At 42.0% G+C, this 53,154-nt stretch carries 52 protein-coding genes and 1 pseudogene (1 of these 53 cut by a window edge); 35 read left to right on the forward strand and 18 right to left on the reverse strand.

Annotated features, from left to right (window positions below):
* The 3 genes in view from smc to AC4E92_RS03140 are tightly spaced (at most 19 nt apart) and all read right to left on the reverse strand, a layout consistent with a single transcriptional unit that may run on beyond the window.
* Window positions 1-834: the start of a chromosome segregation protein SMC gene (gene smc / locus AC4E92_RS03130; RefSeq protein ID WP_490239130.1), read on the reverse strand. It extends 2,694 nt beyond the left edge of the window; the window shows 834 of its 3,528 coding nt (coding positions 1-834); the start codon lies at window positions 832-834; the stop codon falls past the left edge of the window.
* Window positions 835-853: 19 nt separating this feature from the next.
* Window positions 854-1,981: an N-acetylglucosamine-6-phosphate deacetylase gene (gene nagA / locus AC4E92_RS03135; protein WP_490239131.1), complete on the reverse strand. Its 1,128-nt coding sequence runs from the start codon at window positions 1,979-1,981 to the stop codon at window positions 854-856.
* On the reverse strand, window positions 1,978-4,776 hold the full coding sequence (locus AC4E92_RS03140; RefSeq protein WP_490239132.1) for an SLBB domain-containing protein: 2,799 nt from the start codon (window positions 4,774-4,776) through the stop codon (window positions 1,978-1,980). The genes nagA and AC4E92_RS03140 overlap by 4 nt, the downstream gene beginning before the upstream one ends.
* Before the next feature lie 103 nt (window positions 4,777-4,879).
* Between AC4E92_RS03140 and thrS the strand changes: the two genes are divergently transcribed.
* Complete coding sequence (gene thrS / locus AC4E92_RS03145) at window positions 4,880-6,805, forward strand: threonine--tRNA ligase (protein WP_490239133.1); 1,926 nt, start codon at window positions 4,880-4,882, stop codon at window positions 6,803-6,805.
* A gap of 2 nt (window positions 6,806-6,807) precedes the next feature.
* A complete protein-coding gene (locus AC4E92_RS03150) occupies window positions 6,808-7,674 on the forward strand; it encodes an HD-GYP domain-containing protein (protein WP_490239134.1) in 867 nt (288 codons plus the stop codon).
* Here AC4E92_RS03150 and AC4E92_RS03155 read toward each other — a convergent pair.
* Genes AC4E92_RS03155 through AC4E92_RS03185 form a run of 7 tightly spaced genes read right to left on the reverse strand, consistent with a single transcriptional unit; the run spans window position 7,657 to window position 13,927 of the window.
* A complete protein-coding gene (locus AC4E92_RS03155; RefSeq protein WP_490239135.1) occupies window positions 7,657-8,127 on the reverse strand; it encodes a hypothetical protein in 471 nt (156 codons plus the stop codon). The two genes, AC4E92_RS03150 and AC4E92_RS03155, sit on opposite strands and share 18 nt — an antisense overlap.
* A gap of 4 nt (window positions 8,128-8,131) precedes the next feature.
* A complete protein-coding gene (gene ruvA / locus AC4E92_RS03160; RefSeq protein WP_490239136.1) occupies window positions 8,132-8,698 on the reverse strand; it encodes a Holliday junction branch migration protein RuvA in 567 nt (188 codons plus the stop codon).
* Window positions 8,699-8,703: 5 nt separating this feature from the next.
* Window positions 8,704-10,026: a bifunctional folylpolyglutamate synthase/dihydrofolate synthase gene (locus AC4E92_RS03165; protein WP_490239137.1), complete on the reverse strand. Its 1,323-nt coding sequence runs from the start codon at window positions 10,024-10,026 to the stop codon at window positions 8,704-8,706.
* Complete coding sequence (locus AC4E92_RS03170; RefSeq protein ID WP_490239138.1) at window positions 10,023-12,608, reverse strand: valine--tRNA ligase; 2,586 nt, start codon at window positions 12,606-12,608, stop codon at window positions 10,023-10,025. Before AC4E92_RS03170 ends, AC4E92_RS03165 begins: the two co-directional genes overlap by 4 nt.
* 54 nt (window positions 12,609-12,662) lie before the next feature.
* A complete protein-coding gene (locus tag AC4E92_RS03175; protein WP_490239139.1) occupies window positions 12,663-13,034 on the reverse strand; it encodes an SHOCT-like domain-containing protein in 372 nt (123 codons plus the stop codon).
* Window positions 13,031-13,402 (reverse strand): DUF2089 domain-containing protein, encoded by a 372-nt coding sequence (locus AC4E92_RS03180; RefSeq protein WP_490239140.1) that lies wholly within the window; start codon window positions 13,400-13,402, stop codon window positions 13,031-13,033. The genes AC4E92_RS03175 and AC4E92_RS03180 overlap by 4 nt, the downstream gene beginning before the upstream one ends.
* A 9-nt stretch (window positions 13,403-13,411) precedes the next feature.
* Window positions 13,412-13,927 (reverse strand): hypothetical protein, encoded by a 516-nt coding sequence (locus AC4E92_RS03185; protein ID WP_490239141.1) that lies wholly within the window; start codon window positions 13,925-13,927, stop codon window positions 13,412-13,414.
* A gap of 240 nt (window positions 13,928-14,167) precedes the next feature.
* Here AC4E92_RS03185 and rplU point away from each other — a divergent pair, with 240 nt between their 5' ends.
* From rplU to AC4E92_RS03265, 16 genes are all read left to right on the forward strand, one after another.
* A complete protein-coding gene (gene rplU, locus AC4E92_RS03190) occupies window positions 14,168-14,491 on the forward strand; it encodes a 50S ribosomal protein L21 (RefSeq protein ID WP_490239142.1) in 324 nt (107 codons plus the stop codon).
* Complete coding sequence (locus AC4E92_RS03195) at window positions 14,488-14,823, forward strand: ribosomal-processing cysteine protease Prp (protein ID WP_490239143.1); 336 nt, start codon at window positions 14,488-14,490, stop codon at window positions 14,821-14,823. Before rplU ends, AC4E92_RS03195 begins: the two co-directional genes overlap by 4 nt.
* Window positions 14,792-15,061 (forward strand): 50S ribosomal protein L27, encoded by a 270-nt coding sequence (rpmA, locus tag AC4E92_RS03200; RefSeq protein WP_490239144.1) that lies wholly within the window; start codon window positions 14,792-14,794, stop codon window positions 15,059-15,061. The genes AC4E92_RS03195 and rpmA overlap by 32 nt, the downstream gene beginning before the upstream one ends.
* A gap of 12 nt (window positions 15,062-15,073) precedes the next feature.
* Entirely contained in the window at window positions 15,074-15,517 is a 444-nt protein-coding gene (rplM, locus tag AC4E92_RS03205; protein ID WP_490239145.1) for a 50S ribosomal protein L13, read from the forward strand.
* Between the two features lie 14 nt (window positions 15,518-15,531).
* A complete protein-coding gene (gene rpsI / locus AC4E92_RS03210; RefSeq protein WP_490239146.1) occupies window positions 15,532-15,936 on the forward strand; it encodes a 30S ribosomal protein S9 in 405 nt (134 codons plus the stop codon).
* Between the two features lie 155 nt (window positions 15,937-16,091).
* Entirely contained in the window at window positions 16,092-17,765 is a 1,674-nt protein-coding gene (gene dnaG / locus AC4E92_RS03215; protein ID WP_490239147.1) for a DNA primase, read from the forward strand.
* Window positions 17,766-17,811: 46 nt separating this feature from the next.
* Window positions 17,812-18,933: an RNA polymerase sigma factor RpoD gene (gene rpoD / locus AC4E92_RS03220; protein WP_490239184.1), complete on the forward strand. Its 1,122-nt coding sequence runs from the start codon at window positions 17,812-17,814 to the stop codon at window positions 18,931-18,933.
* A 12-nt stretch (window positions 18,934-18,945) separates the two neighbouring features.
* On the forward strand, window positions 18,946-19,920 hold the full coding sequence (locus tag AC4E92_RS03225; RefSeq protein ID WP_490239148.1) for a PhoH family protein: 975 nt from the start codon (window positions 18,946-18,948) through the stop codon (window positions 19,918-19,920).
* Window positions 19,904-21,334 (forward strand): HD family phosphohydrolase, encoded by a 1,431-nt coding sequence (locus tag AC4E92_RS03230; protein ID WP_490239149.1) that lies wholly within the window; start codon window positions 19,904-19,906, stop codon window positions 21,332-21,334. Before AC4E92_RS03225 ends, AC4E92_RS03230 begins: the two co-directional genes overlap by 17 nt.
* Window positions 21,324-21,683, forward strand: coding sequence for an rRNA maturation RNase YbeY (gene ybeY, locus AC4E92_RS03235; RefSeq protein ID WP_490239185.1), 360 nt, complete (start codon window positions 21,324-21,326; stop codon window positions 21,681-21,683). Before AC4E92_RS03230 ends, ybeY begins: the two co-directional genes overlap by 11 nt.
* On the forward strand, window positions 21,673-22,908 hold the full coding sequence (locus tag AC4E92_RS03240) for a DUF1015 domain-containing protein (RefSeq protein ID WP_490239150.1): 1,236 nt from the start codon (window positions 21,673-21,675) through the stop codon (window positions 22,906-22,908). Before ybeY ends, AC4E92_RS03240 begins: the two co-directional genes overlap by 11 nt.
* A 63-nt stretch (window positions 22,909-22,971) precedes the next feature.
* Entirely contained in the window at window positions 22,972-23,661 is a 690-nt protein-coding gene (locus AC4E92_RS03245) for a zinc metallopeptidase (RefSeq protein ID WP_490239151.1), read from the forward strand.
* A gap of 23 nt (window positions 23,662-23,684) precedes the next feature.
* A complete protein-coding gene (locus tag AC4E92_RS03250; RefSeq protein ID WP_490239152.1) occupies window positions 23,685-24,578 on the forward strand; it encodes a LacI family DNA-binding transcriptional regulator in 894 nt (297 codons plus the stop codon).
* Window positions 24,575-25,399: a DMT family transporter gene (locus AC4E92_RS03255; RefSeq protein ID WP_490239153.1), complete on the forward strand. Its 825-nt coding sequence runs from the start codon at window positions 24,575-24,577 to the stop codon at window positions 25,397-25,399. Before AC4E92_RS03250 ends, AC4E92_RS03255 begins: the two co-directional genes overlap by 4 nt.
* Window positions 25,400-25,409: 10 nt before the next feature.
* Window positions 25,410-25,910 (forward strand): nitroreductase family protein, encoded by a 501-nt coding sequence (locus AC4E92_RS03260; protein ID WP_490239154.1) that lies wholly within the window; start codon window positions 25,410-25,412, stop codon window positions 25,908-25,910.
* Between the two features lie 3 nt (window positions 25,911-25,913).
* Window positions 25,914-26,771, forward strand: a complete 858-nt coding sequence (locus AC4E92_RS03265; protein WP_490239155.1) for a pseudouridine-5'-phosphate glycosidase — start codon at window positions 25,914-25,916, stop codon at window positions 26,769-26,771.
* Between the two features lie 9 nt (window positions 26,772-26,780).
* On the opposite strand, the gene pyk is transcribed toward AC4E92_RS03265, so the two are convergent.
* A complete protein-coding gene (pyk, locus tag AC4E92_RS03270) occupies window positions 26,781-28,199 on the reverse strand; it encodes a pyruvate kinase (RefSeq protein ID WP_490239156.1) in 1,419 nt (472 codons plus the stop codon).
* 9 nt (window positions 28,200-28,208) lie between these two features.
* On the reverse strand, window positions 28,209-29,168 hold the full coding sequence (gene pfkA, locus AC4E92_RS03275) for a 6-phosphofructokinase (protein WP_490239157.1): 960 nt from the start codon (window positions 29,166-29,168) through the stop codon (window positions 28,209-28,211).
* Between the two features lie 62 nt (window positions 29,169-29,230).
* Here pfkA and AC4E92_RS03280 point away from each other — a divergent pair, with 62 nt between their 5' ends.
* Genes AC4E92_RS03280 through gcvPB form a run of 5 tightly spaced genes read left to right on the forward strand, consistent with a single transcriptional unit; the run spans window position 29,231 to window position 33,672 of the window.
* Window positions 29,231-29,455 carry a putative signal transducing protein gene (locus tag AC4E92_RS03280; RefSeq protein ID WP_490239158.1) on the forward strand — a complete coding sequence of 75 codons (225 nt, stop codon included), beginning with the start codon at window positions 29,231-29,233 and terminating at the stop codon, window positions 29,453-29,455.
* Complete coding sequence (gene gcvT, locus AC4E92_RS03285) at window positions 29,433-30,521, forward strand: glycine cleavage system aminomethyltransferase GcvT (RefSeq protein WP_490239159.1); 1,089 nt, start codon at window positions 29,433-29,435, stop codon at window positions 30,519-30,521. The genes AC4E92_RS03280 and gcvT overlap by 23 nt, the downstream gene beginning before the upstream one ends.
* A 12-nt stretch (window positions 30,522-30,533) precedes the next feature.
* Window positions 30,534-30,905: a glycine cleavage system protein GcvH gene (gcvH, locus tag AC4E92_RS03290; protein ID WP_490239160.1), complete on the forward strand. Its 372-nt coding sequence runs from the start codon at window positions 30,534-30,536 to the stop codon at window positions 30,903-30,905.
* On the forward strand, window positions 30,905-32,236 hold the full coding sequence (gene gcvPA, locus AC4E92_RS03295) for an aminomethyl-transferring glycine dehydrogenase subunit GcvPA (protein ID WP_490239161.1): 1,332 nt from the start codon (window positions 30,905-30,907) through the stop codon (window positions 32,234-32,236). Before gcvH ends, gcvPA begins: the two co-directional genes overlap by 1 nt.
* Entirely contained in the window at window positions 32,233-33,672 is a 1,440-nt protein-coding gene (gene gcvPB, locus AC4E92_RS03300) for an aminomethyl-transferring glycine dehydrogenase subunit GcvPB (RefSeq protein WP_490239162.1), read from the forward strand. Before gcvPA ends, gcvPB begins: the two co-directional genes overlap by 4 nt.
* Before the next feature lie 30 nt (window positions 33,673-33,702).
* Here the strand turns inward: gcvPB and AC4E92_RS03305 are convergent, their stop codons facing one another.
* Window positions 33,703-35,070 carry a hypothetical protein gene (locus AC4E92_RS03305; RefSeq protein ID WP_490239163.1) on the reverse strand — a complete coding sequence of 456 codons (1,368 nt, stop codon included), beginning with the start codon at window positions 35,068-35,070 and terminating at the stop codon, window positions 33,703-33,705.
* Between the two features lie 84 nt (window positions 35,071-35,154).
* On the opposite strand from AC4E92_RS03305, the gene AC4E92_RS03310 reads away from it, so the two are divergent.
* Genes AC4E92_RS03310 through AC4E92_RS03320 form a run of 3 tightly spaced genes read left to right on the forward strand, consistent with a single transcriptional unit; the run spans window position 35,155 to window position 37,089 of the window.
* Window positions 35,155-35,817 carry an HAD family hydrolase gene (locus AC4E92_RS03310; RefSeq protein ID WP_490239164.1) on the forward strand — a complete coding sequence of 221 codons (663 nt, stop codon included), beginning with the start codon at window positions 35,155-35,157 and terminating at the stop codon, window positions 35,815-35,817.
* Window positions 35,795-36,529 carry a DUF4234 domain-containing protein gene (locus AC4E92_RS03315; RefSeq protein ID WP_490239165.1) on the forward strand — a complete coding sequence of 245 codons (735 nt, stop codon included), beginning with the start codon at window positions 35,795-35,797 and terminating at the stop codon, window positions 36,527-36,529. Before AC4E92_RS03310 ends, AC4E92_RS03315 begins: the two co-directional genes overlap by 23 nt.
* A 5-nt stretch (window positions 36,530-36,534) precedes the next feature.
* Window positions 36,535-37,089: a 5' nucleotidase, NT5C type gene (locus AC4E92_RS03320; protein WP_490239186.1), complete on the forward strand. Its 555-nt coding sequence runs from the start codon at window positions 36,535-36,537 to the stop codon at window positions 37,087-37,089.
* A gap of 204 nt (window positions 37,090-37,293) precedes the next feature.
* Here AC4E92_RS03320 and pfp read toward each other — a convergent pair whose 3' ends face one another.
* On the reverse strand, window positions 37,294-38,556 hold the full coding sequence (pfp, locus tag AC4E92_RS03325; RefSeq protein ID WP_490239166.1) for a diphosphate--fructose-6-phosphate 1-phosphotransferase: 1,263 nt from the start codon (window positions 38,554-38,556) through the stop codon (window positions 37,294-37,296).
* A gap of 422 nt (window positions 38,557-38,978) precedes the next feature.
* Here pfp and dapD point away from each other — a divergent pair, with 422 nt between their 5' ends.
* Both dapD and AC4E92_RS03335 read left to right on the forward strand, forming a co-directional pair.
* The gene (gene dapD, locus AC4E92_RS03330) at window positions 38,979-39,713 is read left to right on the forward strand and encodes a 2,3,4,5-tetrahydropyridine-2,6-dicarboxylate N-acetyltransferase (RefSeq protein ID WP_490239187.1); all 735 of its coding nucleotides are present in this window, start codon (window positions 38,979-38,981) and stop codon (window positions 39,711-39,713) included.
* Window positions 39,710-40,891: an aspartate aminotransferase family protein gene (locus AC4E92_RS03335; RefSeq protein ID WP_490239167.1), complete on the forward strand. Its 1,182-nt coding sequence runs from the start codon at window positions 39,710-39,712 to the stop codon at window positions 40,889-40,891. Before dapD ends, AC4E92_RS03335 begins: the two co-directional genes overlap by 4 nt.
* Before the next feature lie 52 nt (window positions 40,892-40,943).
* Here AC4E92_RS03335 and AC4E92_RS03340 read toward each other — a convergent pair whose 3' ends face one another.
* Window positions 40,944-42,188 (reverse strand): RNA-guided endonuclease TnpB family protein, encoded by a 1,245-nt coding sequence (locus AC4E92_RS03340; protein ID WP_490239168.1) that lies wholly within the window; start codon window positions 42,186-42,188, stop codon window positions 40,944-40,946.
* Window positions 42,172-42,270 (reverse strand): annotated as a pseudogene (locus AC4E92_RS03345) (IS200/IS605 family transposase); the annotation flags it as partial. The pseudogene AC4E92_RS03345 and the gene AC4E92_RS03340, both read right to left, overlap by 17 nt.
* Window positions 42,271-42,358: 88 nt before the next feature.
* On the opposite strand from AC4E92_RS03345, the gene AC4E92_RS03350 reads away from it, so the two are divergent.
* From AC4E92_RS03350 to AC4E92_RS03375, 6 genes are read left to right on the forward strand one after another with little or no spacing between them, the layout of a single operon-like run.
* Window positions 42,359-42,541, forward strand: a complete 183-nt coding sequence (locus AC4E92_RS03350; RefSeq protein ID WP_490239169.1) for a hypothetical protein — start codon at window positions 42,359-42,361, stop codon at window positions 42,539-42,541.
* A gap of 48 nt (window positions 42,542-42,589) precedes the next feature.
* Window positions 42,590-44,536 (forward strand): sodium-translocating pyrophosphatase, encoded by a 1,947-nt coding sequence (locus tag AC4E92_RS03355; protein ID WP_490239170.1) that lies wholly within the window; start codon window positions 42,590-42,592, stop codon window positions 44,534-44,536.
* 4 nt (window positions 44,537-44,540) lie between these two features.
* Window positions 44,541-45,551, forward strand: a complete 1,011-nt coding sequence (locus AC4E92_RS03360) for a 6-phosphofructokinase (protein ID WP_490239171.1) — start codon at window positions 44,541-44,543, stop codon at window positions 45,549-45,551.
* A gap of 14 nt (window positions 45,552-45,565) precedes the next feature.
* Window positions 45,566-46,222 carry an L-serine ammonia-lyase, iron-sulfur-dependent subunit beta gene (gene sdaAB, locus AC4E92_RS03365; protein WP_490239172.1) on the forward strand — a complete coding sequence of 219 codons (657 nt, stop codon included), beginning with the start codon at window positions 45,566-45,568 and terminating at the stop codon, window positions 46,220-46,222.
* Between the two features lie 5 nt (window positions 46,223-46,227).
* A complete protein-coding gene (locus AC4E92_RS03370; RefSeq protein WP_490239173.1) occupies window positions 46,228-47,091 on the forward strand; it encodes an L-serine ammonia-lyase, iron-sulfur-dependent, subunit alpha in 864 nt (287 codons plus the stop codon).
* Window positions 47,088-48,107 (forward strand): DUF2804 domain-containing protein, encoded by a 1,020-nt coding sequence (locus AC4E92_RS03375; protein WP_490239174.1) that lies wholly within the window; start codon window positions 47,088-47,090, stop codon window positions 48,105-48,107. Before AC4E92_RS03370 ends, AC4E92_RS03375 begins: the two co-directional genes overlap by 4 nt.
* Before the next feature lies 1 nt (window position 48,108).
* On the opposite strand, the gene ftsY is transcribed toward AC4E92_RS03375, so the two are convergent.
* Together ftsY and AC4E92_RS03385 are read right to left on the reverse strand one after the other, a co-directional pair.
* The gene (gene ftsY / locus AC4E92_RS03380) at window positions 48,109-48,993 is read right to left on the reverse strand and encodes a signal recognition particle-docking protein FtsY (protein WP_490239175.1); all 885 of its coding nucleotides are present in this window, start codon (window positions 48,991-48,993) and stop codon (window positions 48,109-48,111) included.
* 2 nt (window positions 48,994-48,995) lie between these two features.
* Window positions 48,996-50,723, reverse strand: a complete 1,728-nt coding sequence (locus AC4E92_RS03385) for a proline--tRNA ligase (protein ID WP_490239176.1) — start codon at window positions 50,721-50,723, stop codon at window positions 48,996-48,998.
* An 86-nt stretch (window positions 50,724-50,809) separates the two neighbouring features.
* On the opposite strand from AC4E92_RS03385, the gene AC4E92_RS03390 reads away from it, so the two are divergent.
* Window positions 50,810-52,828: an HD domain-containing phosphohydrolase gene (locus tag AC4E92_RS03390; protein WP_490239177.1), complete on the forward strand. Its 2,019-nt coding sequence runs from the start codon at window positions 50,810-50,812 to the stop codon at window positions 52,826-52,828.
* The last annotated feature ends 326 nt before the right edge of the window (window positions 52,829-53,154 follow it).

A 53,154-nucleotide genomic window follows, 5' to 3' on the forward strand; every position in this document is an offset into this window, starting at 1 on the left:
ATTTTCGATCTCTCTGTCAACATTTGCAAACTCCTGTTTCAGAGTAGACCAGTTTGTTTCTATGTTCAGCAGTTGTTTTTGAAGGTCTTTGATCTTTTCCATGGTCTGGCTATGCTGGTTTTGAAGGTGGTTTAATCTTTTCTTCTCTTTTTTGAATACGTTTCCATAGTACAGTTTCTTTACCTGTTGAAGTCTTGATGAATACTCCTGGTAACGTTCGGCTCTTTTGGCTTTCAAATACAGCGATTTTCTCTGCCTGTCGTATTCATAGATCAAATCCTGCACACGCGACAGATTGGCATTCACAACCTCAAGTCTTGCCATCGATTCTTTCTTTTTCTCACGGTATAAAGCTGTTTCTGCTGCTTCTTCGAGTAACAGCCTCAGCTCCTCGGCAGAAGCATTCACAATTCTTTCGATCTGTCCCTGACCGGCTATGGAGTAGAATTCTTTACCAACACCTGTGCCGATGAATTTCTCGTGTATGTCTTTCAACCTGACGGTTTCACCGTTGAGCATGTACAAGTTCTTACCGTCATTTGTCAGCATTCGTGATACGATGATTTTTTCATTTTCATTTTCAAACACGATTTCGACATAAGCACTCGAAGCGGCGGGCATCGTACTTGATCCTGCAAAGATCACGTCGTATTTTTCATCTGCTCTGAGCTGTTTCATTGATTGCTCACCAAAGACCCATCTTATTGCATCGACTATATTCGACTTTCCTCCGCCATTTGGACCAACGATAGCTGTAATTCTGTCTGCGAAGTACAGCTTGGTTGGTCTGGCAAAAGACTTAAAGCCGTGCAGGGTCATGCTTGCGAGCTTCATACCCACCATCCCCCAGTTCTCACAGAGAATAGACCATCCTGCCACAGACAAAGGTTGCAATGACGTTCAGGTTCTCGTCCAATGCAACAATATCCGCGTTTTTTCCCGGTGTTATTTTGCCAGAGTTCAGATTGCTCGATCTTGCGGCTGACTGGGTAGCCATCTGTATGGCATCTTTTACAGGCACATCCAGTTTGAAAACCACATTCCTGACTGCCTCATCCAGCGTTAAGGTGCTTCCTGCAAGGCTCTGATCTTGCACGGTCCTTGCGATTTTATCCTTAACGACGACCGAAAGCCCGCCGAGCGAATACTCTCCATCCTCAAGGCCGGTTGCCGCCATTGAGTCTGTGATCAGCACACATTTAGCCGGACCTTTCGCATTTATGACCAGTTTCGTCGTGGCAGGGTGAAGATGAATCATATCGCAGATGATTTCGCAAAAAACCCTCCTGTCTGTGAGCACTGCACCGATTACACCCGGATCTCTGTGCGAAAAACTTCTCATCGCGTTAAAAACATGGGTTGCTCTCGTGCAGCCATTTTCTATTGCAATCATAGCCTGGTCGTATGTCGCATTTGTGTGCGCTATTGTTGTGACTATCTTTTTCTTTTTCAGAAAGTTCAAAACCTCTCTGGAACCTTCCAGCTCAGGTGCAATGGCGAAAACCTTTACAATATCTGCAAAGTTTTCGATGAAATGTGACAGTTCTTCAAGATCCGGTTTTTTCAAAAGATCTTCTCTGTGTGCGCCTTTTTTTTCGGGGTTTAAATATGGACCTTCGATGTAAAGCCCTGCTGCTTTTGCGCCGGATGGTCGTAGTTCGATGAATTTCTTCAATGTCCGTGCTACTTGTGATATCTTTTCAAATGTATCTGAAACGGTTGTGGCTAAAAAGGTTGTCACACCGTGTTTTGCATAAAAGAGTGATAATTTTTGAAAATCGTCGACTGATGCGTTCATGATATCTATTCCAACTGCACCGTGAGTGTGACTATCGATGAAACCCGGAGCGATCAGAGGAAAATACAGATCACAGTGTACCTTTGACTTTTTGATTTCTTCGACAAAGCCATTTTCTATTGTTAAACACATCTCTTGATAAACCTTCTGTGGTGTAAAAAGTTTTTTGAATCCTATTCTCATTTGATCAACCCCTGTACATCGTTTATCAATCCGATAACGCTGGTAATAATGGGTATTACATCGACGATATTCATCAATGGATTATCCGGCACAAAAATGACATCACCCGGCGAGACATTTGGATTGGATGTAGTCGGTCTTCCTTTCAGGGTGCCTGACAGATCACAGATCACCGGTTCACCTGTCGGTCCACCTTTGAACACGTACACCTTCGATGTTACAGCCCTTGGAGTGAATCCACCGCATTTCATTATCACATCAAGAACAGTTGAATACTGGTCTATCTTTACGACTCCAGGTCTTGAAACCTGCCCAAGGACATAGGCGATGTTCGCTTCAACAGGTGGTACATACACTACATCCCCCGCCTTTACTATTATGTTGTTGAGCATAAGCGGATTTGACATGTCGATTGATTTACTTTCATTTCCCCTTTTAAGTACAATCTGGTTGTACGATCCCCAGCCGCTTATTCCGCCAGCCAGTGATACAACTTCAAGCAGTGTCAGTTCCCTGTCTCCGACGTAGTAACCGCCCGGCTTGTTCACCATGCCAAGGACATAAACGTAGTTTCTGATGTCTTTTTCAAATATCAAAAACGCACCATCGACGAGTTCAAGATCTCTTTTGCCAAGCTGTACATCTTTCATCAACACGTTTGTCGCTTCACCAGTTGGAAGAATTATTTGAACATACTGCGTCTCAGAAATTATGTTCACCTTTCCCAGAACGCTTGATAGCTTGAACGCTTCGTTCTGTGAAAGTTCTATCTTTTGGTTTACCACGGCATCACCGAAGGCAAAAACGTAATGCGGTGTCTTCTCGGTTACGTATATGAAATCTCCATCTTTGAGAGTTAACTGAAGATCGTCTGATTCGACTTCTTTTGCGCTGAACAAGTGTCTTTCACCGGATGAATACACGATAACCTGATCTGATACAAATGATTGATCCGCGCCGGTTATCAATCCGCCGCATTTTGCTATCGCTTTTTTGAGCGTTGCATCTTCATTCACTTCGAACACGATTTGACCAGGTGCTCTTACCTTACCGAGTACAGTTACTCTGACTGGTTTTTTGAGAGTTATCTTGTAGATTTCACCTGAATTCAAAGGCATGTCACGATCAAACTGAACTGTCTGTTCCTGATTGTTTTCGATTTTTGTGATAGCTTCTATGTACGAAGTTTGAAGATTTACCTTTGACAGTGCTCTTGCAAGGGTGAATTCTTCATCGAGATTGAAGGTTACAAAACTTGAAAGGTCTCCAACAAAGTAGATGTACCTGCCCTGTTTTGGTTTGAAAACGACCGTACACTGATTTTCCAGGTCCGCGTCAACAACACAATTTATCACATCTTTGATATCATATTGCGCTATTTTTTGCTGTATCAACTGGATCGATTCAAATTGCCTGTAGTCGATCTGACCGATTTTCTTGATAACCGTTGAGAGCTTTTTTGGCTCATCAGGTTCAAAACTCATCTTTCCGCTCACTGCAAGATTGCCAACGACATACACGTAAAAATCCTCGTACTCTACCCTGACAAGATCTCCCGTCATCAAATCAAAATCTCTGTCTTTGAGATCTTTAGATGCAATTTCAAAAATCTGTGAACCTCGGTATACCTTTATCGTTCCACCTTTTTCAACCTTATCAGAGACGTAGCCACCTGCTTTGGGCAGCAGGATGCTCATTTTCATTTCTTCTTCTGGCTGAAAATCGATTCTGCCGGGATTTCTCACCTGACCTGTGACGTAGACAAATCTCTCTGGTTTTTTCAGCACATTTACGTAACTTCCAACTGATATGAAGATATCGTCGTTGGCTGTCAAAATCGCCGGTGTGTACTCTTTTTGAGAGCCATTTTGAGTAACTATGATTTTGTCGATGTATTTGACGTCATCTATCACTCCACCCGCTTTTGCTATCAGCCTTTTTAGGGTAACAGGCTCGTCTTTTAAAAATTCGTAAACGCCTGGTTTTGCCACAAATCCGACTATGTATGCGTATCTTTGATCGATCTTTGGCACATATATCTGATCAGATGGCTTGAGAACGACATCAGAAACCTTTCCGGTCAGAATTTCTTCCAGATTTATTTTTTGAACCGTTCCATTTCTTGTCAGATAAACATTTTGAGAATCCCCGACATCTGTCAAAATACCCCCACATAGGGAAATCGCTGCGGTCAAGGTGAGACCTTTTGTGTAAACAAGAGCCGATGGATTTCTAACAGCTCCAAGGACCTTGATATATCCAAGAAGGCTTTTCTGCGGTATGTAGATTATGTCATTTTCGTATACGGGAAGATCCACGTCCATTTTGCCTTCGTAAAATGAAGAAAAATCAATCAAAAAACTTTCCTTTCCGCGCGTTATTCTGATGTTCTCAAGATCTATTCTGTCGTTTTGTTCACCGATCATTGATATTATCTGGCTGAGCGTTGCTGGTTTTATACCTATATCTATTATTTTGTTCACAACACCATGTACATATACAAACCTCGGGGCATAAGACACCAGAGAGACACTCACTGCGGGATTTGGTATCAGTTTTCCTATTCGCTCTTTTGCGATCTTTTCAAGCTCATTGAGCGTCATGCCATCCACTTTTATTCTTCCCACTCCTGTGTAGGAAATGAATCCATCGCTGTCGACAGTACAGTCTCTGCTCATTTCCTGATAACCAAAGACTTCGATTCTGATTGTGTCACCGACTCTGAGTGTGTAGTCGGCGAAAACAAAGGTTGCCAGAAAAAGTAAGACTGCCCACAGGGTGATTTTTTTTGTCATTTGATCACCTCGTTTTCTTTTTTCATGATTTTCTTCTCTTTTTATAATAACACTCGGTTTGAAAATGTGGTAATATTTAAAAAAGCACTGTGGAGGTGATTTTGTGCCGTTCAAAGTGAAGATAAAGAACGATGGAGAATATGTTTTTCATCGGCCTGTACGTGTTTTTGAACTTTCAAAAGAGTTTTCTGGTACAATCATCGCCGCTCTTTTCAACGATCAATTGATCGATCTGAGATCGACAATCTGTGAAGATGGTGAAATCGAGTTCATCACAATCGACCATAAACTTGCCCCTGAGGTCTACAGACACACTCTTTCACATGTTATGGCGCAGGCGGTTATGAACATATACGGCAAGGATAATGTGAGACTTGGGATCGGACCGACCATTGAAAATGGGTTTTACTACGATTTTGAAATCCTCAACGGGAAGATAACAGAGGAAGATCTGCCAAAGATAGAAGAACAGATGAGAGAGATAGTGCAACAGGATTTGAAGATCGAGAGAATTGAAATGAGCAAAGACGAGGCAATTTCTCTTATGAAACAAAAGGGTCAGATATACAAAGTCGAACTCATACAGGACATTCAAGAAGATAGAGTTACTCTTTTTAAACAGGGAGAGTTCATAGATCTGTGCAGAGGCCCTCACCTGCCATCCACAGGGTTAGTTAAACATTTCAAGCTTCTTTCAATCTCCGGTGCGTACTGGAGAGGCGATGAAAAAAGACCGATGCTTCAGAGAATATACGGTACAGCCTTTGCAAGCAAAGAAGAACTCGAAAAATACCTGAATTTCCTTGAAGAGGCAAAGAAAAGGGATCACAGGAAACTCGGTCCTGCACTTGGTATTTTCTTCATTGACTTTGATGTTGCACCCGGAATGCCAATCTTTACACCCAATGGAGCGACAATTCTGCGCGAATTGATGGAATTTTCAAGACAACTCCATCGCGAATTCGGTTATGAAGAGGTCATGACTCCCCTTGTGATGAGTGAAAAGCTCTGGAGGATGTCCGGTCACTGGGACCACTACAAAGAGAATATGTATTTCACAACCAAGGAAGAACAGCAGTTTGCGATCAAACCGATGAACTGTCCCGGACATATTCTGATCTACAAAAATAGAACGGTTTCCTACAAAGACTTACCGCTGAGATTTTTTGAGTTTGGCAGGGTACACAGATATGAGAGAAGCGGTGTCTTGCACGGACTGTTCAGAGTGAGAAGTTTTACTCAGGACGATGCTCACATATTCTGCCGAACAGATCAGATAGAACAGGAGATAGCCGGTGTCATAAACTTTGTTCACAGGATTTATTCGCCTTTTGGGTTTGGATATTCAGCGGAACTCAGTACGATGCCCGAAAATCACATGGGAGATGTTCAGACATGGCAAAAAGCCACTGAAGCGCTCAAAAGTGCCATGGATTCAGTTGGACTTATGTACACCATCAAAGAAGGAGAAGGTGCTTTTTACGGTCCGAAGATAGACTTTCACATCAAAGATTCGATAGGTCGCACATGGCAGTGTGCAACTATCCAGCTTGATTTTCTGATGCCTCAGAGGTTTGAGCTCGTTTACACAGATGTCAATGGAAATTATTGTCAACCGGTTATGATACACAGGGCAATCTACGGTAGCCTTGAGAGATTTCTGGGTATATTGATCGAGCATTATGCCGGTGCGTTCCCAACCTGGCTGGCACCGATTCAGGTTAAGGTTATACCGATTGCCGACAGGCATCATTCGTATGCTCAGGATATCAAAAACACTCTGGTTCAGAACGGTATCAGAGCAGAGGTTGATCTCAGGCGTGAAACACTTGGTTACAAAATAAGAGATGCTCAGTCCATGAAGATCCCTTATATGTTCATTGTTGGTGATAAAGAACAAACGACAAAGACCGTGTCTGTGAGAACCAGAAAAGGGAATGAACTTTCCTCAAGATCTGTTGAGTCTGTTATTGATGTAATACTCAAGGAAATAAAAACACGTTCGTTGAAAAATTTAATGGAGGAATAAAATTGACGGTTAAGATCATCGGCAAAATTGATGATAAGATAGTGGATTTTTTCAAAAAGATGGAGCAGGTTGAAGATAGTGATTCTGCATGCCTCATCTTAACTGATTCTTCTGAACAGTTAGGACCGCTTCAAATGGTATTCAAAAACAATACCGCGGAGCTGTACGATCAGGGTAAACTCGTCGCGAGATTTGAGCAGGCAGAAGAAAATTACCAGGCTATCTGGGTTTTTGCAAAAACATACGTGGATAAAGATGACTTCAAATCTGGATTGACCAGCACAAAGTGGGCACGCAAGGTTGTGAGCGGAATACTGCAAGCCATGGTGGTACTCATGGAGATAGAAGACAAAAGTGGATTTAGCCATTCGCAGAGGGTTACAAAACTGGCACAGAAGATGGGAGTGGAACTTGGTTTTTCTCAAAAGGAACAGTCACTTTTGGTCGAAGCGAGCATGCTGCACGACGTTGGAAAGATAGGCATCGAACAATTGATGATGTTCACTCCAACAAGGATAAGATTTCTTGAAGATATGCCAAGAGATCACACGATCATGGGTTCTATATACCTATCCACGATCGAGTTTCTCTGGGATCTGGTGCCGGCAGTCAGGTCTCATCACGAAAGATGGGATGGCAAGGGTTATCCAGATGGTTTGAAAGGTGAAGAAATACCTCTTTTTGCCAGAATAATAGCCATCTGTGATTATTACGATGAACTCACTCATTTTGTAACCTCAGAATGGGGTATCGGTCCCAAGAAAAAAGATGAAGCTTTGAAAATGATACAGGAACAGAGTGGAAAGATGTTCGATCCAAAGTTAGTGGAACTTTTTATCAAAACAATGGAGTTACATGAGGACATCTAAGAATATTCCAAGCGGTATCAAAAGGTTTTTCACTAACTGCATTGGCATATTCATCATCATTTTCAACAGGGCAAGTTGTTCCTGTAGTTTTTGTTTTTCTTCTTCATCTGTTGTTGAATTGAGTTTGGCTTCCAGTTTTTGAATCTGGTTTTGTATTTGATTTTTGTAATCACTCTGATAGGTTTTCTCAGACGGGTAATATATCCAGGCAGTGGTTTTACCGGCTATTGCAGCAATGAAAGAGCCGCGTTTTCTCAGATCGAGGGTTATTCCACCCTGGATGATCACCCCGCCATTTCTTTCAGCTTCTCTTTTAAAGGCAAGCCAGTTGCTTATTTCCTGTGAGAGCACGCGCAGGATACTTCGGCTTGCCGGTGCCGAGTTTGGTAAACCGGGCTCACCAGGATCGAGTTTGTACCCCAAAACCGGATTTGACAAACCCTCAACTGCCATACAGTTATACCTTCTTTGACAGTTTTTTCAGTGCCTCCTTCACAATTTGTTCTGTACTCATCTTATCTGTATAAACAGATTTCACGACATCTGTCGACTCGGTTTTCGAGAACCCCAGTGCTACAAGAGCCTCGATTGCATCAAATAACTCTGACGAATATGTGGTTTGAATCTCAAAATGTTCATCCTTTAGTTCTGCTATTAATCTTTCTGCGGTCTTTTTTCCAATTCCTTGAATCTGGGATAACTTTTCAACATTTTCATTGATCACCAGGTGCACAAATTCTTCAGGTTCTACCGATCCCACGATCTTCAGAGCAGTCTTGGGACCTATTTTGGATACTTTCAGAATCTTTTCGAAAATGTGCAACTTTTCTTTTCTTGAAAAACCGTACAGGACAACTTCATTCTGATTGAACTCAAGATGAGTGTGAAGTTCGATCTCGTCTCCCACAGTAGATCTTTCCAAGGTCTGGCTATCACACAGAACTCTTATTACGAAATTTTCCACCTGCAACAAAAGACTACCCGATTCTTTGGCGTACACTTTTCCCTTAATGGCTGCGAGCAAGTTCATCATCTCACGATGGACCATTCGGGCTCAAGAGATCCATCTGTTATGTAATCTCTCAGATATCCAACCAGGTACAGTGAACCCGTTATAATTATCGTCTCATATCCTTCCTGCTTTAGTCTTTCGTATGCCACTATTGGATCGATTTCAAACTCGACGCTGTTGTTGAACTGTTTTGCTATCTGGAAGGTTTCCTGAGGATTCTGTGCTCTGTGAGAGAATGGTCTTGTCACGATTATTTTATCAAAAAGCGGCGCTATCTGTGACAGAACACCTTTTTTGTCCTTGTCATCGACGATCCCGATCACTGCACCGAGTCTCTCATTTTTAAGATAATCAATAATGGTCTTTCTCAGCACCCTTGCGGCTGGCAGGTTGTGTGCACCGTCAAAGATCACCCTTGGCTTTGTATCAAGAACTTCGAACCTGCCGGGCATTTTTGCTTTTTCCAGTGCCCTTCTTATAGCCATTTCATCTACCTTCAGATTTGTTCTTTCGGCAAAAACAAGAAATGCCTGTAGCGCAACAGACGCATTCAAAAATTGATGTTCACCGTTCAGTGAGATCTTCAGATTTTTCAGCTCTCTTTTTCCATGAAAATCAAAGTGATTATCCGATAGAGAAAGACTTGTGTTGTCGTAGGAGAAATCTCTTCCAATCAGGTGTAGATCACTTTTGTTCAGCTCACAAATCTTTTCGATGACGCTTAACGGCTCTTTTTTCTTTTCACCACAGACAACAGGCACTTTGTGCTTTATTATCCCGGCTTTTTCAAAGGCGATCTTCTCAAGAGTATCACCGAGAATGTGCATGTGGTCGTAATCCACCGTTACTATCACGCTGACCTGTGGAGTTAAAACGTTGGTTGCATCAAATCTTCCTCCCAGTCCAACTTCAATTGACCCAGCTTGGACTGACATTTTTTTGTAGATCATGAAAGCCATCGCAGTGGTAAACTCAAAGAAACTCGGTTTGAACTGTTCTCCCTGTTTATCCATTTGCAGTGCCATTTTCTGAACATCATCAAAGGCACTCAGAATTATCTGCTCTGGGACAAACTGTTCATCTACTAAGATCCTCTCTTTAAAAGTTGACAGATGCGGAGAATAGTAGCTTGCAGTTTTCAACCCGTGTTCTATGAACAGCCAGCTCAAAAAACGCGTCACCGAACCTTTTCCGTTTGTACCTGTCACGTGAGCGGAATGGAAGCTGTCCTGTGGATTTTGCAACATCTCGCACAGCTGTTTGATTCTGTCAAGACCGAGTGTTATCTTTCCCGATGGTCTTTCGTTGTAAAGGTATTCAAGCATCTGAAGGTAGGTCATCTTAGATCCCCCAGTATCTGCTGTAAGACTTTCAAACGCGATTCTGTTTCTGAGAGTTTCTCACGCGTTTCTTTTATCACGTCTTCAAGTGCATGTGATAGAAATTTCTCATCGGACAGTTTTTTCACGTACCATTCTTTTTCTTTGAGTAGTTTTTCGATATTTTTTTCAAGCCTGCTGATCTCTTTTTGAATATCAACACCGGTTATATCCACGTATATGTGAAACTCCTGATTGACGAATGCCGTTGCACTGTTTTGCGGTTTACTTTCGACGTACTCGATTGTCTTTATATTTGCAAGATGCTTTATCAGAAATTGCTCCTGTTCAGACAGATGTTTCCCGTGGATATACAGTGTGCACTGTTTTGATGCCATATCCAGTTCTGATCGCACATTTCTTATGCCTCTGACGATTTGCATGATCATCTCAAAGTTCTTTTCAGCAAGATCGTCTGAAAAATTGTCTTCTACCTGGGGCCAGGATGCGATTGTTATCGACTCTCCTGCAACTGGAAGATTCTGCCACAGCTCTTCCGACAAAAATGGCATAAACGGATGCAGCAATCTCAAGCTTGAATCTAATACCTTTACCAGAACATTCTGAACTGTGGCTCTGTTTTCACCATTCAACATTGGCTTTGCCGATTCTATGTACCAGTCACAGAATTCGTTCCAGAAGAACTCGTAGATGGACTTTGCCGCTACGTTGAAATCGTAGTTTTCAAGAGCCTGAGTTACCGCCAAGATAGTTTTCTGCAGCCTTGAAAGAATCCATCTGTCGGCAAGTGAAAGTCCATCAAGTGGTTTTTCCTGATAATCACTAAGGTTGATTAGCACAAATCTGGTGGCATTCCAGATCTTGTTGGCAAATTTCCTGTATGTATCAAAGTATCTCTCGTCGAGTTTTATATCACTGCCCTGGGCTGCAAGGATTGCTAGGGTGAATCTTACAGGATCTGTCCCATATTTCTTGGACATATCTATCGGATCTATACCGTTTCCGAGTGACTTGCTCATTTTTCTTCCGTATTTATCCCGTATTAGCTGGTGTATATAAACATCGGTGAATGGCTTTTCATTCATAAACTGATATCCCATGACAATCATTCTTGCAACCCAGAAGAAAATTATGTCAAAACCGGTTACAAGAACAGATGTTGGATAATATTTCTCAAGGTCCTGTGTTTTTTCGGGCCAGCCGAGAGTTGAAAATGGCCACAGTGCAGAAGAAAACCAGGTATCCAGTACATCTTCGTCCTGCCTTATCGATCCAGAATGGCATTTTGGACATTCTTTGACATCTGTTTCAGACACGATAATTTCACCGCAATCATCACAGTACCAGACTGGTATTCTGTGTCCCCACCAGAGCTGTCTGCTGATACACCAGTCGCGCACGTTGTACATCCAGTGAAGGTAAACCTTTTTCCACCTGTCTGGGACAAAACGAACCTGACCTGTTTCGACAGCCTCTATGGCTTTTTGAGCCAAAGGCTTCATGCTCACAAACCACTGATCCATGACCCTCGGTTCGATCTCTCTGTCGCACCTGTAACAGTGACCGACGGAGTGATCTATATCTTCAACCTTTACCAGATAACCGCCATCCTGAAGATCTCTCACGATCATTTCTCTTGCTTTGTAGCGATCCAGACCTATGTATTTTCCTCCATTTTCATTTATTCTTGCTTCGTCGTCGAATATGTCGATGAACTCGAGATTGTGTCTTTTAGCGACTTCGAAATCATTTGGATCATGTGAAGGAGTGATTTTCACAGCACCGGTACCAAATTGTGGATCGACGTACTCATCGGCTATTACTGGTATTTCTCTGTTGACCAGCGGCAGGATCACCTTTCTATTGATGACATTTTTATACCGTTCGTCTGTGGGGTTGACAGCAACAGCAGTATCTCCGAGCATCGTCTCTGGTCTTGTGGTTGCCACAACGATATAATCACTGCCATCTGAAAATGGATATTTTACGTAGTACAGTTTCGCCTTTTTTTCCTCATGTTCAACCTCTTCATCTGACAAAACCGTCTTACACCTGGGACACCAGTTAACCATGTATTTGCCTTTGTAGATCAATCCATTTTTGTACAGCTCAACAAAGACCTTCCTCACGGCATTGGACAATCCTTCATCCAGGGTAAATCTTTCTCTTGTCCAATCAACTGATGCTCCCAGTGTTTCTATTTGCTGGCGTATTTCAAGCCTGTACTTTTCAGCCCATTGCCAGACTATTTTGAGAAATTCTTCTCTTCCCAGTTCTTCGCGTCTTTTACCTTGAGATTCTATGTATCTTTCAACGGCATTTTGTGTGGCAATACCAGCGTGATCCTCACCGGGTATCCACAGTGTATCAAAGCCACGCATTCTCTTGTAGCGCACTAAGATATCCTGCAGAGTTATATTGAGCGCATGTCCCATGTGGATGCGTCCTGTTATATTTGGAGGTGGTATTACGACCACAAATGGTGTGCCACTTCCCTTTGGAGTGAAATATCCATTTTGTACCCACTTTGTGTACCATTTTTTCTCAATCTGTTCTGGCATGTACCGAGTACCAAGGTCCATTTTACTCACACCTCCAGTAGATCTTATGCCATGATTTTATCAAAAAATGGCTTATTAATCAATGAATATACGAACAGTTGTGCCGTCAGCTCCCGTTGCGTTTATTATATCTCCTTCTATTTCCGACAGACCCTTCATGGCTTCATCGAGCTGTTGTGACAAGAGATCCAGATCGACGTTGGGAAATTTTTCTTTCAGAGCTGGTAGAGATAGCTTTAGAATTTGCACCAGTCCAACTGGAATTTTGATATCCACTTTATCTCCATCTTTACCTTTGGCTTGAATGTAAAACATTCTCTTTTTTTCCGATTTTTGCTGCTTGGGTTCTGAAAAAATACCCATAGTTTCAGCAAGCTCAAGTGCCTGTTCAGGTGTGAGCTTTCCGTCTTTCACCATATTCATGATCCTGAAAAGTTCCTCCCTCATGGTTTAACCTCCTTATCACCTTTAATCAGTGAAATAGCGGTGGAAAAGTCGATTTGATTGGTTTCGAGTTGATCCAGGATATTCGAGTAGTTGTTCTGCTGTGGCGATGAATAACCAAGGTTTGCCAGAACTCTATTGAAATATGAATGCACTGTAGGGTAAGAAATTCCAAGTTTCTCTGCGACCTTTGTGAGATTTCCTCTGTTTTTCAGATATATTCTGAGAAATTCTAAATCTTCTTCACACAGGCTGTTGAATTCATTGGGTGTGAATTGACCTTCGATTTTAGTATTGCATTTTTTGCATCTGTAAGAAGTTACCACGACCTCGGAGTTGCAAACCGGGCATTTTGAAAAAAACCGGTTCATCACTTCACCTCACACAATACCAATTTTGACTGTTGTACCTTCACTCTCAACGGTCACAAAATCCCCGGAAAAGCTCATTAGTTCGTCTATACAGGAAATGAAAACCTCCTGAAGAATCTGAAAGGTTTTCTCATCCAGTGAGATTTTGTTTTTGAAAGATTTGAAGATCAGCGGTAAAAGCGATCTTAAAAATGGTTTTAGCACAATGATGATTGAAAAAGGTATTGCGATCCTCACGTGAGTTGAATCGGCACTGTCATCAACCAGGATCAGAAATTTTTTTCCAGCAGGCGGGGTTATCATATTTTCAATCCACTCAAGATCCTCCGAGCTCAGTTTATCTTTCAACCTCTCTTTAATAACTTCCCTGATCTGTCTTGTTTTTTTGATAAGCTTTGCATGATGTGAGAATATTTCGGTTAATATGTAAACTCCAAGTGCGGTGAATATAATCCCAAAGAAAACCTTTGCCCCAAAAAATATCAGACAAACACCCGCCAAGACAAGAACTGCTGCCAGATACATTCACTCACCTCCAAAAAATCAAAGGACTACTTTATATTTTATCAAATCATATCTTATAATAATTGAAAACGGGAAATTTTCTGTGGTTTATTGTGTAATCTTAAAGTTTCAATATCTTAACTGAATGGGTGGTAAAATATCAAAGCGTAAAATTCACAAGAGCACTTGAAAAATGTGAGAAAGGCTCCTGTTGAGATGGGAGCTACATTTTTCAGTGCATGTTGCCAAGGAGGTGAACGTGTGTACGCAATTATCGAAACAGGAGGCAAGCAGTACAAAGTTTGTGAAGGTGACACCATCGCTGTCGAAAAATTACCACAGCAGCAAGGAGAACAGGTTGTTTTCGAGCGAGTGCTTCATCTTTCGACCGATTCGAGTGCGAAGATAGGCAAACCTTATCTGCAGGGTTGTACAGTAGTTGGTACCGTACTGGGTCATGAAAGAGCCAGAAAGGTAACGATTGTGAAGTACAAATCTCGAAAGAACTATCGACGTGAGCGCGGACACAGACAGTGGTTTACACTGGTGAAGATTGAAAAAATACAGACCGGTGAAGCACAGTGATAAAGGTTACATTTTACAGATCTTCTGAGCATTATCTTTCTTTCATTGCTCGTGGTCACAGTCATTTTGATGTTGAAGGTAAGGATATAGTATGTGCCGCAGTTAGTGCACTGGTTCAGCATACGGCTAGAATTCTCTCTGATCAGGGCGATGCGGTTGTTAAAAAATCAAAAGGAAGACTTGAGATATCCCTGAAGAATCAGAACGAACTATCGGATCTGTTGATAAACGAGCTGTACAAAAGTCTGAGTGATTTGCAAGAGCAATTTCCTGCCAACCTTTCTGTGGAGGTGAATGTGGATGCGAATCGATATACAGATGTTCGCTCATAGAAAAAGCGGGAGCACCAATGGTCGAGACAGTAGGCCGAAATATCTTGGTGTCAAAGTTGGAGATGGTCAAAAAGTTCTTGCCGGTAATATCATTGTCAGGCAAAGAGGAACTAAAATACATTCTGGTAAAAATGTTGGTTGCGGCAAGGATTTCACTCTCTATGCTTTAAAAGAAGGTATTGTGAGGTTCTATGTGAAAAACAACAAAAAATTCGTTGATGTTATACCTCAAGAGTGAGGAGGAATTGTCATGGCGCGTTCGTTTCCCATACAAAAGACCACAGTTGTTAGAGAAACCGGGAAAAAGTGGTATCTTGTCGATGCTTCAGGAAAAGTGCTTGGAAGGCTCGCAACTCAGATTGCAAAGTACCTTATGGGTAAAAATGAACCCACATTCTTTCCCGGAGTTGACACGGGAAATTATGTCGTTGTGATAAACGCTGAGAAGGTTGTTCTGACCGGTGATAAGCTTGACAAGAAGATATATTACCGCCATTCTGGATACCCTGGAGGATTGAAAGAAAACACCGCAAGACAGATTCTTGAAAAACATCCAGAAAGATTGATATACCTTGCTGTGAAAAGAATGCTTCCCAAGGCTGCGCTTGGAGATAAGTATCTAAAAAGGCTCAAAGTCTATGCAAAAAATGAACATCCACATGAGGCTCAAAATCCCCAGCCTTTGGAGCTTTGATGGGAGGGTAAACAATGCCAGAGAATGTTGTCTATCACGGTTTGGGTAGGAGAAAGACTTCCGTAGCGAGAGTTTATCTCTTTCCCGGTCAGGGTAAGCTGACAATAAACGATAAACCCTATAACTCTGCGCAGGAGTACTTTAAAGACCAGGTCAGGGCAAGGCAGGCTCTTGAGCCCCTGTTGCTCACAAAGATGAATGAGAAATTCGATGTTTTCATAAGAGTTGAAGGAGGAGGTCTCTCGGGTCAAGCTGGTGCTGTGAGATTGGCACTTGCCCGTGCCCTGATTCAAGTCAATCCCGAGCTCAGACCTACTCTGAAAGCTCAGGGTATGTTAACAAGAGATCCGCGCATGGTCGAAAGAAAGAAGTACGGTTTGAAAAAAGCTCGAAGGGCTCCACAGTACTCAAAACGTTAATTTTGCGGGGTGTCGTACTCGACACCCTGTGTTGAACTTTTTTCTTCAAAATCAGTCTAAAAAATTTGGTATTAAGATCCCGCAAAGTATTACCTTTCTGTCCGACGGGAGGAAGTTGTCTGATATCTTCTTTCTTGGGACATTAGAATTTCACAATGGTGAGCAAAGAAATCATTGAGAGAATCAAGCGTGAGGTCGATATAGTTCAGGTCGTCTCACAATATGTTTCGTTGCAAAAAGTTGGTTCCAGCTACAGGGGATTGTGTCCATTTCACAGCGAGAAGACCCCATCTTTTCATGTCAATCCAACCCTTAAGCTCTACCACTGTTTTGGTTGCGGGGCTTCTGGTGATGTCATAAAATTCGTTCAGGAAATTGAACACATTTCTTTCTACGATGCGCTCAAAAAACTCGGACAGATGGTTAACATACAGGTGGATTTCGACACAAAGCAATCTGCCAAAGAAAAGTACATCGATTTTCTCAATAAAGTTCATGCACAGTACAGAAAACAGCTCATGCAGAATAAAGAAGCGATGAAATACCTTTTTGATAGAGGTTTCAAACAAGAAGAAATTGAACAGTACGAATTTGGTTACTGCCCCGCTGGGTCAAAATTGACTTTAAAGGTTGCATCAGAACTCTCTATACCGCTTTCTAAGGTCTTTCAGTATGGTGTTGTGAAAACTGTTGCACATGAATATCTTGATCTTTTTGAAGGCAGGATAGTGATTCCTATAAAAGATGATCTTGGAAGAACCATAGCTTTTGGTGGAAGATCGATCGACAATCGCGAGCCGAAATATCTCAATTCTCCTGAGACAGAATATTTTTCAAAACGCTCGACGCTTTTTCTACTCGATAAAGCGAAAAAAGCCATCAAAGGTGTTGACTTTGCAGTCATCACAGAAGGGTATTTCGATGCCATAGCATTCCACAGGGCTGGGATTACAAACGCTGTAGCAGTACTTGGAACGAATCTTTCCAAAGAACATCTGGTTAAACTCGGGGCTTTGAGCAGGAATGTAATACTCTGTTTCGACGCGGATGAAGCAGGACAGAGAGCAACTTTGAAATCTTTGAAAACACTGATAGATATGTCCTTTGATGTGGCTGTCGCACTGTTTTCGCAGAAAGATCCAGATGAAGTTTTTAAAACAGAAGGCGCAGATGCTTTGAAAAGAGCATTGAAAAAAGCAGTATCTTTCGAAGAATACATAGTTGAGTTCTATTCAAAATTTTTTGATCTTTCTTCGCCTGCTGGTTCTGAGAAATTTTTAAACCAGCTGAAAGTATGGGTGCAATCTCTACTGAATACCCAGAGAATTCAAAGATATGAAAATCTGTTGAAGATGATATCAACAAAGGTGAAACTCTCAGTATCTCAGCTCACTGAGTACTACAGGACTCAGGAATTTCAGAAAGAACAGGCTTCAAGGATAACCCTTCCAAATGACGAAGACTATTTGATTTACCTTTATATAACTCAAGAAGAACTGAGAAATGAACTGTCCAAGATAGACAAGTCTGTTATGAGCGAAAAAGCCAGAAAGGTTCTCGAACTGCTTGAAAGTGGCACTGATATTTCTGAGCAGGATGAAGAAATTAAAAAGTACATTTTTGATTTGTTATCGAAAATACCCCCGGGTGATTCATTGAAGATGCTTGAAGACATAAAAAAGCGTTTTGCAAGAAAAGCAATTGAAAAGCGTTTGTCACAGATAGACGGTAAACTTGCCAATTGCAAGAATGATGAAGAACGTGCAGAACTTTTAAAAGAAAGGTTGAATTTGATTAGAACAATCGGAGGTGATCGAGGTGGAACGTGAAGAAATCAAGGAAGAATTTGAGGAAAAATCCGAACAGAAGCCCACTATGACCAACGAGGAGATAGAAAAGAGGATAAAATCTCTCATAAGAACCGGTAAGAAAAAGGGATTTATAACGTATGATGACATAGATAAAGCCTTTCCACCAGATTACGAAGGTTTTGATACCTCTCTAATAGAACGTATATACGAAGAACTGGAAAAAAACAAGATCAACATTCAGGATGCTGAACCCGAGTCCTTAGAGGATTTGGAAGACAGCACCATAGAATCTGAAATTCCAAGCCTTTTAGAAGAAGGACCAGAGGTATATGACAACGTTGCCCTAAAAGATCCCATAAAGATGTATCTGCGTGAAATTGGGAAAATACCTCTGCTCACGCCTTCTCAGGAACGTGAGCTTGCAAGACGCGCACAGGCTGGCAATGAAAGGGCAAAAAGAAAGCTCGTTGAGTCAAACTTGAGACTGGTTGTGAGCATAGCCAAAAGGTACATAGGAAGAGGCTTGCCTTTTCTGGATTTGATTCAGGAAGGAAATATAGGACTGTTAAAGGCTGTGGAAAAATTCGACTGGAGAAAAGGGTACAAATTCAGCACATACGCTACCTGGTGGATCAGACAGGCTATTACACGCGCCATAGCGGATCAGGCAAGAACCATAAGAATACCGGTTCACATGGTCGAAACCATCAACAAACTCAACCGAATAACAAGAGAATATTATCAAAAATACGGTGAACAGCCATCGCTCGACGAACTTGCCAAACTCATGGATAGGCCAGTCGACAAAATCGAAGAGATACTTCAGGCTTCCAAGGAGACCGTTTCACTGGAAGCTCCTGTCGGTGAAGATGAAGATTCAACTGTTGGAGATTTCGTGGCAGATGAAAACATAGCATCTCCAAAGAAGGAAGCCATGAGAATGCTGATGCGCGAAGAGCTCGAAAAGGTGCTCAAGACTCTCAATCCAAGAGAAGCCATGGTCCTGAAAATGAGATATGGATTGCTCGATGGAAAAGCCAAAACCCTGGAAGAAGTTGGTCAGTATTTCAATGTCACAAGAGAAAGGATCAGACAGATAGAAGTCAAGGCTCTGAGAAAACTGAGACATCCGTCCAGAAGTAAGTATTTGAAATCACTGTTCTCTCTGCTCGATCAGCAGGGATGAGGTAAAATAATCATGAGAGGTGGTGTGAAACTGACATCCAAGACAATTGAAGTTCCAGATAACGTCGATATGGTTGTTGTCTTAGGACAGTACGACAACAGATTGAGATTTCTTAGAAAGAGATTTTCCGTAAACATAGACATTTCGGACAAAAAAATCACGGTGGCTGGCAATGACCAGACCATAGTTGAAACAGTTGAAAGTATACTCTCTCAAGTTGTTACCGCAGCCAAAAAAGGTTATGTCATGGATTGGAGTGAGTTCGAATCTCTGGTTGATTTGTATTCTTCTTGGGATAGATCCTTGGCACAGAGTCCTCAAGAAAATATCCTGTCTGGCAGAATCAGACCCAAAACGAAGGGTCAGGCTGAATATGTCGAGGCAATGAGAAAATTCGATGTGGTGTTTGCAATCGGTCCTGCTGGGACGGGTAAGACATATCTTGCAGTAGCCATGGCTTTGGACTATCTCAAATCGGGAATTGTCCAGAGAATTATACTCACAAGACCTGCTGTTGAAGCTGGTGAGAAACTCGGATTTTTACCTGGTGATCTGGTTGAAAAGGTGGATCCATATCTCAGACCAATCTACGATGCCATAATGGATATGATGCCTGCCGAGAAGTTTTACACCTACAGACAAAAAGGCATAATCGAGATTGCACCATTGGCTTTCATGCGCGGCAGAACATTGAACAACTGCTTTGTCATACTCGATGAGGCTCAAAATGCGACTCACCAGCAGATGAAAATGTTTCTGACAAGAATTGGTTTCAACTCTAAAGCGGTCATCACAGGAGATGTAACTCAGATAGATATTGATAAAGGTAATTCGGGCTTGATAGAATGCGAGAACATTCTCAAAGGCATAGATGGCGTAGCGTTTGTCTACCTATCTGAGTCTGATATCGTCAGGCATCCTGTTGTCAAAGAGATCATCAAAGCCTATGAAAATTATGAAAGGAATAAACATGAAAAAAGCGGCTGATTTCTTTATTCGAAACTGGCTTGATTTTGTTGTTGTAATCCTGTGTTTTTTCCTGCTGAAATTACCTCACCTGCCAAATCTGTTCGTTCTGGTAAATGGTTACATCGCGGCGCTGTTTCTGTGGTTTGTGGTTGTCAAGCCACAGATCAACCAGAAGCCATTTATTCTGCACAGATCGTACTCTATTTTGTTTTATCTCATCATTTTGTCAGGTGCTCTTTTGGCGAGAGTTTTGACAGAGCAATTTGGCTCTTACATATCACCTTTTTTTATTCCAATCACTCTGGTTGCACTTTTATACAACAGAGAACTGGCTATAGTGGCGTCGATTTATTTATCAGTGGTTTTTTCAACGGCTTTTGGATTCAACAGCATTGGATTTGCCATGATGTTAACCACCTGTCTGGTCACAGCGGTGATGGGTTCAAAGATTGAAAAACGCATGCAGGTTGCAAAATCTGCCTTTTTCGTTGCTTTGATTTCGATAACCTTTTACCTGTTGCACAGTCGAATACAGGGCATGAAACCAGATTATTTACAGATTTTAATTGCTTTTTTCACACCTTTTATTTCTTCAATCATCTGCATAGGTCTTCTTCCATTCATAGAATATGCGAGTATGATATATTCCAATATTGATCTGATAGAACTCGGTAATCTGAACAACCCTTTGTTGAAGACACTATCTTTGAGAGCTCCGGGTACTTATTATCACTCCTCGATGGTTGCAAATCTCGCTGAAGCTGCGGCTCAGAGAATAGGTGCAAATGCCATCTTAGCAAGAACGGCATCGTATTTTCACGATGTCGGCAAAGCAAAAAGACCGTATTTCTATACCGAGAACATCTACCAGGAAAATCCTCACGATGAACTCAGTCCGAAGTTGAGTCATCTGATCATTCAGGATCACGTTAAATCGGGTTTAGAGATGGCAAAAAGAAACAGATTACCACTCCTTGTACAGGATGTGATCCCACAGCACCATGGTACACGTGTGCAAAAGTATTTCTATAACAAATCAAAGGAACTTGGCGAACAGTTGAGCGAAAATGAATTTCGTTATCCCGGTCCAAAACCGCAGTTTAAAGAAGCAGGTATAATAATGTTAGCCGATGCAGTTGAAGCAGCTGCAAGGAGCCTGAAGAACCCTTCTGCAGGACGCGTCCAAACAATGGTTGAGGAGATAATATCAGGCATATACAACGAGAGAGAACTGGATGAATCCGGGTTGACTTTGAAGGACCTGGAAGCGATTGCAGAGGAATTCACCAAGGTTTTACTCAATATGTTCAAGAGCCGCATAGAATATCCAAAAGAGGAAATAAAGAAGGTGATAAGCCTTGCCCAGAATTCAAATAATCAACAGGACAAAAAGTCCGGTAAACAGAACACTGATCAGGAAAGTGGCAAATGAGATTTTGAAAAATGAAATTGGCGAAGTGAAGGTGAACATAATTTTCATTGGAGAAAAACGCATGAGAGATCTCAACAAAAATTATAGAAAGATCGATTCACCAACCGATGTGCTTACTTTTGTTTACAACGACATGGATCTATTTGGAGAGATATTCATCTGTCCAAAGCAGGTAGAGAAGAATGCGGAGAAATTCAGACAGCCTTATTTAACTGAACTGGTAAGGGTTGTGATACATTCCTGCCTTCATTTGAGTGGTTACGATCATGAATTGAGTGATAACAGATCAGAAGAAATGTTTAACAAGCAGGAAAAATATCTAAAGGAGGTTGAAAAGCATGATCGTTAAGCCATTCATGGCGTTGAGACCTAAGAAAGAGTTTGCCCAGAAAGTGGCTGTGAAACCATACGATGTGATAAGCTCTCAGGACGCAAAAAAGGTTGTGCAGAATAACCCGTATTCTTTTTACAAAGTGACAAAACCGGAAGTGAACTTCGACGAACAGGTCGAACCGTCTTCTGACAAGGCACTTGAAGCAGCAAAGAAAAATCTTCAATGGTTTGTTGATTCTGGGATCTTTTTCCAGGATCGTGAATCTTTTTACATATACAAGCAAGTTGCAAAAGACCATACTCAAATAGGTTTGGTTGCGACCTTCTCAGTTGATGAATATCTCACAGACCGCATAAAAAAACACGAACTGACCAGAAAAGACAAAGAGGAAGAAAGGGCAAAACACATAAATTATCTGAGAGCTCAAACCGGACCGGTTTTCCTGATGTACCGTTCCCGCGAGGAAATAGATAGTTATATAGAAAATCTCGCTCAGGGAGAACCTGAGTACGACTTTTTTGATGAAGATGGTATCAGACAGGTCGTGTACGTGATTCAGGATAAAAAGGTTATTGAAAAGATAAAAACACTTTTTGGTACAGTCGACAGTTTTTACATAGCAGATGGTCATCACCGGGCTGCTTCTGCGGTAAGGGTTGCACAGCTTCTCAGGCAGGAAAGTAAGACATTCACGGGGAACGAAGAGTACAATTTCTTCCTAGCAGTTCTTTTCCCGCACAGGCATCTACGCATATACGATTACAATCGGGTTGTCAGAGATTTAAATGGTATGAGTGAACAGGAGTTTTTCTCAAAAATAGAAAAGGTTTTTGAGGTATCTCTTTCAAAAGAAGGTGCGTACAGACCTCAGAAAAAACACGAGTTTGGAATGTATATAAATGGAAAATGGTACAGGCTGGTGCTGAGGAAAAATCTAATAGACGATTCTGATCCCATAAAATCCTTGGATGTTTCAATCTTGCAGGAACATGTTTTAGATAGCATTCTTGGGATAAAAGACCCCAGAACCGATAAGAGGATAGATTTCATCGGTGGTATTCACGGTTTACAGGCTTTACAGGACTATGTTGACAAAAAAGGCTGGGCAGTTGCATTTTCGCTCTATCCGACATCGATAGAAGATTTGATGAAAGTCTCGGATTCTGGTAAGATAATGCCACCGAAATCGACCTGGTTTGAACCAAAATTGAAAAGTGGACTTTTTGTTCACTTGATTTGAAGATTGAGCAAAGATTCGAACGGTTTTCAAATGTGAAATGTCCTAATCGAAGGAGGTGAAATTGTGTTCTTTTATGATCCGACTTTCATACTTCTCATACCTGCACTGTTACTGGCTGTATGGGCTCAAATCAAGGTCAGTGCTGCTTTCTCCGAATATTCAAAAGTGAGATCTTCCACGGGCTTCACTGGCAGTCAGCTTGCCATGAGGTTACTTGATAGTGCTGGCATCTACGATGTGCGAGTTGAATCGATGCCCGGGCATCTGACAGACCATTACGATCCGAGAGTAAAGGTTGTGAGGCTTTCCGCTTCCACTTATGCAAGTCCTTCTGTGGCTGCTCTCGGTGTTGTTGCTCATGAGATCGGTCATGCGATCCAGCATGCTCAGAAAAACCCGGCTCTTGTATTTCGAACAATTCTCGCACCGGTTGCCAATCTAGGATCGTCCCTTGCTTGGATCCTGTTCATCATGGGACTTATCTTTGCACTGCCTGCGCTGTGGCAGTTTGGTATCATACTCTTTTCTTTGGCTGTGCTGTTCAGTTTGATCACACTGCCCGTGGAATACGATGCGAGCAAAAAAGCGATGAAGTTGCTTAAAGAAAACATCATGATGTCTGAAGAGGAACTTAAAGGAGTCAGAAAGGTCCTGAGTGCAGCAGCCTTGACGTATGTCGCAGCAACCGCTATGTCTGTTTTACAGCTTTTGAGAATGCTCCTAATTGCCGGTGCATTCGGCAGAAGAGACTGAGAGAAAGCCGTGGGGGGCTTTTTTTGAAGAAGATAACGATCAAAGACATTGCCGATATCGCAGGTGTGTCTATTTCAACGGTATCTCGTGTTCTGAACAAAAAGGGGAATGTTGATCCCCAGCTTAGAGAAAAGGTTTTGCAGGTGATAAAGGACACGGGTTTTCAGCCGAGCAGTTTTGCCCGTTCCTTTAGAAAAAATTCCGTGCAGGTTGATGTGGTACTCGATAAATGGGAAGAGCAGTATTTGAGAGTGCTGTATGGACTGGTTCAGAGCCTGTGGAATGAGCAGATCTCAACCAGTATTAAGACAGATTTGAACAATCTGGGTGATGTCGTCGTTGCAATTGGTGAAGAATTCGATGTTAGATTTAATACCTCAATGATGATTGGTCAAGAATCATCATCCTGTTCGGTTATCTTTGATTATTTTTCAACGATCGATCTTTTGATAAAAGATTTGCTCAAAAAAGGTGTAAAGAGATTTGCATTTTTGTGTGAGAACCTGTCCAATTACAGAGCTTGTAAACTGTACAGTACATTTATGAAAGCCATGTTTCAGCACAGGATTGACTCTTACGATGTAAAGGTACTCAATTCGAAAAGTCCTTATGATGCCATCATGGAATTGACAGTCCTGCCGGATACGATTTTTTGTAGCAAAGACGACATAGCAGCGGGTGTAATAAGGGTTTTGAAAAACGAAGGTGTAAAGATACCACAGCAGGTTTCAGTTGTTGGATATGGAAATTTTGCCTTTGGAAGTCTTTTAGAACCAGCGCTGAGCAGTGTGGAGTACATGAACGAGGAGACTGGAAAAATCTGCGGTCAGTACTTGATCAAAATGATCAGAGGCGAGCAGGTGCCTGAAAGGATAATTCTGAGCACGAGACTGGTAAAAAGAGAGAGTGTTTTATGAAAAAAGCTGTATTTTTGCTGTTGATCGTCACGTTCATATGGGGTTTAACTTTTCCCATACAAAAAATTGCGCTGCAAGGAATTAACCCGTTTTTCTACAATTTTTTGAGATTTCTGGTCGCATTCCTTTTAACCATTGTCTTTTTCAGAAAAAAGCCTTCCTGGAGAAAAGGACTGATTTTAGGTTTTTTCCTGGCTGTTGCATACGCAACTCAAACAAGTGGCTTGAAAATAACAAGCTCGACCAAGAGTGGATTTATAACCTCCCTTTATATACCATTTGTGCCATTTTTTTCATACTTCATAGAGAAAAGCAAACCGACTCTGTCCCAGGTGATTTCTTTTCTGATTTCCGTTGTTGGGCTTTACATGCTCAACGATCCATCGAAAGATCCTTTCAACGTCGGTGATCTTTTAACGTTGATCTGTGCCGTGGCTTTTTCAATTCATGTGGTTCTGATAACTCATTTTACAAAAGCCAAAGATGATGAGATATCTCTCCTTGCACCGCAGTTTTTGCTGACAGCTCTTATAAATTTTGTATTGAGCCCGATTGGTGGTGATTTGAAAATCAACGCCGCAGCAACTTATGCGCTCATGTTCACGGCATTCTTTGCTACGATCTTTGCGGTCTGGGTGCAACTCAAGTTTCAAAAGCATGTTGGTTCAAATATTTCTGCTTTGATATACGTTGGAGAACCGGTTTTCGCGGCTTTGTTTTCGTTTTTGATGCTATCTGAAAAAATGTCTCTGGTTCAGTTTATCGGTATGATCTTGCTGATTTTTGCCATGATTGTAGGAGTTATCAGAAAAGCCAGTTGAGGTGATTTTGATGAGCGTTATTTACCAAAGAAGGAGTATCAGAAAATATCAGGACAGAGAAGTTGAAGATGAGCTTGTTTTAGAGATCATAAAAGCGGCAATGTACGCACCATCTGCCGGTAACGAACAGCCCTGGCATTTTATCGTGATAAAAAACAGAGAAATAAAACAAAAGATCGCTCAAATACATCCCTATGCGAAGATGCTTTTGAAAGCACCAGTGGCTGTTGTTGTTTGTGCCGATCTGAATCTGATCAAATACGGTGATTTCTGGGTTCAGGATTGTTCTGCAGCCACACAGAACATGCTTTTAAGAGCGACTGAACTTGGACTTGGCACTGTGTGGTGTGGTATTTATCCTGATCAGGAAAGGGTGAAGGGCTTGGGAACATTGCTGAACCTGCCTGATCATGTGGTAGCTTTCTCGCTGGTCTGTGTCGGATATCCAGCCGAAAAGCCTGAGCCTGTTGACAGGTTCAAAAAAGATCGTATACATTTTGAAAGGTGGTAGAGCATGTTCGAAAAAAAGATCGCCCTTGAATCCACGGTTATTGCACACGGTTTGCCAAAACCGGTCAATATAAAAGTGGCACTCGAACTCGAACAAATAGTAAGGCAAAACGACTGCACACCGTGTACTGTTGGCATCATCGATGGTCAGATCAAGGTCGGTTTGAGCAAAGAAGAGATAATTGAAATCGGTACGAGAAACGATGTGATAAAGGTTGGCACTGCGGAAATACCGGTTGCAGTGGCTCTGAAAAAATCTGCCGCGACGACGGTGAGTGCAACTATGCGTATTGCTCATCTGAATGGGATAAGGGTCTTTGCAACGGGCGGTATAGGAGGTGTTCATTCAACTGAACACTGGGATGTATCACAGGATTTGATGGAACTTGCAAAAACCAGGATGATAGTTGTAAGTGCTGGACCAAAGTCGATTCTGGATCTACAATCGACTGTGGAGATGCTCGAAAGTTTACAGGTTACTGTTGTTGGGTATAGAACAGACAGACTGCCTGCTTTTTACTGCAAATCCACAGATCTGAAGATCACAAAAGTCGATAGTGCAGAACAAATTGCTTCGATTTTTCTGCAAAAAGAAAAACTGGATCTGTCCGGTGCATTGCTCGTCTTCAATCCCATTCCAGAGGATCATGCGATCGAACAGGAAGAGTTTGAAAAATGGCAGCAGATGGCTCAAAGAGATCTTCAAAGATCTGGTATCGAGGGCAAGGATGTCACTCCGTTTTTACTCTCAAGATTAGCCTACTATTCCAATGGGAAAACTGTTCAGAGCAACATTGAGCTTCTCAAAAACAACGTGAAGCTTGCCTGTGATATTGTCAATCAGCTCTGGAAAATGCAGTAGATATCCGCTCTATTCCACAGTGTGCACCTTCAACATGTTAGTTGTGCCCACTACACCGCACGGCGCACCGGAGGTCACAACGACGATATCAGAGCTATCGACGTATCCAAGGGATTTCACTTTTTCAACCGCAACGTGGATCATTATATCCGTCGAGTGGACCTCCGGGACGAGTATTGGAATAACTCCCCACACAATCGAGAGCTGATTGAAGGTATCCTGGTCCGGTGTTGTTGCGATGATCGGACACAGCGGTCTGAAATGAGATACTCTTCGGGCTGTACTTCCAGAAGCGGTCGAGGTTATTATTGCCTTTGCCTTTATTTCTTCAGCCACGTAATAACAGGATTTTGCTATCGCTTCGGAAGGATCTTCAGTCTGTTCAAAATGTCTGTAGGTAGTAATTGTCCTGTTGTCTTTGAGGTGTTTTTCCACGTTTTCGATGATCTTGTTTGCCATCTGGACAACCTGCAACGGGTAATTGCCTACGGCTGTTTCCGATGTGAACAGGATGGCATCAGCCGTGTCGAACACCGCACTTGCTACATCTATCACTTCTGCTCTTGTTGGATATTGATTTTCAACCATCGATCCCAGGATCTGTGTCGCTATGATAACCGGTATTCTGTATTTGGATGCCACCTGTATGATTTTTTTCTGAACAACGGGCAGTTCTTCCAACGAGGTTTCTGCCGCAAGATCCCCCCTTGCAATTATCACTCCATCGCTGTTTTCACAGATCTGGTCGATATCTTCCACTGCCTTTTTGGTTTCTATTTTTGCGATTACTCCGGCACCTGGATTGATCGATTCGATAATTCTCCGTGCTTCTTTCACGTCTTTTGAGTTTTTAACAAACGAGAGGCAGAAAAAGTTGACCGACATTTTTCCACACTCATTTATTATTCTTTTGTCTTCTTCGCTCAATGCGGGAATTGATAGATCAGACTCAGGCAAGTTCACACCACAATTTTTTTTGATCACTCCCGGCACTTCAACAACGCATTCGATCTTTTTGCCGGAGATTTTCGTGACCCTCAGTCTTATTTTTCCATCGTCGATCAATATGGGATCGTCAACTTTGACTTCTTGGGCTAATCTTGGGTAGTCGATACTGATTAGCCCTTTTGTAGATGTCGTTTTTTCTGTCGTTATTGTCACTTTTTCTGCATAAGATAATTCAATGAACTCTTCTTTCTGCTCCCCGGTTCTCAACTTAGAACCGGGCAGATCTACAATGATCGCCACAGGTATGTTCATATCATCTCTGATTTCTTTGACGGTATCTATGATTTTTTTGAGTTTTTCTGTGTCATAGTGAACAGCATTGAGTCTGATACCATTCACACCAGCCTGCAGCAGTTGTTTAATTGTCTGTGGATCTTCTGTTTTTGGACCTATAGTGCATATTATCTTTGATTTTCTCATTCTCTCACCTCAGGAGAGAATGTATGTCAATTGATAAAGCGATAAATCCAGGGTCTTTTTTTCTTTGAGTACATCTTCTATCGGTACAGTGACGATCTTTCCAAATTGCAGAGCTGTCATAACACAGCTTTTTTTCTCAAGGAGTGCTTTAACAGCCTCTGCACCCATTCGGGTTGCCAGTAGCCTGTCAAATGCCGTTGGGCTTCCGCCGCGCTGTATGTGACCAAGTATCGATATTCGTGTTTCATATCCGATTTTGTCCTGAAGGTTCTTTGCCACATTGAGAGCTCCTCCGGCGCCTTCTGCGACCACTATGATGCAGTTTATTTTTCCCCTTTTTCTTTCTTCAAGCAATCTTGCGGCTAATTTGTCCCAATCTATGGGTATCTCGGGTACGATTGCAGCTTCTGCACCTGTTGCAAGTGCGGCATTGAGAGCGATATAACCGGAAGACCTTCCCATCACTTCAACGATGAACGCCCGTTCATGTGAAGTTGCAGTGTCTTTCAGCTTTTGAATGGCTTCAACAACTGTATTTAAGCACGTATCCACACCCACGCACATGTCGGTTTGTGATATATCGTTGTCTATGGTACCGGGTATTCCAACAACTGGTATGTGATGCTCCTGGTACAGAAGTTTTGCACCCGTTAAGCTCCCTTCACCACCTATAACGACCAGTCCTTCTATGCCAGCAGCTTTTAACTGCTCAGCAGCCTTTTCCCTGCCTTCTTTTGTGTAGAACTCACCGCATCTGCTTGTTCTGAGAATCGTTCCACCTCTTTCCATGATACCTGCGACATCTGGAAAATGCATTTCCCTGAACGCACCGTCTATCAGTCCGCAATAGCCTCTTTCTATTCCGATGACTCTCAGGTCATTTCTCACTGCGAATCTCACAACGGCTCTGATAGCCGCGTTCATACCCGGTGAATCTCCACCACTTGTTAACACACCTATGGTTTTCACTTTTTGTCACCTCCTGGTGTAAAATCGATACTGGATTGATTATACAACGGGAGGAAGTTACCTTGTGGAAGGTCCTGATACAGGAAATTGATTTGACAACGGCAAATATTGTAAAATCTCTGCTTCAGGAAAATGGTATACAGGTCCTGATCAAACCGGGTAGTTTTGATCCGGTCATCTTCGGTCAGGGTGGGCTGGTTCAGATAATGGTCATGGAAGATGATCTGCAAAAAGCTCAACAGATAATTAAGGAGGCGCTTAGAAGTGAAGAGAACACCTCTTTATGAGAATCACATTTCTTTAAAAGCAAAAATGGTTGATTTTGCGGGCTGGGAGATGCCTCTTCAGTATGAAGGTATTACCAGCGAGGTCATGAATGTGAGAAAAAACGTTGGAATTTTCGATGTTTCTCACATGGGTGAAATCGTCGTTGAAGGAGAAGACACTGTGAGATTTGTTGACCATCTGCTTACAAATTCTTTTGGGTCTTTAAAGGTTGGTCAGGTGATGTACACAACCATGTGCAATGAAAAAGGCGGAATCATAGACGATCTACTTGCTTACAGATTGGGTGAAAAGCGGGCGATGCTCGTTGTGAATGCAGCCAATACAGATAAAGATTTCAAATGGATTGTTGAAAAATCAGCCGGCTTTGACGTGAAAGTCACCGACCTTTCAATGGAATACGGACTCATAGCAGTTCAGGGACCGATGAGCGAGCAATTTTTGAGAAAGTTTTCGCCGGACATCGTTAGTCTATCCTATTACACCTTTGGTAGCTATACGATCTTTGGCAAGTACTGTATCATTTCCAGAACAGGCTACACCGGTGAGGATGGTTTTGAAATATACTGCAGATGGAATGACACTCCATTCATATGGAATGAATTGCTCTTACGCGGAGAAGATCTGAACGTTAAGCCGGCAGGGCTTGGTGCCAGAGATATCTGCAGACTCGAAGCTTCGTATATGCTTTACGGTAATGACATGGACGATAGTGTAACCCCATTGGAGGCAGGGCTTTCATGGGTTGTGAAGTTTGATAAGGATTTCATAGGTAAAGATAGTCTTTTGAAGCAAAAAGAGGAAGGCTTGAGAAGAAGAATAAGGGGCTTGGAAATTCTGGACAAGAGAATCGCAAGACATGGTATGGAAGTTTTCAAAGACGGAGAAAAAGTAGGTGTGATAACAAGTGGTGGCTTTTCACCTACTCTGAGCAAATCGATAGCACTTGCCATGCTTGACAATCGGATGAAACTTTCAGACGAGGTCGAAGTTGACATAAGAGGAGTGAGGGTGAAGGCAAGGGTTGTGAAATTACCTTTCTATAGAGGATCGGTAAAAACTTCATAGGAGGTGTAAGGAATGAAAAAGTACGCAAAAACCCATGAATGGGTTGTGGTTGATGGAAAGATCGCGACGGTAGGAATAACCAACTTTGCACAGGACAAACTCGGAGATGTGGTTTACGTTGATCTACCGCAGATTGGAAAGGTTGTGAAAAAAGGAGATTCGTTCATGAGTATCGAGTCTGTAAAAGCGGCAAGTGATATCTACGCACCGGTTAGTGGCAAGATAATCGAAGTGAACGAAAAGCTCAATGACCAGCCAGAACTTGTGAATAAAGATCCTGAAGGTAAAGGATGGCTTGTCAAAATCGAAATGAGCGACGAAAAGGAACTCAACCAACTTCTCGATGAGGAGGCTTACAAAAAGTTGTGCAAGGAGGAAGGATAATGCATCCTTATATTCCTCATACAGATGAAGAGATTCAAAAGATGCTGCACACGATTGGTGTGCAGCGTATTGATGATCTGTATAAAGATGTTCCGATAACTGTTAAAGAGTTGAATATCCCGGATGGTCTTGATGAATTCACTGTTGTTTCTTTGCTCAAATCCCTTGCTGATCAGAATAAGGTTATAGAGGAATCGAAAATTTTCATGGGTGCCGGTATATACGCACATTACATTCCTCAGGTGGTGAAGTCACTCGCTTCAAGACCGGAGTTTGTGACCGCGTACACACCTTACCAGGCAGAGGTTTCTCAGGGCACTCTTCAGGCTTTATTCGAGTATCAGACGATGATCTGTGAGCTGACGGGTATGGAAGTTGCGAATTCTTCGATGTATGATGGAGCATCTGCTCTTGCAGAAGCCATTTTGATGGCTCACAGAATAAACGGCAGGCACAGGGTTTTGATAAGCAAAGCCGTTCATCCAGAATATTTTCAAACCAGTCTCACCTACGCATCTGCTCAAAAACTCGTTTTTGAGAAAATACCGCTTGACAATTCTGGCAGGACAAACGTAGATGCTCTGAAAAAACTGGTCAATGATGACACCTGTACTGTTGTAGTTCAGTATCCAAATTTCTTTGGAATAATAGAAGATCTCAAACTGATCAAGGAGAACATAAAAGATGCTGTTTTTATTGTTGTAGCTGAGCCTTTTTCTCTGTCAGTACTCGAACCACCTTCGTCTTTTGGCGCGGATATCGTCGTTGGAGATGGACAACCTCTTGGTATCTGTATGAACTACGGAGGTCCAACGGTGGGTTTCTTGGCAACACTTGAAAAGCACGTTCGAAAAATGCCCGGTAGGTTGATAGGTGAAACAACAGATGTTGATGGCAACAAGGGTTATGTGATGATTCTTCAAACAAGAGAACAGCATATCAGAAGGGAAAAAGCCACATCTAATATCTGTACCAACCACGCTCTGATGGCTGTTACCAATGCCATATTCATGAGCATAATGGGTCCGGATGGTCTAAGGCAGGTGGCACAGCAAAGTTATTCAAACGCACATTATTTCGCAGATAAGTTAAAACAAAAGGGCTTCAGGTTGTTGTTTGACGGTCCATTTTTCAACGAGTTTGCTGTCAGATTCACACAGGATTATGACTCAAGATGGAGAAAGATCTTTGAATATGGAATACTTGGACCGCTTCCGCTGGGCTGGTACTTTGAAGAATACAGCGACTGTGGTCTTGCCTGCGCAACAGAGGTTAATACAAGGCAGAGTATTGATAGCTTTGTGGAACTTTTGGGGCGTGATGAGTTATGACGATATTTGAAAAATCAGTTGCTGGTAGAAAAGGATTCAGACTGCCGAAGTCGGATATCGAGAAAAGAGAGTACGATTTTGAAGATCATTTGATAAGGAAGAAATCTTTGAATTTGCCTGAGCTTTCTGAACCAGATGTGGTCAGACATTACACAGAACTGGCAGGCAAGAATTACTCAGTTGATAAAGGATTTTATCCACTCGGTTCGTGCACTATGAAGTACAATCCGAAGGTAAACGAATATGTGGCATCTGTCGATGGTTTTACGCAGATACACCCTTACCAGCCATGGGAATTCACACAGGGGTCACTCAGGTTGATGTTTGAACTCAAAAAACTGCTGTGTGAGATCACAGGGATGGATGAAATGACATTGCAGCCTGCCGCTGGTGCACATGGAGAACTTACAGGTATGTTGATTGCAAGGGCATATCATCTGGCTAAGAACGACACAAAAAGGCATATAGCACTTGTCCCTGATTCGGCACACGGGACAAATCCTGCTTCTGCTGCGATGGCTGGGTTTGATGTCGTAGAACTGAAATCAACTGAAGATGGTCTGGTCGATCTTGAAGAACTCAAAAACCATCTAAACGATGAAGTTGCTGTTTTGATGCTGACAAACCCAAATACGCTGGGATTGTTTGAAAAAGACATCTTGAAAATTGCGCAGATGGTTCATGACGCAGGTGCACTGCTGTACTATGATGGTGCAAATCTCAACGCAATCATGGGAAGAGTAAGACCCGGTGACACAGGTTTTGATATAGTCCATCTCAATCTCCACAAAACTTTCTCCGCACCACATGGTATGGGTGGACCTGGAAGTGGACCTGTTGGTGTGAAAAAATTTCTTGAAGAATTCCTGCCAGTACCAGTTATTAGAAAGAAAGACGACACTTACTATCCAGACTTCGACGTACCAAAGAGTATAGGAAGAGTGAGGAGTTTTTATGGTAACTTTTCTGTACTCGTGAAAGCATACACCTATATACTGATGATGGGAAAGGATGGACTTACTCATGCATCACAGATGGCTGTCTTGAACGCAAATTACCTGAGAACATTGATCTCAAAATTTTTGAAAATTGCTTCGCCGCGAACTTGCATGCATGAATTTGTGGTTGACGGCAGTGAGTTTGCTAAGCAAACAGGGGTAAAGATCTTGGATGTCGCAAAAAGATTGCTCGATTACGGTATGCACGCTCCAACAGTTTACTTTCCACTGATAGTTCACGAAGCCATGATGATAGAGCCAACCGAGACAGAAAGTAAAGATACTCTTGACAAATTCGCAGAAGTTTTGCAAACAATAGTTCAAGAAGCAAAGACAAATCCGCAAATTGTGAAAAACGCTCCCTGCAAAACCCCGGTAAAAAGGCTCGATGACGTCACAGCGACTAAAAAACCAGTTTACAGATGGAAAATGGATTGAAAAAATAAAAGGGGACTAAAGTCCCCTTTTTTATTCCTGTGGTGCAGAGATCCTATACAGTGGTGAGACAAAGTCTATCGTACCGATAAGCTCGGGTTTTTCATCCACATCGAAGATGTACAGACCATCGTTTGCCGAAACATACGCATACAACCCATTTGTGTAAGCTCTTACCAAAACATCTCTTGCATAACTTGTGCTTTGCCACTGATCAGATGTTGCTATCTCAGTTAGCTCTAAGTTGCCTGATAGGTCATTAAAATCAAAGCTCACAATTCCACCATTTCCAGCCGCCACAAAGACTCTATCTTTGTAGACTGTTATACCAGCAAAACTCTCTGAAAGCTTTCCAAGTTCAGCACTTGTTGCATAAGGTGTCAAATCATCGTATGCTTCAACGTAAACAGAATTAGAATTTTTTCCCACCAAGAGCACGTAGTTATCTTTCAAGATCATGTCTAATGGTTCGTAGTTCAGGTTGATTTTACCCAAGACATTTAAGGTTCCATCTGTGCCAAGTTTCAGCTTGACAAAAGTGGGTTTGTTATTTTGAAAGCCAGCCAGATAGACTATGTTATCTGAACCGATGGCTATTGCGTTCACCGAAGCCAACCCACCGTACACGGTACTTGTTTTTGAAGTGATGTTGTAGAAAAAGACTCTTTCATCGCTTGAAACTACAAGATAATTCGACTGGCTGAATGTACCAGCTTTGATTCTTTTTGCGTTTGACGGATAATTACCAAAAGACGAAATAGTTTCTGTCTGTGTTTCTTCGCCGGATAAATATTTTGGAAGATTTAAACTTACTATTTTTCCTGATGAATCGACTATATAAGCCCATTCACCAAAAACAACGATCTCTTTTGTACTTGAAATTTGCTGATTAAATGATATTGGATAATGGACATCAAAAGGTCTTGTGATATCGTAAATCAAAAGTCCGTTCGAAGCACCTGCAATGTACAGATAATCCCATACGTTCACAGGTGTTATGGACAATGAAATAGAAAATTCGTACACGTCACTTGGTGTACTCTGGTTTTTAGTATCTTTTGCGACAACTTTCCACTGATAGCTCTTACCAGGTGTCAGGATCGTACTGTACTCAGTTTTCGAAAGTCCCTGGACGGTAGAAGAAAGTGGCTGTCCTTTTTCGGAAAGGTACAGATCATAGGTCAGAGCGTCTCCATCCGGATCTGAACAGCTCCATTTGAATGTGACATAAGCGAACTTTAAAATCTCATTGTTCTGGGGAGAGATCAGTGTTGGTTTGTCTGGAGCTCTGTTTGTCGGAGTTTGACCCCCACCACCGAACCAGTTACCTATTCCAGCACAGCCCTGGAGAAATATCGTCACTATCAGGAAAACCGCTGGCAAGATATACCATTTTTTCATCTTTTAAACCCCCTTTTGGCACATTTTACCAATAGCTGATAAAATTGTACCACAGATGATCGTAATACAGAAAGGAGGATCTGAGTGAAAGCACTGTTAATGGATTATGATGGAACACTTGCACTGGTCGATGAAAGTGAATTTGCCCAGAAATATTTCCAGACACTCAAGAATTTTGTACGGCAGAACTATTCTTTGGATTTTTCAAGTAAAGATATCCTTGAGTGTGTTGAATACATAACCAGATTTGCAGATGGCAGGATCAACAATTACGAGAGATTTTTGGCTTGTTTCAAAAACAAATATGGTTCGTCTGAAAATTACAGGACTATTTTTGATGAGTTTTATCAGAGTGAAAGCTTTGACAGTCTCAAGGTTCTGGTACGACCAAATCCGTGTGCCATGGAACTTTTGAAACATTTCAAACAGAACGGAAAAATACTGGTGCTTGCTACAAATCCCGTTTTTCCAAAAGTGGCTGTGATAAAAAGAATCAACTGGATAGGTCTGAGTGAATCGGATTTTGATCTGATAACACACATGGAAAATTCCTACTTTTGTAAGCCGGATCCAAGGTATTTTTTGCAGATATGTTCTATAATCAAGGTAAAGCCGGATGATTGTCTCATGGTGGGAAATGACGACCTTTTCGACAAAAGTTCTGAAAAAGCCGGTATCAGGTATCTGTCTGTTGAGCAAATTGAGAAGATGGGAGGTGAGCTGGATGAATCCAGTTTTGCTCAGTGAGAAAAAGATTAACAGCAGCTTTGCGATCTTAGCTGTGGTTTTTTCAATCATCGCAGCCCTTGTAGGAGCAATAGGTGTCATCAGTGTTCTAAGGGGTATGCTTGAAGGCGTTTTCAACGGGGGTTTTGGTTATGGACGCGGTTATGCCAGAATGTTTGGAGGCATTTTAACAACGCTGGTTTCTGGTCTTGTTGGTATACTTGCAGCCATCTTCACCCTGATAGTGCTGAACCAGTGGAGCTCCACGTTGAATGAGAACATCCAGAACACGAAGATTTTACTCAGCTATCTCAAACAAAAGGTTGAGCCTGACAAACAGATCAACCTGAGCGTTATTGAAGGACATCTTTCCACACTGAACCTGAACATCTGGGCTTACTGGGTTTATATGGTTTTTTACATCATATCTTTTCTTGTACCAATGGCTTCCTTCGTTTTTTCAATCCTGGCGATTGTTTTTCTGTCGATATACTTGCAGAGTGTTTTCACCGTTGCAAAGAGATTAGAAGAGATAAAAAATGCCATGTATCCGCTTTTGGGGATCTCTTCGCCCATGTTGAGTTATGTAAAGCACAGAAATGTCGGAATTTTCATCGTCTTGACGATCATAACCTTTGGTATCTACTGGTGGTATCTTTTGGTAAAACTCTCTGATGAGATCAACCAGTACATCGATGCAGACCAGAGACTCAGGCAGGTGATTAACCCCTGAAAGTGATGATAGATGTTGATGATGTGCTCACCAATTTCAACAAAGCATTTCTCCAGTTGAGCCATGAGCTTTTTAAAACACCGGATGATGTTCAGATAACAGTATGGGATTTTCACAAATGCGTTCCCGGCTTGAGTTATGAAATGGAGCAGGTTGTGTGGGAAAAGATCAGAGAGACGGAGAATTTTTATGAAACTCTGCCCGTTTATGCTTCGCAGCAAGATCTGTCTTTGTTGAGAAAAATCATTCAAACGGGTAAACATGAGATCATTTTCATTACTTCCCGCTTTCCCACAAAAGGCAGGACCGTTGAAGAGCAAACGATTCTGTGGATAGAAAAACACGTGGGTGTGACACCAAAGGTTTTCGTCACACCAAAAAAAGGACAGCTCTGCAAAGAACTTGGAATAGAACTTGCCTTGGACGACGCTCCACACCATTTGCATGATTTGATAAGCCACGGCATTGAAGCAGTGGTAATGGACTGGTCTTATAACAGACATCTAACAGATCTTCCACGCGTTAAAACCCTTGGCGAATTCATAAAATTAATCGATTAGTCCAAACAAAAGCCATCAAAGATTTTTTCAGAAAGCTGTTGCATTTTTAGAAAAATGGATTATACTCTTGAGTAAGATAGGGGGTGTGAAAATGGCTTGTGCAAAGAACCCTGAACCAAAAAAACCTGAGGAAAAACCAAAGGAAACAAAAAAAGAAAAACCCAAGAAATAACAAAATCCCCCGGCAATATCCGGGGGATTTTTTCATATTTCCGCAACCCACGCGAATTTTTTGAGAAACTCTTCAGTACTCATTTTTGCTGCATTTGCCAGTTTTGTGAGCATATTGGTGTCCTGTAAATCCTTTTTTGTCAATCTTATCATGTAGCTACGTGCTACACGGTAGTGTTCGGAGTTGATATCCACCATGCGCACCTTTGTCCTGCCTGTCGCTGGATCGATGAGTTCTTCGAATGGTAGCACCCTGATTCTTCCATTTTCAACACAGATCATGCCACCAGATAGATGCTTTTCAAAATCTTTGAGAAGGAATCTAATAGCACCATATCCAAGGGTTCTTGTATAGTCGATATCAAACGGGATTGGTCTTGCACATCTCAACTCATATCCAAGAGTGACATCTATTATGTTGATCTTCTCTCCTCTTTGTGCAAAGCGTTTTTGAATTTCACGCTTGAGTATGGTAGCTAAGGGAATCTCGCTCAATCTTATATGTCCGTGCGGATCTCGTTCAACTGTGACACCCGGGATACTTGCCAGTTCCTGCGGGTCTATCATCTCTCCTATACCTTCGGCTATTATCGCAAGACCGTCATTTCTTCCAAGCACACGTCTTTTGAGTATTGTGGTTTCAAGTACATCGCAAACTTGTGCAAGAGTTATTTTTTCTTTTCTGAATTCCTCACCAATCACAGTCAGAGCTGCACTTGCAGCCTTCCCTATGCCAAGTGCCAGATGTCCTGCTTTTCTACCCATTGCAACGACGAAATACCATCTGTTTGTTGTCCTTGAATCCTGCATCAAATTGTACACAAGTTCAGTGCCAAGGTGCCGGGCAGTTTCAAACCCAAATGTTGGCATACCACCGGGTAGAGGCAGATCGTTATCGATTGTTTTTGGAACGTGTGCGACGCGAATCGTACCCTCACTTGCTTTCGATACTGCAGAGGCAGAAAATGCAGTATCATCTCCACCTATTGTCACTAAATAGTTGATCCTCAGTTCTTTGAGGCTCTTAAGGACATTTTGAAGGTCTTCGGTTTTCTTGGTGGGATTTGCCCTCGATGTTCTCAAAATCGATCCGCCTTCGATATGAATTCGTGAGACATCTGAAATGGTTAAATGACGGATCATATCGGTTCTACCATTCATGAGATGTTCAAAGCCGTCGTATATCCCTATCACTTCTAAGCCGTTGTTGATTGCTTCAATTGTGACAGCATTTATGACGCTGTTGATACCGGGCGCCGGACCCCCACCAACAAGTATAGCTACTCTTTCAGCCATTTGCGTACACCCCTTCAAATGAGTTTATTCAACTGATTATAACCCATCTCTTGTTTCACAAAATCGATACATATCAAAACAGTTCCTTTTTGATCGAATTTATTATCTGGATACTTTGATCATGATATTACATGTTAACAATTTCTTCAACAATTCTTATCTATATCTTCAGTCACAGGTCTTGAACAACAATAGTATCATATTGCCAAAAGAAAGGAGATTTTTTGAACATGACAAAAAGTGTTTGTGGACAGATTTCTATAGAAGTTAAGAACGCTAAGAAGTGCAACCGCCCGGTGATCACGCAAGGCGGTGTGCATTTGTTGTAGCACACAGGCTCAAGGGAGAAAAGATCACCGGGCTACCAGAAAGGTAGCCCGGTTTTCTTTTTAAAAGGAGGGATTTAAATGGTCAAGGCTCAAATGACACAGGATCTTACAACCAGTGAAATTATCGAACTAATCAGCAAATCGAAAAAGAAAACTCCAGTGACTGCTTACGTGAAAGGCGATTTTAAAAGAATTGATTTTGGCAATCTTCGTTTTTTTGGAACGCAAGATTTTGGAATAGTCGTCGGTGATTATGAAGAACTCACAAAATTTGTCCAGCAAAACCACCACAAAATCCAGGATATGCACGTTGAAGTACATGCGAGAAACTCAGCCATTGCTCTGGCAGATTTAACAAAATACAACGCACGGATAGAACCGGGGGCTGTTATTCGAGACCTGGTTCAGATTGGTGATGGAGCTGTCATCATGATGGGTGCGGTTATAAACATCGGTGCGGTAATTGGTGAAAAAACTATGATCGATATGAATGCCGTGGTGGGCGGGAGGGCGATCATTGGTAAAAACTGCCATATCGGTGCCGGTGCAGTAATAGCTGGTGTTATAGAACCACCAAGCGCAAAACCCGTTGTTATCGAGGATGATGTGGTGATTGGTGCCAATGCAGTTGTTTTAGAAGGGGTAACGGTATCAAAAGGAGCGGTCGTAGCAGCAGGTGCAGTCGTTATAAATGATGTGGAACCATACACAGTTGTCGCGGGGATCCCGGCAAGGTTCATCAAAAAGGTTGACGAGAAAACCAGGGAAAAAACCAAGATTGTGGAGGCTTTGAGAAATTTACCGACAGAACGGGGGGTGTTCTTGTGAATCATTTATGTGGTGTTTACAAACCTTTTGACCTGCAGATTGATCATGCGCATGGGATTTACCTTTACACAAAAGACGGAAAGAGGTTCATCGACACGTTTTCGGGTATAGGAGTTCTGGCGTTTGGTCATTCTGACAGAGATATTGAAAATGCGATGATCCAGAAAATGAAGCGATACACCCATATCTGTAATTTCTTTCTCGATGAAGACGCAGAAATTGTTGCAGCAAAACTCGTTCAGAGAACAAGAAGAAGGGGAAAAGTTTTCTTTTCAAACTCAGGAACAGAGGCAAATGAAGCGGCATTGAAAGCTGTTAAGAAATTTAAAAAGGGTACAATTGTGGCTTTTGATCAAAATTTTCACGGCAGAACTCTTGGCTCTCTCTCGATAACAGGATTTTCAAATCTCAGAGAACCATTCCTTCCACTTTTACCGGACATAGCATTTTTGCCTCATAACGATCCAGATTCATTCAGAAAATTCGTGGAACAAAACCAGGTAGCAGGTGTTTTTGTTGAGTGTCTCCTTGGTACTGGAGGCTTGAGGTTGATTTCTAACAATATGGCAAAGACTATCATGGAACTGAAGGAAAAATCTGGTTTCCTGCTCGTTGTTGATGAAGTTCAATCTGGACTTGGCAGGACTGGTAGATTCTTCTGTTATGAACACTTTGAACTAAAGCCAGATATCATCACCCTTGCAAAGGCTCTTGGAGGCGGACTTCCGATTGGAGCAACCATCTTCTTAGATGATCTGATGGATGTCTTTCAGTATTCAGAACACGGCTCAACCTTCGCACCAAATCCCATTGCTCTGGCAGGTGCAAATGTCGTGCTGAGTAAGATCAACGATTCACTGATTGCAGAGGTAAGACAAAAAGGTGAATATCTGAAGAATGAACTCAAATTCATAAATAACGGACTCATAAAAGATGTCAGAGGGCTTGGCTTGATGGTTGGTGTGGAAGTTAATGTTGATCCAGAAAAATTAAAACAGGTGGCTTTTAAAAATGGACTTTTGCTGAACACGGTCAGCCGAAATGTTGTACGTTTCTTACCACCCTTGAACATCACTTATCAGGAAATAGATATGATAGTTCAGCTATTTGAAAACTCTATCAAGGAGGTCGACTTTGAACGAAATAGAACTGAGACATCTTTTGCATCAAAAACCTGAACTTGCTTTTCTGGAATATGAGACACAGAGAATCTTGATCGATTACAGTGAACTACCGTCCACCTAAAGAGGAGACGGCTTCCTGCTTCATCGACCAGACTTGCCACCATGGTTTTGTCCATGATGGTAGAGGTCCAATCTCCACAGGCGTAAATTCGGGTGGTTCCCACCCTACTTTGTTTCTTATATACCTATATCCATAATCTCTTAAGTTCTTAGCTGCATTCTCGTCCCTGTCATGAACTTCTCCACATTCAGGACATTTCCATACCCTATCTTTTAATTTCAACTCCTTATAGACATACCCACATTTGCTACACATTTTAGATGATGCAAATGTCCTATCTGCTTCTATTAATTCCCTTCCATACCATTCTGCCTTGTACTTAAGAAAACTTATAAACCTTGACCAACTGCTGTCCAGAACATACTTTGAAAGTTCTGTCCTTGATAACCCTTTTACATTCAAATTCTCAACCACCACAACTTGGTTCTCGTCTATGATGGTTTTCGATAATTTGTGCAAAAAATCTTCTCTTGCATTTCTTACATACTCATACTCTTTGGCAAGTTTTTCTCTCGCTTTCTCCCTATTCTTAGAACCCTTTTTCTTCCTTGATAGTTTTCTCTGTAACTTTTTCAGTCTCTTTTCAGCTTTTATTAGGTATTTTGGATGTTCAATCTTTAAACACTTTGTGTCATTTACAATCGTGGCAAAATTCTTCAACCCAAGATCTATCCCACAAATGAAATTCTGTGGCTCTTTAACTTTATTCCCTTGGTTCTGCTCATCTACAAGTATGCTTACATAATACCTGCCCGCTCTTGTGTTAACAACTGTTGCTGATTTTATTCTCCCTTCAAATCTCCTGTGAAATTCAACTTGTATTCCACTTTTTATCTTCGGCAAATACAAAAGCCCTTTTTCAAAATCTACCTTGATTGTCTCAGTTCCACTTTTGGTCTTCTGATTATTCGTCGTGTATGACTGTTTGTCTTTCTTTCTCTTGAACTTCAAAAGTCCAAAATGTTTTGGATTATTGAAATGATCTCTAAATGCTTTCTCTTGTTGAAGCTGAACATTTGCAAGAGCAAGACTATCTACTTCTTTTAGAAAAGGGTACTGCTCTTTGTACTTTGCTGGAGTTATCATTGGAATCTTCCTACCCTGTCTTAATGCTTCAAGTTTTTCTTCCAGCATCAGGTTCCATACAAATCTGCAACAGCCAAATGTTTTTGCAAAAAACTCTTTTTGGTCTTTATTTGGATATATACGAAACTTATATGCTTTGAGCATTTTTTCTTTCACCTTGGCTTTCGATATACTTTTTAATTACTTCAACTGAAGCTCCACCAGTTGTGATAAGACAATAACTTTGTTATCACCAGCTTTATTATTCAACGAAACGGATTATTTGTCAATCACAATTCATCTTCATCTTGTAGAAGATGGAGACTTCTTGCAAAATGTATGTTAAAACAGGTATTGTAGTTGTGAGAAAAACCTTTGAAGGTCCATATGTGCTGCTCCGTGCTGAAATGGACGGTTTGCCGATCGTTGAACAAAAAACTGTGTTTTTCAAATTCAAAGATGAATTGATTGAAGTGGCAGGCAAACTTTTTTTCGATCTCCTTGCACGGATTGGTTAATTCAGATATCATATAAATATCAGAAAATTTTTCAAGGGGGTGCAGGCTTTGTTCGTGTTGTTCTTAGTAGCTGCAGCTACTATAGCGTACGTGATTTTTTTGACCTTCAAGATCCTGGACAACAGCCCTGGAAATGCACAAACGATTGAGCTCTCACAGATCATTCAAAAAGGTGCAAGATCGTTTTTATTTGCTGAATACTTGGTTTTCTTTCCGGCGGTTTTTGCTCTTGCTTTTCTTCTGTTTGTCTTTCTTGGCTGGATTGTGGCGGTTTCATTTCTCACCGGTGCTGTTTTTTCAACTCTTGCCGGTTTCTTTGGTATGACAATTGCCACTAAATCCAATGCGCGCACGAGCTGGGCTGCGCTGTCTGGTATGACAGCGGCTTTGAGAGTAGCTTTCAGCGGTGGTGCGGTGATGGGACTCACAGTTTCCGCACTTGGCTTGCTCGGTCTTGGGTTTGTTTACGAGCTCACCGGTGATATGACCTGTGTCAGCTATTATTCACTTGGTGCGTCTTTTGTGGCTCTCTTTGCAAGGGTCGGTGGAGGTATATACACAAAAGCCGCCGATGTCGGAGCTGACATAGTCGGCAAGACCGAAGCAAACTTGCCCGAGGACGATCCGAGGAACCCGGCAGTGATAGCAGATAACGTTGGTGACAACGTTGGCGATGTTGCTGGAATGGGTGCCGACTTGTACGAGTCTTATGTCGGATCGATCTTCTCAGCGCTTGCGCTTGCTAGTTTCATGAACAGTGAAAAAGCCACTAAAGCTGTATTGTTCATCGTGATCTGTGGGCTGTCGAGTTCCGTTATCTCTGTAATAGTGACAAATCTCGCCGTGCAGAGGTTCAAACACCCGTCATCGGCACTGAGATTTGGAACAATCCTGTCCAGCATCTTGCTGTTGAGCTTGGTACTGATTTATTCACTCTTTCTGCACTGGATTGAAATCTTTCTTGTGGTTCTCTTTGGGGTTTTTGTTGGGATCAGTGTGGGGTTTTTAACCGAACTTTACACCTCAGGTAAAAAGGTTGCAAACCTTGCAAGATCTGCCACGACAGGACCGTCGAATATATTGATCAGTGGTCTTGCGCTTGGTATGGAATCTACAACGGTTGTTACAATACTCATAGTTGTCGCTATTCTTTTTTCTTACAAACTGCTTGGGCTTTTCGGAGTGGCTCTTTCTGCTGTTGGAATGTTGTCTACGCTTGGTATGAATCTTTCGATTGATGCATACGGTCCTATAGCGGATAACGCCGGTGGAATTGCCCAGATGGCGAAACTCGAGGAAGGTGCGCGACAGGTCACAGATCAGCTTGATGCAGTTGGCAATACCACCGCGGCGATGGGAAAAGGTTTTGCAATAACATCTGCGGCATTGACTTCACTTGCACTTTTTTCCAACTATGCCAATGTCACTCATTTGAGTACCATTGACATAAAAGATCCTTCTCTTTTCACGGGAGCTTTGGTTGGTGCAATGCTTCCATTTTTGTTCTGTGCTCTCACCATGAAGGCGGTGGGAGATGCTGCGGATGAGATGGTTGAAGAGATCAGACGGCAGATCAAAGAAATTCCCGGTCTGGTTTCAGGACAGGCAAAACCTGATTACAACCGCTGTATACAGATTGCGACAAAAGGTGCTCTTAGAAGAATGGTCTTTCCATCTCTGCTTGCGGTTTTAACTCCTGTTTTGAGTTATTTTGTACTGGGTGCTGCTGGAACTGCTGGTGTACTGATTGGTTCAACGGTTTGTGGAGTTATGGTTGCGATTTTCATGGCAAATTCGGGTGGAGCATGGGATAATGCAAAAAAATACATCGAAGAGGGAAATTATGGTGGAAAGGGTTCTATAGCGCACAAAGCTGCGGTGATAGGTGACACCGTTGGAGATCCTCTCAAAGACACATCGGGACCTTCTATAAACATTCTCATCAAGCTCATGGCGATTACATCGGTGGTAATAGCTTCTCTGGCTGGGAGGTAGGTTTATGAAAAGGATAGCTTTATTGTGTGTGGGGAATGACTGCCCGGGATTGAATGCGGCGATCAGGGCATCGGTTGTGAAAGGTTCTGAAATCGGTATTGAGATCTTGGGTGTAAAAGATGGTTTTGAAGGTTTTCTAACCGATAAGATCGATGTTTTGACCAAGTCTTCGGTCTCTGGTATACTGCACCGTGGTGGAACGATTCTTGGTACATCTCTTTTTGTCCCACAGGAAGATGAGGATATTCAAAAAGTCGCAAAAAAATTCGAACAATACTCCATAACCTCTTTGCTCATATTCGGTGGCAGGCTTGGTGTAAAAGCCGCTCTGAGACTTGCCAGAGCGAATATTCCTTCCGTTCTCGTGCCGGCTACCATAGATAATGACTTACCGTTTACAGATTTCTCGATAGGCTTTTTCACGGCGATTGAACATGTGAAAGAAGCGCTTGATATGCTTCATGCGACTGCAGAATCCCATCACAGGGTCATGATAGTCGAGACGATGGGAAAGCCGGGTGGCTGGATAGCAGTCACAGGTGGACTTGCCGGTGGAGCAGATTACGTTGTGACAAACGCCGAATCTTTTGACCCGGATGATCTTATCAGAAAGATCCGTAAACGGTATGAAAGCCAAAAGAGATTCTCAATTGTCGTCGTTGAAAGTGGAACGGTTTTACCCAAGGAAATTTATCAGTTCACTGAAACCGATGAAAAAACACCTGCGGCAGAAGTTGTCGGTATCTACATTGAAAGGCAGTTGAAAGATATCGGGATAGAATGGAGATACACAAATCTTGGATATTTACAGAGGGGTGGAAGCCCCGTCTGTATGGACAGAATAATCGCAACACAGATGTCAACGCGTGCTGTGGAAATGGTCAGATCGGCAAGAGTTTATCATGCACTTGGCATGAGAGGATTGACTGTAACAGAAGTGCCATACTCTGAAACAATGATCAATGTGAAAATAGTGGATGAACAGCTCAGAAATCTGGCAAAACTATTTTACTGATTTGAGGTGAGTCTGTGAATTTTTTGCAGATAATAGGACCGGTTATGGTGGGACCTTCGAGCTCTCACACGCTCGGTGCAATGAGAATTTCGAAATTCGTATATCAAATGCTCGGTCGGATACCAGAACAGGTGAATTTTTTTCTTCATGGGTCCTTTGCCCAGACCTTTAAAGGTCATGGAACTGATAGGGCACTCTTAGCCGGTATAATGGGATTGAGATACGATGATGAGAGAATCAGAGATTCACATCTTCTGGCAAAAGAAAATGGTTTGAAATATTCTTTCACTGCTGTCGATCTTGGTAACGTCCACCCGAACACGGTAAAGGTCAGAGTTCAGACACAGAAAAATCAGCACGAGGTAGAAGGCTGTTCAATCGGTGGTGGAATGATAAAGATCACCAGAATAGACGATGTTGAGTGCGATTTGAGCTGGTCCTATGACACCCTTATAATTGTCAACAAAGATGAGCCAGGTGCTCTATCACAGATTCTGGCAAAGTTAAAGGCGAATATAGCAAATTTGTACCTTAGAAGGATAAATCTGCTTCAGGCAAAAGCCCTGACGATAATAGAGCTCGACTCGCCGCCCCAAGACTTAAACGAACTTTTAAGACTACCTTCTGTTCTTGAGTGTTATTTTGTACCAAAAGACGACTTTTTCGGGTGATGTCGATGAATCTCAGCGATTTGATCGAGTTAGAAAATAAGATAGGACAGCCATTACATGAAGTGATACTGCTCTCGCAAATGATGGAAGATGGATCAGACCCTGTTGATTTGAGAAGTAAAACAAAAGTGTTTTTAAAGGAAATGCTTGATATATCCGAGAAAAATTTTGCAAAGAGCCACAAAACACTCACAGGAATGTGTGGTAACAACGCTTTTCTCTTTGCTCAGTACAGTCCCCAGATGATTGGAGAATTCAACTACATAGCAATGATCACGGCGCTTTCTATAGCTGAAGCGAATGCTTCGATGGGTAGAATAGTTGCCTGTCCCACAGCCGGTTCCTGTGGTGTAGTACCAGCCATGGCGTATGCACTCAAAAAAGTTAAAGGTGTTTGTGAAGAATTGCTCGTCGATGGTCTGATAGTCGCCGGTGCAATTGGAAAATTCATAGCAGAACGAGCCTCAATTTCAGGAGCCGTCTCTGGCTGTCAGGCAGAGATTGGCACCGCAACTGCCATGGCAAGCTCAATGGCGGTGTACAGTTTTTCAAAAGACAGCAAAAAGGTGTCGCACGCCGCAGCTCTGTCTCTCAAATCGATGATGGGACTTGTCTGTGATCCGGTTGGAGGATTTGTCGAAGTGCCATGTGTGAAAAGAAATGCGGTTGCGGTGAACATCGCAATTGCCACAGCGGAAATGGCACTTTCCGGAATAGAGAGTGTAATACCATTCGATGAGGTTGTTGAAGCGATGGCAAGGGTTGGTAAATTGTTGCCTGAAGAACTCCGTGAGACAGGTCTTGGTGGTGTGGCTTGGACTAAAACGGCGAAGTCTCTTGTGGATAAGATAAGAGGTGAACTGATGTGAAAAAACAGAGCGTTGAGATAACCGAACCTGTTGACTTTTGCTTGAAAGGTGGCAGGTTGAATCCTTCAGCGCTTGGATGGTCAAGAAAACCTCTGATAAACTGTAATCTCACAGATCATTTTCTCAGAAAAAAGAGATGGCATTACTGGGCTGTTTTCAACCAGCAATGTCTTTTCTCGGCAACGATTTCCAATCTGGATTATATCGGAGTTGTTTTTTGTTATTTTCTTGACTTTGGCACAAAGGAATTTTTTGAGCAAACTGTTATAACACCGTTCGGTATAGGCTGTAACATACCCCAAAGGATTGATGAAAATGTCGTTTTCAATTCAAAGAAGATGAAAGTGAGCTTTAAAAGACATTCTGGGACAACGGTTATTGAATCACAGTTCACCAACTCTGAAGAAAAAGATGTGAAGGCTCACATTGAGGTCTTTCATGCGGATACGGAATCTTTGAATGTCGTTGTTCCATGGAGCTGGCGAAGGTTTCAATACACAAGCAAGCAGTTTTGCCTGCAGGCACGCGGAGAAATCTCTGTTGGAGAAAAAATCTATACTCTTGATCTGAATGAAACATTTGCCACATTGGATTTCGGTACAGGTGTGTGGAAATATTCAACTTTCTGGAACTGGGCGAATTTCGCGACGCATCTGGACGACGGAACAATTGTGGGTGCGAATATAGGAGCCGGATGGACTGATAACACGGGTACCAATGAAAATGCCATCCTGATCAACGGCAGGCTCACAAAAGTAATAAGTGATGTGATTTTCAAATATGATGATCATGATTTGATGAAACCATGGCATATCTATTCAAAGGATTCGGATGACATCGATCTGGAATTTCAACCTTTTTACCATCGCACAGCCAAAACAAATCTTTTAATACTTTACTCGAATGTCAATCAGATGATAGGCACTTTTAAGGGTTTTGTGAGGGATGAAAATAGAAAGGCATACATAATAAGAGATGCCATCGGCTGGGCTGAAGAACATCATGCACGCTGGTGAATCAGTCCAGCAGAGCGTCCACAAATTCTTTCGCGTTGAATGGTCTGAGATCTTCGATGCCTTCTCCAACTCCAATGAATTTTATTGCAAGGTCCAGTTCTTTTTTAATCGCCAGTGCAATACCGCCTTTGGCAGTACCGTCGAGTTTTGTCACCACAACACCTGTCACGTTGACCATCTCTTTGAAGGTCCTGGCTTGTATGAGTCCATTTTGTCCGGTTGTTGCATCTATCACTAAGAGAACTTCATGAGGTGCCCCTTCAACCACTTTGCCAATAACTCTGTGAACTTTTCTGAGCTCTTCCATGAGATTTTTTTTGGTGTGCAATCTGCCAGCGGTATCGATGATTACTATGTCTTTTTGCTTTGCTTTTGCATGGTTCACTGTGTCGAATGCAACAGCAGCCGAATCTGCTCCTTCATCGTGGCTTATCACAGTGCAGTCGATTCTGCGTCCAAGTTCTTCTAACTGTTCAATTGCGGCAGCCCTGAAGGTGTCTGCCGCACCCAGAACAACTGTCTTACCAAGAGATTTAAAATACGCAGCCAGCTTTGCCGCGGTAGTGGTTTTTCCTGTACCGTTAACTCCGACGATGGTTATCACAAAGGGTGTATGAGATTGTAAATCAACTTCGTTGTCATTAGAAAGAAGTTCAACGAGAATTTCTTTGAGCGCACTATATGCGTCATCTGTTTGAGTCTGTTTGAGTTTTTCAAGTATGTACTGTGTCGTTTCATATCCCACATCTGCTGCTATCAACCTTTCTTCAAGTTCCTCAAGTACCTGGTCGCTTATTTTCTTTCCTTTCAAAAGCTGTGAAAGTCCTTCAAAAAAAGTCTTTCTTGCCTTTGTGAGCCCTGCTCTCAGTTTTTCAAAAAATCCCATTTTCACACCTTCCTGTGTGGATCGTATTCATCGAGCATCTGGATGACCTTTGAGATAATCGTGCCGGTATCGGCTTTGATCTTAAACGGCTTTTGTTGATTTCTCATCTTCAATTCTACAAAACCTTCTGCAAGTGCTTTCCCAACCGTTATTCTCAATGGAAAACCGATCAGGTCGGCGTCTTTGAACTTCATTCCCGGTGAGATCTCTCTATCGTCCAATAAAACCTCTAAACCATTCTCCATCAAAGATCTGTAGACATCTTCTGACAGGTGTTTTTGAGCCTGATCTTGAATTGAAACAACGGTTATTATCACCTCGAAAGGTGAGACCGACCTTGGCCAGATGATGCCGTCTTCGTCGTGCAACTGCTCTACGACCGCAGCCATCGTTCTTGAAACACCCCAGCCGTAACATCCCATTATGAAAGGTCTTTGTTCTCCATTCTGATCCATGTACAGCGCATTCATGGATCTGGAATATTTCGTGCCGAGTTTGAAAACATGACCGAGTTCTATTCCCTTGGAGCCAATCAGGGGTGATCCACAATTTGGACACGGATCATTTGCCTGAACTACGCGCAGATCTGTATAAGAATCGACAGAGAAATCTCTGCCAGGGTTGGCGTTGATGTAGTGATAATCCTGTTTCATTCCACCGACAACCACATTTTTCATGAACTTTATGCCGTGATCTGCAACTACGCGAACATCTTTTATACCGACAGGTCCTATGAAACCTATTGGAACCTTGAAGACTTCGAAAACTTCATCTGGTTCTGCAAGCCTTAGAGATTGGTCGTTCATGTGAACTTTCAACTTCTCGACATTCAGTTCTCTATCACCCTGAATCAGAGCCATCACAAAACCGTTTCTACCAACAAAAAGAAGAGATTTCACTACCTGACTGGCTTTGACATTCAAAAACTGTGCAACCTGCTCGACTGTTTTCACATTTGGCGTGTGGACTATGCTCAGTGGTTTTTCAGTACTGTCGTCTTTGAGATATTCACCTTTATATGGTGCCTGTTCATCGTTCGATGAATATCCACATTTTTCACATCTCAGCAGGTTTGTCTCACCAACCGGTGCAAAGCTCACAAACTCGTGAGATTCACTGCCTCCTATGGCTCCAGATGCAGCTTCGGTGATAACGTACTTCAAACCAATCGCTTCGGCAATTTTGCTGTAAGCTCTTGTACACGCCTGATAAGTTTCATCCAAAGATTCTTGACTGTCGTGAAAGCTGTATCCATCTTTCATGATGAACTCCCTTGCTCTGAGAAGTCCAAACCTTGGTCTGATTTCATCTCTGTATTTGGGACCTATTTGGTACAGAAAAACGGGTAGCTGTTTGTAAGAGCGAAGTTCGTCTTTGACGATTTGGGTGAACACCTCTTCATGTGTTGGACCAAGTGTGAATTCCCTGTCGTGTCTGTCTTTCAGTTTCATCATCTCTGGTCCGTAATCTTCCCACCGACCTGTGATCTTCCAGAGCTCTGCTGGTTGGATAATCGGCATTGAAACTTCCTGAGCTCCTATGGCATTCATCTGTTCTCTCACTATTTTTTCGATCTTTGAAAGTGTTCTTTTTGCCAGTGGCAGGTATGAGTAAACGCCGGCGGCAACCTTTCTTATAAAACCCGCTCTGTACAAAAGCGCATGACTTACAACCTCGGCATCTGAAGGAGCTTCCTTCAAAGTCGGTGCGTATAGCTGAGAAAATCTCACATCTGACACCTCCACTCTTTCACAAATTATAACAGTTGTTGTGGTAAAATTGTAGTTGATTTATCGATATGAGGGGATGTTCTTCCATGAAAAAGATGTATATTGTTTTTTTACTTGTTTTTCCAGTATTTATTTTTGGTCTGGAAACGATAAGGTTTGTGAGCGGTGAAGATTATCCTCCATTCATCTGGATGGATGAAACAGGAAAACCCGCTGGAATAACGGTTCAAATACTGGAATTACTTGAAAAGAAAACTGGCGTTTCTTTTGAAATAGAACTGATGCCATTTTCTCAAGCCCTGGAAAAACTCCAGTCAAATCAGGCAGATATGATTAATTTCATCTTCAAAACTCCAGAAAGGGAGAAAATCTTTCTTTTTTCAGAACCGGTGATGAATCTTGAAAGCAGGGTGTATTTCAGAAAATCTTTGAACATAAAGTCTTTTTCAGATCTAACACCTTATTTGGTTGGAGTGGTCAGGTCCGATGCAAACGAGCAGTTGCTCAGATCAAAAAATCCTTCCGTAGTCTTCAAATACTATGAAAACAACAAGGATATGATTTTAGACGCCAAATCCGGCGGTATCGATGTTTTTATAATGGATGATCTTCCAGCACAGTTTTATATGATAAAAGAGGGGATTTTTCACCAGTTTTCATCACTTCCACCTGTTTCAATTCAGCAAGTCTACTTTGCCTTTCCAGCCAACAGAAATGATATTGCCCAGATCATAAACAAAGGTCTATCCCAAATAACCAAAAAAGAACTGCAAAATGCAATCGGTCCTTTTGTCAAACCGACTTATTTTATTCCGCTATGGGTCTGGTATTCACTGGCTATTGGTGCGGCGGTTTTTACTGGCATTTTTATAATGGTTTTGTTTTTGAACCGCCATCTTGCCAGAATGGTGGAAAAAAAGACAGCAGAGCTGAACATGAAAAACCAGGAACTTGTAGCGGCAAATGAAGAGCTCGATGCTTTAAACGAAGAACTGAGAGCATCTTTTGAGGAATTAGAAGCCATGAACGAAGAACTCGTTCAGACCAACAAAGAGCTTGAGCAGACAAACAGGCGGATGCTTGAGTTTCAAAATGCATTTATCGAGCTCTTAGATATTGCCTCGAAGATGACTTATGAAAGTATTCAGGAGAAAGACTTCTTGTTCGATTTACTCAGAATCTTTAAAAAGTACGCAAATACAGATCATATAGGAGTAGCTTTGAGATCAAGTGAACAGGGTAAGACATTGTTTGTGATCTGCCGCGATGATAGGGTGATATCTCAAAGAATTGATGAATTTATAGACTTTCAGGATCAGTCCTTGAATGAGAAAATGAAAAAGATAGCATTGCAGGTTTGTGAAGAGCCTTTTGAAAAAACAGGTGAATGTAAATTACAGCTTATAAAGTCAACAAATACGATCCATGGAGTGCTATTTTACAGTATAAATAACCCATCTACTTCTGAGAAAGATTTACAAAGGCTTGCCGATTTAATATCTGCCTTTCTTTCGTTGAGAAGTTACATAAGAGAGCAGGGAATATTCCACAGAAGACTACTTGTTGTTATGACCAAGGCACTTGAATACTACGATTATTACACAAGAGGTCACTCAGAAAATGTTGCAAACTACGCTGCAAAATTTGCAGAATGGCTCAAGTTGGAAAAAGATGTGATCCGTAAACTCTACTGGGCGGGTCTTGTACACGATGTGGGGAAAATCTTTGTTGCTCAGCAGATTTTGAACAAAAATGGATATCTTTCATCTGAAGAGTACGAATATGTGAAAATCCATCCGGTGAAAAGTTATGAACTACTCGTTGAAGCTGGTCTTGAAGATATCGCAAATATCGTGAGATATCATCACGAAAGATACGATGGCAAAGGTTATCCAGAAGGTCTTGTTGGTGAGCAGATACCGTTTGAATCAAGGATACTGAGCCTGGCAGACAGTTTTGATGCCATGACATCAGATCGACCGTATAAAAAAGCGATGAGTATTCAAGAAGCAGTCGAAGAAATCAGACGCTGTAGCGGATCTCAATTTGATCCAAAACTTTCTCAGGAGTTTGTCAATATGATTGTCAATCATTATAACCTTTGAATACAACCTTTCGTGTACTTTCGTCCAGGAAAAATTCACCGGGTCCAGTTTCTTCGACGTTGAGTTTACAAAAAAACAAGCCAGAAAGCACATTCCATTTATGGGATTGTGATGAATGGCTTAAGTTAGTCTGGTGATGAATGTGTATAATAAAAGTAGCAAGAAGTCACATAGAGGAGTTTAAACGGTGACAAAAGCTGAAAAGATTAAACAAACACTACAGCAAACTAAAGAAAAAAGAAAGAATCAAATACCTGTGGTGTATCAACTAAAAATTAATCTCAACTCTGTATCTAAAGGAACAAAAGACAAACTCTCTAAGTTGT

It is taken from the genome of Pseudothermotoga sp., assembly GCF_031962025.1.
In the GTDB taxonomy this organism is placed as follows: Bacteria; Thermotogota; Thermotogae; order Thermotogales; family DSM-5069; genus Pseudothermotoga_B.

What these genes read in the sequence shown, in the direction of transcription:
- nagA (WP_490239131.1), bottom strand. Translation starts at nt 1,981, where the DNA reads ATGAGAATAGGATTCAAAAAACTTTTTACACCACAGAAGGTTTATCAA.
- AC4E92_RS03140 (WP_490239132.1), bottom strand. Translation starts at nt 4,776, where the DNA reads ATGACAAAAAAAATCACCCTGTGGGCAGTCTTACTTTTTCTGGCAACC.
- AC4E92_RS03155 (WP_490239135.1), bottom strand. Translation starts at nt 8,127, where the DNA reads ATGGCAGTTGAGGGTTTGTCAAATCCGGTTTTGGGGTACAAACTCGAT.
- AC4E92_RS03165 (WP_490239137.1), bottom strand. Translation starts at nt 10,026, where the DNA reads ATGACCTACCTTCAGATGCTTGAATACCTTTACAACGAAAGACCATCG.
- AC4E92_RS03170 (WP_490239138.1), bottom strand. Translation starts at nt 12,608, where the DNA reads ATGGACCTTGGTACTCGGTACATGCCAGAACAGATTGAGAAAAAATGG.
- AC4E92_RS03175 (WP_490239139.1), bottom strand. Translation starts at nt 13,034, where the DNA reads ATGAGGGAGGAACTTTTCAGGATCATGAATATGGTGAAAGACGGAAAG.
- AC4E92_RS03180 (WP_490239140.1), bottom strand. Translation starts at nt 13,402, where the DNA reads ATGAACCGGTTTTTTTCAAAATGCCCGGTTTGCAACTCCGAGGTCGTG.
- AC4E92_RS03185 (WP_490239141.1), bottom strand. Translation starts at nt 13,927, where the DNA reads ATGTATCTGGCAGCAGTTCTTGTCTTGGCGGGTGTTTGTCTGATATTT.
- rpmA (WP_490239144.1), top strand. Translation starts at nt 14,792, where the DNA reads ATGCGAATCGATATACAGATGTTCGCTCATAGAAAAAGCGGGAGCACC.
- rplM (WP_490239145.1), top strand. Translation starts at nt 15,074, where the DNA reads ATGGCGCGTTCGTTTCCCATACAAAAGACCACAGTTGTTAGAGAAACC.
- rpsI (WP_490239146.1), top strand. Translation starts at nt 15,532, where the DNA reads ATGCCAGAGAATGTTGTCTATCACGGTTTGGGTAGGAGAAAGACTTCC.
- dnaG (WP_490239147.1), top strand. Translation starts at nt 16,092, where the DNA reads ATGGTGAGCAAAGAAATCATTGAGAGAATCAAGCGTGAGGTCGATATA.
- rpoD (WP_490239184.1), top strand. Translation starts at nt 17,812, where the DNA reads ATGACCAACGAGGAGATAGAAAAGAGGATAAAATCTCTCATAAGAACC.
- AC4E92_RS03225 (WP_490239148.1), top strand. Translation starts at nt 18,946, where the DNA reads ATGAGAGGTGGTGTGAAACTGACATCCAAGACAATTGAAGTTCCAGAT.
- AC4E92_RS03230 (WP_490239149.1), top strand. Translation starts at nt 19,904, where the DNA reads ATGAAAAAAGCGGCTGATTTCTTTATTCGAAACTGGCTTGATTTTGTT.
- AC4E92_RS03240 (WP_490239150.1), top strand. Translation starts at nt 21,673, where the DNA reads ATGATCGTTAAGCCATTCATGGCGTTGAGACCTAAGAAAGAGTTTGCC.
- AC4E92_RS03255 (WP_490239153.1), top strand. Translation starts at nt 24,575, where the DNA reads ATGAAAAAAGCTGTATTTTTGCTGTTGATCGTCACGTTCATATGGGGT.
- AC4E92_RS03260 (WP_490239154.1), top strand. Translation starts at nt 25,410, where the DNA reads ATGAGCGTTATTTACCAAAGAAGGAGTATCAGAAAATATCAGGACAGA.
- AC4E92_RS03265 (WP_490239155.1), top strand. Translation starts at nt 25,914, where the DNA reads ATGTTCGAAAAAAAGATCGCCCTTGAATCCACGGTTATTGCACACGGT.
- pyk (WP_490239156.1), bottom strand. Translation starts at nt 28,199, where the DNA reads ATGAGAAAATCAAAGATAATATGCACTATAGGTCCAAAAACAGAAGAT.
- gcvH (WP_490239160.1), top strand. Translation starts at nt 30,534, where the DNA reads ATGAAAAAGTACGCAAAAACCCATGAATGGGTTGTGGTTGATGGAAAG.
- gcvPA (WP_490239161.1), top strand. Translation starts at nt 30,905, where the DNA reads ATGCATCCTTATATTCCTCATACAGATGAAGAGATTCAAAAGATGCTG.
- gcvPB (WP_490239162.1), top strand. Translation starts at nt 32,233, where the DNA reads ATGACGATATTTGAAAAATCAGTTGCTGGTAGAAAAGGATTCAGACTG.
- AC4E92_RS03305 (WP_490239163.1), bottom strand. Translation starts at nt 35,070, where the DNA reads ATGAAAAAATGGTATATCTTGCCAGCGGTTTTCCTGATAGTGACGATA.
- AC4E92_RS03315 (WP_490239165.1), top strand. Translation starts at nt 35,795, where the DNA reads ATGAATCCAGTTTTGCTCAGTGAGAAAAAGATTAACAGCAGCTTTGCG.
- AC4E92_RS03320 (WP_490239186.1), top strand. Translation starts at nt 36,535, where the DNA reads ATGATAGATGTTGATGATGTGCTCACCAATTTCAACAAAGCATTTCTC.
- pfp (WP_490239166.1), bottom strand. Translation starts at nt 38,556, where the DNA reads ATGGCTGAAAGAGTAGCTATACTTGTTGGTGGGGGTCCGGCGCCCGGT.
- dapD (WP_490239187.1), top strand. Translation starts at nt 38,979, where the DNA reads ATGACACAGGATCTTACAACCAGTGAAATTATCGAACTAATCAGCAAA.
- AC4E92_RS03340 (WP_490239168.1), bottom strand. Translation starts at nt 42,188, where the DNA reads ATGCTCAAAGCATATAAGTTTCGTATATATCCAAATAAAGACCAAAAA.
- AC4E92_RS03350 (WP_490239169.1), top strand. Translation starts at nt 42,359, where the DNA reads ATGTATGTTAAAACAGGTATTGTAGTTGTGAGAAAAACCTTTGAAGGT.
- AC4E92_RS03360 (WP_490239171.1), top strand. Translation starts at nt 44,541, where the DNA reads ATGAAAAGGATAGCTTTATTGTGTGTGGGGAATGACTGCCCGGGATTG.
- AC4E92_RS03370 (WP_490239173.1), top strand. Translation starts at nt 46,228, where the DNA reads ATGAATCTCAGCGATTTGATCGAGTTAGAAAATAAGATAGGACAGCCA.
- ftsY (WP_490239175.1), bottom strand. Translation starts at nt 48,993, where the DNA reads ATGGGATTTTTTGAAAAACTGAGAGCAGGGCTCACAAAGGCAAGAAAG.
- AC4E92_RS03390 (WP_490239177.1), top strand. Translation starts at nt 50,810, where the DNA reads ATGAAAAAGATGTATATTGTTTTTTTACTTGTTTTTCCAGTATTTATT.